We start from the raw sequence: 57,671 nt of genomic DNA on the forward strand, positions 1-57,671 counted from the left end.
CCACGCTCAGCCCTCGACTTTCCCAGTAGTGTCTGTACGGCTGGGGGCTTCTGTCTGTCCGCGGGCTACCCCTGCTGGATCTCTCACACTCGTCTCACAGACCCCACGGAAGAGCGCAGATCGGAGTGCATTCGACCTGCGCTCTACAGACTCCATAGACGGGGCAGACCCCTTCTGGACGCCGGGTAAACTCCGTACACGTGACCGCCGCACCCGCAAAGCCCCGCATCCCGAACGTCCTCGCCGGACGTTACGCCTCCGCCGAGCTCGCCACGCTCTGGTCGCCCGAGCAGAAGGTGAGGCTGGAGCGCCAGCTCTGGCTCGCCGTGCTGCGGGCCCAGAAGGACCTCGGCATCGAGGTGCCCGACGCCGCCCTCGCCGACTACGAGCGGGTCCTCGACACCGTCGACCTGGCGTCCATCGCCGAGCGCGAGAAGGTCACCCGGCACGATGTGAAGGCGCGGATCGAGGAGTTCAACGACCTCGCCGGGCACGAGCACGTCCACAAGGGCATGACGTCCCGCGACCTCACCGAGAACGTGGAGCAGCTGCAGATCCGGCTCTCGCTGGAGCTGGTGCGCGACCGTACGGTGGCCGTGCTGGCGCGGCTCGGGAAGCTCGCGGGTGAGTACGGCGAGCTGGTCATGGCCGGCCGCTCGCACAACGTGGCCGCGCAGGCCACCACCCTCGGCAAGCGGTTCGCCACGGCCGCCGACGAGCTGCTGGTCGCGTACGCCCGGGTCGAGGAGCTGCTGGGCCGCTACCCGCTGCGCGGTATCAAGGGTCCCGTGGGCACCGCCCAGGACATGCTGGACCTGCTCGGCGGTGACGCGGCCAAGCTCGCCGAGCTGGAGCAGCGGATCGCCGGGCACCTGGGCTTCTCCAGCGCCTTCACCTCCGTCGGTCAGGTCTATCCGCGCTCGCTCGACTACGAGGTCGTCACCGCGCTGGTGCAGGTGGCCGCCGCGCCCTCCTCGATCGCCAAGACGATCCGGCTGATGGCCGGACACGAGCTGGTGACCGAGGGCTTCAAGCCCGGCCAGGTCGGCTCGTCCGCGATGCCGCACAAGATGAACACCCGTTCCTGCGAGCGCGTCAACGGGCTCATGGTGATCCTGCGCGGCTACGCCTCGATGACGGGCGAGCTGGCGGGCGACCAGTGGAACGAGGGCGACGTGTCCTGCTCGGTGGTGCGCCGGGTGGCCCTCCCCGACGCGTTCTTCGCCCTGGACGGGCTGCTGGAGACCTTCCTGACGGTCCTCGACGAGTTCGGCGCCTTCCCGGCCGTCGTGGCCCGCGAGCTGGACCGCTACCTCCCCTTCCTCGCCACCACGAAGGTACTGATGGGCGCGGTGCGCGCGGGTGTCGGCCGTGAGGTCGCGCACGAGGCCATCAAGGAGAACGCCGTCGCCTCCGCGCTCGCCATGCGCGAGCAGGGCGCCGAGCGCAACGAGCTCCTCGACAAGCTCGCCGCCGACGAGCGCATCCCCCTGGACCGCGCGCAGCTCGACGCGCTGATGGCCGACAAGCTGTCGTTCACGGGCGCCGCCGCCGACCAGGTCGCCGTCGTCGTCGGCCGGATCGAGGAGATCGCCAAACAGCACCCCGAGGCCGCGGCCTACACCCCCGGAGCGATCCTCTGACCCGCTTCACCCAGGCCGAACTGGAGGCCGCCCGCGACCGTCTCGTACCGGACGTCGTCGCGGACGGCCTCCACGTCCTGTTCTGCGGCATCAATCCCGGCCTGATGACAGCCGCGACAGGCCATCACTTCGCCCGCCCCGGCAACCGTTTCTGGCCCGTCCTCCACCTCTCCGGGTTCACCCCGAGGCTGCTGAAACCCACCGAACAGGGCGAGTTGCTCGCGTTCGGGCTCGGCATCACGAACGTCGTCGCACGGGCGACCGCACGGGCCGACGAGCTGTCCCCGGAGGAGTACCGCGAGGGCGGCCGGCTGCTGGCCGCGAAGGTGACACGGCTGCGGCCCCGCTGGCTGGCCGTGGTGGGCGTGACGGCGTACCGGGCCGCGTTCGACGACCGAAAGGCCCAGGTGGGCCCGCAGGAGCGGCGGTTCGGGGACACGCGCGTGTGGGTTCTTCCCAACCCGAGCGGCTTGAACGCTCATTGGACTGCGGCGACCATGGCCGAGGAGTTCGGGCGGCTGCGGGAAGCGGCTTCCTAGCCTGCGTGCGTACGGGGCCGTGTACGTCCGTCACGCGTCCCGGTGTCGTACGCTCCACGCTCCCGCCAGCAGCGCGCCGGCCGCCCACAGCGCGGTCACCGCGAGGCCGGTCCAGGGGCCCAGTGAGCCGTTCCAGGTCTGGTGGAACACCACCTGGCCCGCCTTGTCCGGCAGGAAGTCGGCGACGGTGCCCGAGACCCCGCCGACCACGAACGAGACGATGAGCAGGAACGGGATCAGGATGCTCAGCGTGGCGACGCCGCTGCGCAGTAGCGCGGTCAGGCCGGCCGCGAGCAGTGCCATCAGCGTGAGGTAGAGGGCGCAGCCGATCACGCCGCGCAGGCTCTTCGCCCAGGTCAGGCCGTTCGCGTCGGCGCCGAGGACCGCCTTGCCGACGGCCAGGCTCACTCCCCCGGCGATCAGACCGACGGCCAGGACGGGTACGGCGACTGCCACCGCCTTGGCCGCGAACCAGTGTCCCCGGCGGGGCACCGCGGCCAGCGTGGCGCGCAGGCCACCGCCGTGGAACTCGGACGACACCGCCGTGGCGCCGAAGGCGACCGCCGCGATCTGCCCGAAGCTGACGCCGAAGAACGCCGAGAACAGCGGGTCGAAGTCCTCCTCGCCGGCGCCGGAGTCGAGCCCCGCGAGCGCCGAGAACAGCCCCGTGACGAGGACGACCGCGCCCAGCGCCCCGAGCAGCGACCGCAGGGTACGGATCTTGATCAACTCGGCGTGGAGTACGGGTACGAAGGGCATGCTCAGGCCTCCTGAGTGAGAGTTCGGGCCGGGGTCGTGGTGAACTCCGTCGCCGAGGCCGTCAGGTCCAGGTATGCCTGCTCCAACGTGCCCTCGTCTGCGGTCAGTTCGAGGACGATCAGGCCTGCGGCCGAGGCGAGCCTGCCGATGTCGTCCACGCGCGCGTGCTCCACGGTCCAGAGGCCGTCGTCGTGCGCGGCGGCCTCGTACCCGTGCTCCGCGAGCAGTTGACTGAGGACGCTGCCGTCCGTGGTGCGCACCCGCACACGCGGGCGTACGCGCGCGTCGATGAACTCGCGCATCGGGGTGTCGGCCAGCAGACGTCCCCTGCCGAGGACGACGAGGTGGTCGGCGAAGGACGCGGTCTCGTTCATGAGGTGGGACGAGACCAGGACCGTACGGCCCTCCTTGGCCAGCCTGCGCAGCAACTCGCGGATCCAGACGATGCCTTCGGGGTCGAGGCCGTTGGACGGCTCGTCGAGCATCACCACTTCCGGGTCGCCGAGCAGCGCCGCCGCGATGCCCAGTCGCTGGCGCATGCCCAGGGAGTACGTCTTCACGCGGCGGCGCGCCACGGAGGCGAGCCCTGTCTCGGCCAGCACCTCGTCCACCCGGCGGTCGGGGATGCGGTTGCCCACCGCGAGGGCCCGGAGGTGGTCGCGGGCGGTACGGGAGCCGTGGGCGGCCTGGGCGTCGAGCAGGGTACCGACCTTGCGGAGGGGATCGCACAGGGTGGCGTAGGCCCGGCCGCCGATGGTGGCGGTGCCGCGTGTCGGCCGGTCCAGGCCGAGCACCAGCCGCATGGTGGTGGACTTGCCGGCGCCGTTGGGGCCGAGGAAGCCGGTGACGCGGCCGGGCAGGACACGGAAGGTGAGGTGGTCGACGGCTCGCGTCGTGCCGTACTCCTTGGTGAGGTTCTGGACGTCGATGCTGGTCATGGCAGCAGCCTGGCCGCCGGCCCGGGGTGGGCGCCTCCCCCGCCGGGGGGCTCCGTCTCCCCCGCCCGGGGGAGGCCCGTTGTCAGTGGTGCCTGTCACGATGTCGGGATGATCCACCTCCTGCGCCCGTTCACCCGGGCGGTGACGTACACACGATGGCTGCATCTGTTTGTCGCCGTCGTGTGGCCGGCCATGTGGCTGTTCATCGAGGACGAGTGGTGGATCTGGCTCCTGTCGGCCGCGCTGCTCGGACTCGCCGGGCTCGTGCCCGCGATGCGGACCGTGGAGGGGCTGCAGGCCAGACTGCTGCTGATCGACCACCGCCACCCCGGCGAGAGCAGGAGCGACAACGCCTGGGGCGATTCGGAGTTCGTCGCCGCCCCGTCCGCCACGTGGAGCGACCGGCGCCGTACGGTGCTCTGGCTGGAGACCCGGCTGGCGCTCGGGATTCTCGTCTCGATGCTGACCGTCCAACTGCCCATCACCACCCAGAACCTGGTGACGACCGCGCTGGGCGACACCCCGGGCGACGGTGCCCTGTTGCGCCTGGAGAGCCACCACTGGTGGCATGCGCTGCTCGCACCGCTGCCCCTGATCCTGCTGGCCGCGGTCGTGGTCGGCTCGGGCGAACTGATCACCCGGCTGGCCGGGCGCCTGCTCGGCCCCTCCCCCACGGAGCGGCTCGCCGCCCTGGAAGAACGCACCGAACAGCTCCTGGAGCGCAATCGCATCGCCCGTGAGCTGCACGACTCCATCGGGCACGCGCTCACGGTGGCGGTGGTGCAGGCGGGCGCGGCCCGTGCGGCGGGCGATCCCGCGTTCACCGACCGGGCGCTGGACGCCATCGAGGAGACCGGCCGGGCCGCGCTGGAGGACCTGGACCGCGTACTCGGCGTACTGCGGGAGTCGGGCAGGCCCGCGAGCAGCCGCCCGGCCCTCACCGAGGCCGAACGCCTCCTTGAGTCCGCGCGATTCTCCGGGGCGAAGGTCGACCTGACGGTGACCGGCCCCCTCGACGGTGTGCCGGGCCCGGTATCCCGCGAGGGCTACCGCATCCTCCAGGAGTCGCTCACCAATGTGCTGCGGCACGCGGGGGCCGTTCCCGTCCGGGTCCGTATCGGGGTCGCGGACGGGACCCTCGCCCTGGAGATCCGCAACCCCCTCACCGCCGGGGTACCCGGCCCCGGCCGGGGCAGCGGCCTGCGCGGCATACGGGAGCGCGCGGCGCTGCTGGGCGGCCGTGCGCGTACGGGACCCGACGAGGGCGACTGGCAGGTGCACGTCGAGCTGCCGCTGCGCTGATCTACGCTGGCCGGATGCCCATCACCGTCCTCCTGGTCGACGACGAGCCCCTCGTACGGGCCGGTCTGCGGGCCGTGTTGGAGGCTCAGGCCGATATCGAGGTGGTCGGGGAGGCGGCGGACGGGGCCGCTGTCATTCCGTTGGTCCGGCGACTGCGGCCCGATGTCGTCGCCATGGATGTGCGGATGCCCTTGATGGACGGCATCGAGGCCACGCGCGCGCTGCTGCGGACCGTGCCAGATCCGCCGAAGATCCTGGTGATCACGACGTTCGAGAACGACGAGTACGTGTACGAGGCGCTGCGAGCCGGTGCCGACGGGTTTCTGCTCAAGCGGGCCCGGCCTGCCGAGATCGTGCACGCGGTGCGGCTGGTCGCCGAGGGCGAGTCGTTGCTGTTCCCGGCCTCCGTACGACAGTTGGCGGCCCAGTACGGCGACGGGGACGGCGGGAACCGGGCGGCCAGGGCGGTGCTGGAGCGGGCGCGGCTGACCGAGCGCGAGGCGGAGGTGCTGCGGCTGATGGCCCGGGGGCTGTCCAACGCGGAGATCGCCGCCAGGCTGGTCGTCGGGACCGAGACCGTGAAGTCGCACGTCAGCGCGGTGCTGGCGAAACTGGGAGCCCGGGATCGTACGCAGGCGGTCATCGTGGCGTACGAGTCCGGGTTCGTGGCGCCCGGATGATCCCGGCCCGTCGGACAGGTCGAGGGCGTCCGGCTCTCGCTCGGGTGCTCCGCGCCGAGTACGATCCGCCCCACACGCGCACTGAGCGCTCCGCTGGAAGCGCGGTGATGAACCTGCGGGCCGGTGGTGGCTGGTCACGCAGTTCCCCGCGCCCCTGTCGGGGCGCGGTTGCGCACCCGCCTTCACCAGGGCCGCTCAGTTGGAAGGACGTACGTTGGGGCAGCTGACCGGTGGGGATCCCTCGCTGCTACGAAGGATCAACTCCGCGGTGGTGCTGCACGCGCTGCGTGCCACGGACTGCGCGACACTGACCGAGATCACCCGGGTGACAGGCCTGTCCCGGCCGACCGTCGAGGGCGTCGTCGAGGGGCTCATCGAGGCCGGGCTCGTTGTCGAGAAGGCCGCCGACGAGAGCGTCGCGCGGCGGCAGGGGCGGCCCGCGCGGCGGTTTCGGTTCCGGGCGGAGGCCGGGCATCTGCTGGGGCTGGAGATCGGCTCCCATCGCGTTGCCGCGCTGCTGTCCGACCTCGACGGGCGTCTTCTCGGGTCGATCTCGAAGGAGGTCGACGAGGCGGCACCCGCGGACGAGCGGCTGGAGCGGCTACGGTCGGCGGTCGCCGAGTTGCTGCGCCGGGCCGGGGTGGCCCGTGACTCGCTGCGGGCCGTGGGCGTGGCCACGCCCGGGATCGTGGAGGCCGACGGGGTCGTACGGCTGTGCACCGCGCTGCCCGAGTGGACCGGGCTACGGCTCGGTGAACGGCTCGGCCGGTCCTTCAAGTGCCCTGTGCTCGTCGAGAACGACGCCAACGCGGCTGCCGTCGCCGAGCACTGGAAGGGCGCGGCGATCGACTCCGACGACGTGGTGTTCGTGCTGGCCGGGCTGAGTCCTGGCGCCGGTTCGCTGATCGGCGGGCGGCTGCACCGGGGGTTCGGCGGGGCGGCCGGGGAGATCGGCGCGCTGCATCTGCTGGGCCGGGGGGCGACCCCGGAGGCGCTGCTGTCGACGACGGGCGAGCCGCTGCACCCGCTCGACGAGGTGGCGGTCGCCAAGGTGTTCGGTCGGGCTCGCGAGGGTGACGCGCAGGCCCGCGCGGCCGTCGACCGCTTCATCCAGCGGCTGGTCCACGACGTGGCCGCGCTCGTCCTGGCCCTCGACCCCGAGCTGGTCGTCGTCGGCGGCTGGGCGGCGGGGCTGGACGGCGTGCTGGAGCCGTTGCGCGACGAGCTGGCGCGCTACTGTCTGCGCCCGCCCGGTGTGGCGCTGTCGCTGCTCGGCGAGGCGGCCGTGGCGACGGGCGCGCTGCGGCTTGCTCTCGACCATGTCGAGGAGCAGTTGTTCGCGGTGGAGGGGACTGTGACGGCCCGACGCTGAGCGCTCCACGGAACGTGCGGTTCGGGAACTGCGGTTGGGGAGACCCGCGGGCCCGTCGTGGCTGGTCGCGCAGTTCCCCGCGCCCCTTTAGGGCGCGGGGCTGTACGTCGGTCAGGAAGCCTGGCGTTCCGAGCCGTGGTGGATCTCCACTCCCCCGGTGTCGCCGAAGGTCAACCGGCACGTGTCAGCGCGATAGGTCGCCACGGAGAGTGCGGCCGTGCGGCCCTGGGCGAAGAAGCGGGTCGTGACGACGAGGACGGGGGCCCCGGGGAGGCGGTCCAGCTCCTTGGCGTCGTCCGCGCGGGCCGAGCCGAGTTCCACGGCGCGGTCCTGGCCCTCCAGCTCCAGTCGCTGGAGTTCGCGCAGCACCGCACGCGCGCGTGCCGCGCCGGACGGGGCGTCTATCGCCGACAGGTCGGGCACTGAGGCGACCGGGACGTAGAGCAGCTCGGCGGCGACGGGCTGGCCGTGCGAGACGCGCGAGCGGCGCACGGTGTGCACGGCCTCGTCCCGGCCGGTCTCCAGGGCGGCGGCCACGGACACGGCCGGTACGGTCAGCGCGCTGTCCACGGGCTGCCAGGTGTCACCCGCCGCGCCCGGCCACACGTGCTGGGCCGTCCCGACGGGGACTCCCATGCGCGGCGGGGCGACGGTCGTACCGACACCGCGGCGCCGTTGGAGGCGGCCTTCGAGTTCGAGCTGTTCCAGCGCCTGACGGAGCGTGGCACGGGCGACGCCGAAGCGGGCCGCCAGGTCGCGCTCGTTGGGCAGGATCTCGCCCACCGTGAACTCGGAGTCCAGTGCCTCACTGAGCACGGTCTTCAGCTGCCAGTACTTCGGCTCCGGCACCGTTTCCAACTGCGTGGTCCCCACCATGTCCTCCGCAATCGCCGTGGTCCCGCGGCGTTTTGGCGCCCTTGTTTATTAAAGGTTGTTGCACTTTCCTGCGACCATAGGGCGGCCCTGAGGCTTGGTCAAGACCAATCAGCCTTCCTGGGGAAGGGCCAGCGAGCGCACCTTGTCCGGGTTACGGATGATGTACACACACTGGATACGGCCGTCCGCCACATCCATCTGGAACACGGCGTCGGGCTTGCCGCCGTCCAGGATCAGCACGGCGAAGCCGCCGTTGACCTCCAGGAAGCGGAAGGACGCGTCGGCGAGGCCCTTGCCGGCGGTGCCGACGACGAAGCGGCCCACACGGTCGGCCGACTCCAGGATCCGGCGCGGGGCCCGCGCCAGGCCGCCGCTGTCGGCGACGAGGCAGACGTCCGGGGCGAGGAGTTCCATGAGGCCCGCGAGGTCGCCCTGCTCCGCGGCGACGAGGAACCGTTCGGTGAGGTCACGGCGCTGGGCCGGGTCGACCTCGTAGCGCGGGCGCCGTTCGTCGACGTGCCGGCGGGCGCGGCCGGCGAGTTGGCGCACCGCGGGTTCGGAGCGGTCGAGCATGGCGGCGATCTCCGCGAACGGGTAGGCGAAGGCCTCCCGGAGGACGAACACCGCGCGTTCCAGCGGCGAGAGGGACTCCATGACGACCATGACCGCGAGGGACACGGTGTCGGCCAGCACGGCCCGCTCGGCCGCGTCCGGAACGGCGCCCGCACCGCCGGTGAGTTCGGTGACGTACGGCTCGGGCAGCCACGGGCCGACATATGTCTCGCCGCGCGCCTTCACCTGGCGCAGCCTGTCGATGGCGAGCCGGGTCGTGACGCGCACGAGGTAGCCGCGCGGTTCGCGTACGTCGGTCCGGTCGGCGCCGGACCAGCGCAGCCACGCGTCCTGGACGACGTCCTCGGCGTCGGCGACCCGGCCGAGCATGCGGTAGGCGACGCCCATCAGGACGGGCCGGTGCTCTTCGAAGACGTCGTTCACGGTGTCGGCGGTCACGGCTCCATCCCAACCCGGCGCCGAGGGTGATGTCCAGCGAGTTGTCGGCCGGTTGCCCACCGAGGGCTACCAGCCAGTAGTAATTGCTGACAAGCTGTCTACGCTGTGCCCGTGGACAGCCACGCAGACGTGTACGAGTAGGAGCAGCCCCATGTCCGCCACCGTCACCTTCGAGGTCCCCTCCCCGTACGATCCGGCGGCCGAGCCCAAGGCCGTGACCCTGTCGTACGCGCGCGTGGGCGCCGGCGAACCCCTTCTGCTGCTGCACGGCATCGGGCACCACCGGCAGGCCTGGGACCCGGTGATCGACATCCTGGCCACCGAGCGCGATGTGATCGCCGTCGACCTTCCCGGATTCGGCGCGTCCCCGGCACTGCCGGACGGTTTCCCCCACGACCTGCCGACCATGACGGCGGTCTTCAGCGCCCTGTGCGAGGCACTGGACCTGGACCGGCCCCATGTGGCGGGCAACTCGCTCGGCGGCCTGCTGGCCCTGGAACTCGGGCGGGAGAAGCGCGTCCGGTCCGTCACCACGCTCTCCCCGGCGGGCTTCTGGTCGCAGCCGGAGCGGCGGTACGCGTTCGGGGTACTGCTCGCGATGCGGCGGGCCGCACGGAGCATGCCGGCGCCACTGGTCGAGCGGCTGTCGCGCTCGGCGGCGGGGCGCAGCGTCCTGACGAGCACCATCTACGCCCGTCCCGGCCGCCGTTCACCCGAGGCCGTCGTCGCCGAGACGCTCGCCCTGGCGAACGCCCAGCGGTTCACCGAAACACTCAAGGCCGGCGTCGACATCCGGTTCACGGACGACGTCCCGGGCATCCCGGTCACCGTGGCCTGGGGCACCCGGGACCTGCTGCTCGTGCGCCGCCAGGGCGTCCGCGCCAAGCGGATCATCCCCAAGGCCCGCCTGATCCGGCTCCCCGGCTGCGGCCACGTCCCGATGAACGACGACCCGGCACTGGTCGCCCGGGTCCTCCTCGACGGCAGCCGCTGACCGGCATACGAGAGTGAACGCGCCCCATCCCAGGGCGACTCCGGCGCCGACGAGGGCGCTTCCGGCGGCTTGTGCGGCGCCGTAGGAGTCTGTGCCGACGGCTCCTGGAGCGGATGGGACGGCCGGCATCGCGGTACGGCCGCTGAGGGACTTCCCGCACGCGCACGCGCCCGTGCGGGACCGGGACAGGGGCGTGCGGCTGGTGGTGGGGTACGCGCAGTTGTCGCCCGCGCGGATCGGGGCGGGGGTGCGGCTGATGGCGGAGGCTCTCGTGGCGTGACGTCGGTTCGCACACCGGTTCCCCCTTGTCCCCGCTGGCAGTTGTTCACATGTGGTTTGCGTGGGCGCTGCGGTGTCCCCGTAGTTGTGGCTGTGCACACTCGCCGGATCCTGTCCCCGGAGGCACGCCCCATGTCAGCTTCTCCCCTGCCCGGTCGTCGCAGCGTGCTGCGCGGTTCGCTCGCCGCTTCGGCGGCCCTGACCCTGCCCGCCGCCGTCGGTGCGGCGGCGCCCGCGTTCGCCCTGTCCGGGCGGCCGAAGGCCGGTTGGGGCGTCCAGACGGGCGATGTGACCACCGACTCGGGGCTGGTGTGGGTGCGGTCCGACCGGCCGGCCCGGATGGTCGTCGAGACGTCCGCCACCGAGTCGTTCCGCAACCCCCGCCGCTGGCACGGTCCGCTGCTCGGTACGGGCACCGACTTCACCGGGACGACGCGGCTGCGCGGACTGCCGCCGGGCGAGCAGATCCACTACCGCGTGCTGCTCGCCGACCCGGACGACCCGCGCCGCACCGGTGAGCCGGTGACCGGCACCTTCCGTACGGCGCCCGTGCGGCGGCGCGACGGGGTGCGGTTCCTGTGGTCCGGGGACCTGGCGGGCCAGGGGTGGGGCATCAACCCAGAGCTCGGCGGCTACCGGATCTACGACGCGATGGGGAAGCTCGACCCCGACTTCTTCCTGTGCAGCGGTGACAACATCTACGCCGACGGTCCGATCGCCGCGACCGCGGCCCTGCCCGACGGCAGCACCTGGCGGAACATCACGACCGAGGAGAAGTCGAAGGTCGCCGAGACGCTCGCCGAGTTCCGCGGCAACTTCCGTTACAACCTGCTCGACGAGAACCTTCGGCGGTTCAACGCCCAGGTCCCGTCCATCATCCAGTGGGACGACCACGAGGTGCGGAACAACTGGTACCCGGGCCAGACGATCCTCGACTCGGACACCCGTTACACCGAGAAGAGCGTCGACACGCTGGTGGGCCGGGCCGAGCGTGCCTTCGGCGAGTACTTCCCGGTCTCCACACTCCGGCCGGGCGCCCGGGACGGCCGCGTGTACCGCGTGCTGCACCAGGGGCCGCTGCTCGACGTGTTCGTCCTCGACATGCGGACGTACCGCAACGCCAACTCCCCCGACGACCAGACCGTCGACCCGCAGGGCATCCTCGGCGCCGAGCAGTTGGAGTGGCTCAAGCGGGAACTGTCCTGCTCGCGTGCCGTGTGGAAGGTGATCGCCGCCGACATGCCGCTGGGCCTGGTCGTGCCGGACGCCACCGAGGGCAGGGCCAACATCGAGGCCGTCGCCCAGGGCGACCCGGGTGCGCCGCTCGGGCGCGAACTGCAGATCGCCGAGCTGCTGCGGTACATCAAGCACCGGCGGATCACCGGCACGGTCTGGCTGACCGCCGACGTCCACCACACCTCGGCCCAGCACTATCAGCCCTCGCGGGCCGCCTTCACCGACTTCGAGCCGTTCTGGGAGTTCGTGTCGGGTCCGCTGAACGCCGGGGCGTTCCCCGCCAGCGCGCTCGACGGCACGTTCGGTCCGGAGCGGGTCTTCGTGAAGGCGCCGACTGCGGCGAACGTCTCGCCCGCTGGCGGCTACCAGTTCTTCGGCGAGGTCGACATCGACGGCGGCAGCGGGGAGCTGACCGTACGGCTGCGCGAGCAGGACGGGACCGTGCTGTACACGAAGGTGCTGCAGCCGGGACGGGTGGGGCAGTAGCGGCCCGCACGCCCGACAGTAATCGTGCAGGAGTAAACAAAAGGGGCGGAATGCAACTTAACCCTTCGGTCACAGTACGTTCGTGATCACGCAACACCGTTGGCGCATGGTGGCTGCATGACTCGAAAAATATCTGAGGAAACCCCCGCGGCGGACGGCCGCCCGGTACGACAGTGGCGGCGGGACGTCGTCGAACTCGCCGCGCTGCTGCGCACATGGTGGGCAAGCCGCCACGGTCACGCACCGCCGGACGACGCCGAGGCCGGCACGGGCATCGGTACGGACACGGGTGCCGGCGCGAGCGTGCTGTGGCGGATGCGGACGACGGTGAAGGACGAACCGGGATCGCTCGCCGCGCTGTGCATCGCCCTCGCCGAGCGGCGTATCGACATCCTCAGCCTCCAGACGCATCCACTGGCCCGGGGCACGGTCGACGAGTTCCTGCTGCGCGCGCCCGGTGACCTCGCCGCCGCCGAGATCTCCGGGTCGGTGTCCCGGGCCGGCGGTGCCGGGACGTGGATCGAGCGGGCCGACGCCCACGATCTCGTCGACGCGCCGACCCGGGTGCTGGGCCTGGCCACCCGTACGGCCCTGGACGCGGCCGAACTGCCGCTCGCGCTGCGCCAGTTGCTCGGGCGGTGCACCATCCGTTCGCTGCCCGGCGGTGCCTCGGCGGCGCGGGAGGGCGTACCGGTCGAGGGCGCCCTGGAGCAGACGGACACGGTGATGCGGCTGCGTGCGCCGGAAGGCGGAGTGATCACCGTGGAGCGGCCGTATCTGCCGTTCACCCCGACCGAGTTCGCCCGGGCGCGGGCCCTGGTGGAGCTGGACGCGCGGCTCGGCCCCCGCATCCCGCACGGTCAGGACGTACTGACGCTGCCCCGGGGCAACGCCATCACCGTACGGCGGGCCGACGCGAGCGACCTGGACGCGGCGAAGGCGATGCACGAGCGCTGCTCACCGCGCACCCTCTCGCTCCGCTACCACGGTCCGATGGGCGACGCCGACCGCTACCTGGGCCACCTCCTCAGCCCGCGCTACGGCCGCACGCTGGCCGTCCAGACGGCGTCGGGACGGGTGGTCGGCCTCGGTCATCTCCTCTGGGACGGCGACGAGACCGAGATCGCGCTGCTCGTCGAGGACGAGTGGCAGCGGCGCGGTATCGGCGGCGAACTCCTGCGCCGGCTGGTGTCGATGGCGCGCGAGGCGAACTGCGAGCACGTGTACGCCGTCACGCAGTCCTCCAACACCGGCATGGTCGCCGCGATGCGCGCCCTCGGTCTGCCCCTCGACTACCAGATCGAGGAGGGCACCCTCGTCATCACGGCCCGCCTGGACGCGACCCCGGTCGCCATCCCGAGGTCGTACGACCACAGCGCGCGAGACTGATCGGGAACCGGCTGCGCCCACGACCGGCCCGGTGGCCTCCACCGGGCCGGTCGCGCGTTCCGACCCGAATCGACGTGACGCCGGCCGCCGTCGCATACGAGGATGAGCGCATGTCAGACATCAAGAACCCGCTGCCCCGTGAGGTCGCCGACACCTACGTCGACGAACTCATCGCCCTCGACCCGGTCACCGGTACGTATCTCGGCGTGAAGGAGAGTTCGAGCCGGCTCCCGGACACCTCGCCCGCCGGCCAGGAGGCACTGGCGGAGCTGGCGCGGACGACGCTGGCACGGCTGGACGAGGCCGAGCGCCGGCCCGGCGCGGACAGTGACATCGAGCGGCGCTGCGGGCGCCTGCTGCGCGAGCGGCTCACCGCCGAACTGGCCGTGCACGAGGCCGGCGAGGGCCTGTGCGCGGTCGGCAACATGCACACGGCCGCACACTCGGTGCGCGAGGTGTTCACCGTGACGCCGACGGAAACGGACGAGGACTGGGCGGCGGTCGCGGAGCGTCTGCGCGCGGTTCCGGCCGCGCTGCGGGGCTACCGGGAGAGCCTGGCCCTGGGCCTGGAACGCGAGCTGTACGCGGGTCCGCGTCCCACCGCCACGTTCGTCGAGCAGCTCGGCGAGTGGTCCGACCTGGAGGGCAAGGGCCTCGGCTGGTTCGAGGACTTCGCGTCGGCCGGCCCCGAGGCGATGCGCACCGAGCTGGAAGAGGCTGCCCGGGGCGCGGACGCGGCCGTCGTCGAACTGCGGGACTGGATGCGGGACGTGTACGCCCCAGCCGTCGAGAGCGCGCCGAACACGGTGGGCCGTGAGCGGTACGCGCGCTGGTCGCGCTACTGGAACGGCACGGATCTGGACCTGGACGAGGCGTACGCGTACGGCTGGGCGGAGTACCACCGTCTCCTCGGCGAGATGAAGCTGGAGGCCGAGAACATCCTGCCCGGCGCCGCGACGCCGTGGGTGGCGCTGGCCCATCTCGACGAGCACGGCAAGCACATCGAGGGCGTCGACGAGGTCCGCGACTGGCTCCAGGGTCTGATGGACCAGGCGATCGAGGCGCTGGACGGCACGCACTTCGAACTCGCCGAGCGAGTGAAGAAGGTGGAGTCCCGCATCGCGCCCCCCGGCAGCGCGGCGGCGCCGTACTACATGGCCCCGTCGGAGGACTTCTCCCGCCCCGGCACCACCTGGCTGCCGACGATGGGCCAGACCCGCTTCCCCGTGTACGACCTGGTCTCGACCTGGTACCACGAGGGTGTCCCCGGCCACCACCTGCAGCTCGCGCAGTGGGCGCACGTCGCCGAGAACCTCTCCCGCTACCAGGCCACCGTCGGCGGTGTCAGCGCCAACTGCGAGGGCTGGGCGCTGTACGCCGAGCGCCTCATGGACGAGCTGGGCTATCTCACGGACGCGGAGCAGCGCCTCGGCTACCTCGACGCCCAGATGATGCGGGCGGCCCGCGTCATCGTCGACATCGGCATGCACGTGGAGCTGGAGATCCCGGCGGACTCGCCGTTCCACCCCGGCGAGCGCTGGACCCCGGAACTGGCGCAGGAGTTCTTCGGCGCCCACAGCAGCCGCCCCGCGGACTTCGTGGAGAGCGAACTGACGCGCTATCTGACCATTCCCGGCCAGGCCATCGGCTACAAGCTGGGCGAGCGGGCGTGGCTGCTGGGCCGGGAGAACGCCCAGCGCCGCCACGGCGACGCCTTCGACGCGAAGGCCTGGCACATGGCCGCGCTGTCGCAGGGCTCACTGGGGCTGGACGACCTGGTGGACGAGCTGTCCCGGTTGTGAGGTAGCCCGCCGAGAGCAACTCGGCGGCCGGGTAGGGAGGTTGCGGGGCCCGTGGGGCTCGGGGGTACACCCCGAGCCCCCGGGCCGCTGTACTCACGTCAGCCCGACAGCCCGTCAGTCGGTCAGTCGGTCAGTCGGTCAGTCGGTCAGCCTCCGCAGCAGTACGAGGCCCATCCACGTCTCCGGCCCCGGCTCCACGTACGCCGCCCGCACCGCGTACCGCCCCGGCGCCAGTTCGACCCGCAGATGGCCGGTCCGGTCCGTCTCCCTGCCCGGCCAGGCCGGGTCGAAGAGGAGCACGTCCCCCGGTGTCTCCCACGCCCTGTCCGGCTCCCACTCCGCCGCGGCGAGCGCCGCCGGGACACAGGCCAGCAGTTCGTCCTCGGAGTCGGCGGCGGACCACCGTACGAAGGTGTCGTGCTCCGGCAGGAACGCGGTCGAGGCGGGTTCGTCACCGAGGACGAGAGCGGTGGTGTCGCCGACGGGCACGAAGCCGATGAGGCCGTCCACCTCACAGGCCCGGTCGTAGTCCGTCGACAACTCGTCGCCGTCCGCCCCCGACCAGAACGGCAGCACCGCTTCCGGTACCGCGATGAGCGGTCCACCACCCGACTCCACCCACTCAACTGCCATACGCAGCAACCTACACGCAGTGCGCGTCCGTGAATTCGCTGTCCCCCGCCCCTCCCCATGGGCCACCCTCGACTTCCATGAACGCCCGAACTCTCTTTCTCTCCCCACGTGTTACCGCGACCGGACACGCCCTGGCCGACGCGGCGCGCGGACGTGCCATGCACGTCGAGGTTCTGCGCGAGTGGCGGGTGCCCGAGGAGTGGCGAGCTGCCGAGGGCGCGACGCTGTACGCCGGGCCACTGTTCGCGGACGCGGTGGCCGCCGAGCTGGGGCTCGGGCTGCTGGAGGCGGCGCCCGACTGGCTGGCCCGGCTGCCGTGCGAACTCACCCACAGGGAGATCGAGTTCAGCACCGTCGCCGAGGCCCGGCAGCTGCGGCGGCCCGCCTTCGTGAAGCCGCCCAACGACAAGAGCTTTCCCGCCAGCGTCTATCCGGACGGCAGCCGGCTGCCAGGTCCCGACGCGGTCGACGACGGCACGCCGGTGCTGGTGAGCGACATCGTGACGTTTGCCGTGGAGTACCGGCTGTTCCTGCTCGACGGTGAAGTCCGCACCGGTAGCCGGTACTTGACACGCGGTGAGCTGGATGTCGGCCCGCTCGACGAGGATCCCCGAGAGGCGGAGGTACTGGACTTCGCGGGGCGTCTGGCGTCCCAGCACCTGCCGAGTGCCGTCGTCGTGGACGTCGGTCTGCTGTCGGAGGGCTCGGAGGGCTCGGAGTGGGCGGTCGTCGAGGCCAACGCAGCCTGGGCCAGCGGGCATTACGCCTGCGATCCGGTCGCCGCCCTCGATGTCGTCCTGCGTGCGGCCCGCCCGGAAGGGGAGTTCGGCTCGGCGGACCGCGTCTTCCTGCGCCCGCTGCCCGAGGTCGTGCGGGACTGAGGGGCACCGCGGAGATGAGTCCGGGACTGCGGCTCGCGTCTGCTTCAGCAGCCGCAGTCCGTCGCGTCCACCGGGGCCGTCAGTGCGTCGGGGGCGCGTCGTTCCTGGCCCTCCCACGTCTCGAACGCGAAGCCCTCCCGCACCCAGTACTCGAAGCCGCCGAGCATCTCCTTGACCTGGTAGCCGAGTTGGGCGAGCGCGAGGGCGGAGCGAGTCGCACCGTTGCAGCCGGGTCCCCAGCAGTACGTCACCACCGGTACGGACCTGTCGAGCAGCTCGGCGGCCTGCTCGGGGATCAGGGCCGTGGGCAGGTGGAGGGCGCCCGGGATGCGGCCCTGATCCCAGGACTCGGTGGAACGCGAGTCGACTGCCACGAACCCGGGGTCGCCGCCCGCCGCAAGGGCGGCGGCCACGTCGGACACGTCGGCGTGGAAGGCGAGACTCGCGGCGAAGTGGGCGGCGGCCTCGGCCGGGGAGGCCGGAGCGACGCGCAGGACGGGGTTGACGACGGTCGCACTGACACTCATGAGCTGCTGCCCTTTCCCTGGTGGGAGCCCGGCCCTGGACTCCATGTCCAGAAATCTACGGCCGACGATCACCTCACCTGAAGGTGTAATCCACGCCCTTTCCCTTGATCGGCCGGGGATTCCCCTGCTATTCCTCGGGCATGAGCACGTTTTCCCCGGACGCCACGGACTGGCGCATCCTCGATGTCCTCCAGCGCGACGGCCGTGCCACCTTCGCCGAACTGGCGCGCGCCGTCGCGATGTCCCCGAGCGCGGTCACCGAGCGGGTGCGGCGGCTGGAGGAGGCCGGTGTCATCCAGGGGTACGCGGCGGTCGTGGACCCGGAGCGGCTCGGCCTGCCGATCCTCGCGTTCGTCCGGCTCAGATACCCGAACGGCAACTACAAGCCGTTCCACGACCTGGTCGGCGTGACACCGGAGATCCTGGAGACGCATCACGTGACGGGTGACGACTGCTTCGTGATCAAGGTCGTCGCGCGGTCGATGCGGCATCTGGAGGAGGTGTCGGGGAAGATCGGCGCGCTGGGCTCGGTGACCACGAGCGTCGTCTACTCCTCGCCGCTCCCCCGCCGCGCCGTCGGCCAGTGAGCGCCCGAGCGCCACCGGCCCGCCCGGTCGACGGCCTCACTCGCCGCCCCGCTGCCGCACCACCGACCCCGATCTCCCCTTCACCACCTCAAGCTGGGCATGGATCCGCCGCCGCAGGTCCGGCACATGGCTGACGATGCCGACGCTGCGGTCGCGCTCTCGCAGCGAGTCGAGGACGTCGAGGACCTCGTCCAGCGTCTGGTCGTCGAGGCTGCCGAAGCCCTCGTCGATGAAGAGGGTGTCGAGGCGGACCCCGCCGGCCTCGTCCGTGACGACGTCCGCGAGACCGAGGGCGAGGGCGAGCGAGGCGAAGAACGTCTCGCCGCCGGACAGCGTCGCCGTGTCCCGTTCACGGCCGGTCCAGGCGTCGACGACGTGCAGCCCGAGGCCGCTGCGGCCCCGCCCGGCCCGGTCGTCGGAGTGGACCAGGGTGTAGCGCCCGGACGACATGCGCCGCAGCCGTGCCGTCGCGGCGGCGGCCACCTGTTCCAGACGGGCCGCGAGGACGTACGACTCCAGCCGCATCCTGCGTTCGTTGTCGGCCGAGGTGCCCGCGGTGAGGGTGGCGAGGCGGGCCACCCGGTCGTGGGCGGCCCGCAGCGGCGCGAGTCGTCGTACCGCCGTGGCCGAGCGGGCGGACAGCCGGTCCAGTTCGGTGCAGCGACTCGCGGCGGCGTCGCGCGCGGAGGCGGCCTCCCGCAGCCGACGGGCCGCGGCCGAGGCCGCCTGTTCCGCGCCCGTGAGGTCGGCGGGCGGCTGCTGCGCTGCGGCCACGGTGTCGGTCTCGGCGAGGGCGGCCCGCACGGCGGCCTCCTCGGACTGCCAGGCGTCCAGCCGCTGTTGGAGTTCACGGTGGGCCACGTCGTCCAGGAGGGCGTCCGTCGCCGCGCGTGGTGTCTCGAACCCGGCACGGTAGGCGGCGTCGGCGAGGCGGGCGTCGGCGTCCTTGAGACGCTGGGCGGCGTCCTCGGCGCCGCGCGCCGCCTCGGCCGTCTCGGTGAGCAGCGCGACCTGCCGTTCCAGCTGCGCGGCCCGCACGGCGACGCTCTCGGCGCCGCCCCGGGCCTGCGTCAACTCCTCCTCCAGCATGGCCCGTTCACGGTCGAGCGTGTCCCTTCGGGCGACCCGGGACGCGGTCCTGACCGCCGCCTCCTGCTGGGCGGTGCTGCGGCGCTCACGCTCCTGCTCGGCCCGGCGCAGCTCCTCGTGCGCGGAGTGCAGCCCGGAGGCGTCGCGCCGCGCCTCCTCGTACCGCCGCTCCAACTCCTCTGCGTGCCCGGCGAGTTGACCGGTCGGCGCGTCCCCGGCCTCGGCGGTGGCAGCCGCCAGCGCCTCCCGTACGAGGCCCAGTCGGCGTTCGTCCTCGGTGCGCCGCTCGTCGGCCCGCTGGTGGGCGGCCAGCGCGCGTTCCTCCGCCTCGCGGTCGATGTGTCCGGCGATCTTCCGTGCGGGTGCCGGGTGTTCGGTGGCCCCGCAGACCGCGCAGGGTGCGCCGTCGCTGAGGTTGGCGGCCAGTTCGGCGGCGATGCCGTTCAGCCGCTGTTCCTTGAGGTCGAGCCAGTGGGCCTTCGCCGCCGTGGCACGCTCCCGCGCCGCCAGTACGTGGGTCTGCGCCTCGTCCGTGTCCCGGGCGAACGTGTCGCGCTGGCGGGCTGCCCTGAGCCGGTTCCGCGCGGGTTCCCGCTGGACGGCGAGCTGTTCGGCCCTGGCGGCGGCCTCCTGGGCCGACTCGATACGGGTCTGGAGGCCCGCTCTCGTCGTCCCCCAGTCGGCCAGCCAGCTCTCGGCGTCGTGCAGGACATCCTCGTCGGCGCGCTCCTGACGGTCCAGGTCGGCGCGCTCGGCGACGAGTCGACCCAGCCGCTGTTCGGCGCGGCGGGCGGATTCGAGGCCGCCCAGTTCCTCGGCGGCCCGGCGCGCGGCGGCTGCCAGTCCACCGGCGCCGGCGTCCATGAAGGTGTCCGGCAGCAGGCCACGCGCGTGTCTCTCGGCGTCGGCCGCGCGCCGGTGCTCGGTCTCGGCCGCCTCCCGGAGCTCCAGTGCGGGCGCGACAGCCTCGGCCTTGCGGGCCCGCTCCATCCGCGCCCGGTCCTCCCGGTGGGCGTCCGCCCGCTCCTCCAGCCGCCCGGCCCGCTCCCGCGCCTCGTCGAACCGGCACTGCAACCGCGCCGTTTCCCGTACGTCGGCCAGCGCGCCGTCGGCCGCGATCTGCGCGGATTCGGCGGCGGCGCGGGCGCAGTGGGCGATGGTGAGCAGCTCACGCGCGGTGCAGCGAGCCACGGCGGCGGCGCCCATGATGGCCTCGGCCAGCCCCGGTTCACCCGGCGCGAGGCCGGGCAGCTCCATGGCGTCACCGGCTGCCTGGTGCATACGGTGGGCGTCGGCCAGCAACTCCGCGTCCCCTTCGCGCACTTCGGCTTCGGCGGCGCGCCGGCGATCCGCGAGGCGCTTCTCGACCTCGGCGAAGCGATGGGTGTCGAAGAGGCGGCCGAGCAGCTTGCCGCGGGCCTCGGCGTCGGCGCGCAGGAAGCGGGCGAAGTCGCCCTGGGGCAACAGCACGACCTGGCAGAACTGTTCGCGGCTCATGCCGAGCAGCTGGGTGATCTCCTCGCCGATCTCCTGGTGGGAGCGGCTGAGATCCTTCCAGGACCCGGCCGAGGCGTCGTACTCACGCAGCCGGCTCTGGGCCTTGTCCAGCGTCGTGCCCGCGCCGCGCTTCTTGGGGCGCTCCCAGGGCGGCTGCCGGGTGAGCTCCAACCGGCGTCCGGCGACGGTGAGTTCGAGGGTGACCTCGGTGCGGGTGCCGGGCGCCGCATGGTCGCTGCGCAGGGAGCCGCCCTGGCGGGCGCCGGGCACCGAGCCGTACAGGGCGTAGCAGACGGCGTCCAGGACGGAGGTCTTGCCCGCGCCCGTCGGACCGTGCAGGAGGAAGAGCCCGGCGGCCGACAGCTCGCCGAAGTCGACCTGCTGGGCGCCGCCGAAGGGCCCGAAGGCCGTGATGTCCAGCCGGTGCAGCCTCACCGGGCACCCTCCGGGTTCGGGTCGACGTGGCGGCGGTGCGCCGGGCAGCCGCAGGCCGGGGCGGCTGCTGTTCCCGCGTCGATGCCGGTCTTCCCGGAAACAACTCCCCCGCGGGCCCTGGCTCTCCCGGTCCAGCCGCTCCGCCCGCTCCCCGGAGTCCGCGCAGTCCGCGCCGCCGTCATCGCGCCACCTCCCGTACCGTCTCGTCCGCCCGCACCGCGTCGAACGCGTCCCGCAGGACGCCCCGTTCGTGCTCGTCGGCTCCCGCACCCCGCACATGCAGGACGAAGTCCTCGGCGATCTCCTGGTCGCCGCGCCCCGCCAGGCGCCGCGCGTACGTCACGTCCGGGTCCCCGGGTGGCCGCTCCGGATCGAAGGCGAGGCTGAGGGTGTGCGGGAACCGTTCCGTGAGCCGGGCCATGGGGTCGGCCGGGCGCACCGCGTCGGTGAGCGTGGCCTCGACCCACGCGTCCTCGTGACGGGCGAGGTCCGGATCGGCGAGCAGCTCTTCGAGTGCCCCCCGGATACGGGCGAGCGGGCGCGGCACCGGGCAGTCGACGCGCTCCGCGGTGACCGAGCCGTCGCCCGCCAGGTCGATCAGCCACATGCTCTTGCGGTGGTCGGCCTCCGAGAAGGAGTACGGCAGCGGGGAGCCCGAGTAGCGCACGCGCCCGGTGATGGTCTGGCAGCCGTGCAGATGGCCCAGCGCCACGTAGTCGACGCCGTCGAACACCCCTGAGGGCACGGCGGCGACCCCTCCGACGGTGATGTCCCGCTCGCTGTCGCTGGCCTCGCCACCGGTGACGAAGGCGTGGGCGAGGACGACGGAACGGGTGCCCTCCGCGCGCGTGGCGAGATCGGCGCGGACCCGGTCCATGGCGGCGGCGAGGACGCTCTCGTGGCCGGCCTTCTCCACCCCGAACTCGTCCTTCACCAGAGCCGGTTCGAGATAGGGCAGGCCGTAGAAGGCGACCTCGCCGAAAGCGTCGCGGAGGACCACCGGTGTCCCGGCGGCCGTCGGGTCGGTGCGCAGATGGATGCCGGCGCGGTCGATGAGCCCGGCGCCGACGCCGAGGCGGCGGGCCGAGTCGTGGTTCCCGGAGATCATCACCGTGGGCACGCCGAGGCCGGCGAGCCGGTGCAGCGCGTCGTCGAAGAGCTCGACCGCGGCCAGCGGGGGCACCGCCCGGTCGTACACATCACCCGACACGACCACCGCGTCGACCTCGCGCTCGCGCGCGACGGAAACGAGATGGCCGATGAACTCGGCCTGCGCCCCGAGCATGTTCACCCGGTGAAAGGCGCGGCCGAGATGCCAGTCGGACGTGTGCAGAAATCTCAAGACACTGCTCCGACCCGCATGTTTCCCCCCTACTTCGCCCCTGGACTCAGCACCGAACCAGCACGGTTCCCGCTCTCAGCACCGACCACGCTAGCGCCTGTCAGTACCTGGTCCATCACGGACCTCAGTCTGCCACCGGCATCTGGCGTCAGGTGGCCGTAGATGTCTGCCGTGATCTGAACGGTCGCGGGGCCAAGCCGCCAGTCGTCCGCGTAGTCCCGCACAAGAATCCTGCAGATGGTGTAGCAGTTCCTTCGGGGCCCTGGTGCCAATGGCACCAGGGCCCCTCCCCGTATTCCACGGAGAGGTGCGATGACAGCGGACGACTCCTACAACCGTCTTGGTGACGACTACCCCGGCTACACCATGGCCCGGGCCGCCGAACTGCTCGGCACCACCGAAGCTTCCTCCGCGCCATCGGCGAAGCCCGCCTCATCACCCCGCTGCGCTCCGCCGGCGGACACAGGCGCTGCTCCCGCTACCAGCTGCACATCACAGCCCGAGCCCGCGAACTCGTCGACCACGGGACCCCCATCGACGCCGCCTGCCGCATCGTCATTCTCGAAGGAGAGCCGTGCCGCGGCCGAGTGGACCGCGCGCGAGGCGCAGTTCCTCGGCCTGCCACTGAAGCTGGTCCAGGTCTGGGAGCCGGTACCGGACCGTATCAGCGAAAGCATCCCAGCCATCGCCACTGAGGGGAACGCACAGCTGCGGGCGACGAGCCGGCGCATGACGTGCATGGGGACTCTCGACAGCGGATGAACTGCGGGGCGTGCTGTGCTGTGGGACAGCTGACGTTTCGGATTCAACGACAATGAATCTAGCCGTACGGGGTGAGCACGCTGGGGATTGATGGGGCGGCTGCCCCTGAGCTTTACCCGCCCGGCGCTGCACGGTCACAGGACGACTAGAGTCAGCATGCCTGTCCCCTTACCCAGCGGTGTGCCGGGGTTCGGCTGGGGCTGGTGGGTGGGAGAAGCTCCTGTGAATGATCAGGACCGGGGGAGCTGGAAGATGCTGGCCGGTCTGCTGGCCTCGAGCCAGCTGATACCCCTTGAGTGGTTGCCGGCCAGGACGGCCGAGCACGCGGCGTCCGCGGGGTTCACCCAGGCGCTGATCTATCTGGCGGACCTGCAGCGCGAGGTGCTGCAACTGCTGACCGGCCACGGACTGGACGCCGCGGGTGAACCCGGCGGCGAGGAGACCGGGATCAGGATCGAGGGCACGCTGCCGGGCCGGGCGTACCAGTACGGGCAGATACTGCGCGGTGTCCGCTCGGATCCCGAGGAACAGCAGTGGTGGGTGCCGTTGCTCAACGGCACCGAGCGCCTGGGCGTACTGCGCCTGACCACGCGGGCCGATGACGCGCGCACGCGCGAGGACATGGAACTGCTCGCCTCCCTGATCGCGCTGATCATCGTCAGCAAACGGCAGAGCAGTGACTCCTATGCCCGGCTGATGCGCACCGGACCGCTGAACATCGCGGCCGAGATGCAGTGGCATCTGATGCCGCCTCCCACCTACTCCGACAGCCGCGTGGCGATCTCCGCCGCGATGGAGCCGGCGCACCACGTCAGTGGCGACGCCTATGACTACGCCACCGCCGGCTCGGTGGTGCACGTATCGATCTTCGACGCGATGGGCCACGACACCGCCGCCGGTCTGACCGCGGCCCTGGCCATGGGCACCTGCCGCAACACACGCCGCCAGGGCGGGAGTCTGCTGGACATCGGCGAAGCGGTCGAGGACGCGCTGATCAAGCAGTACCACCAGACGCGATACGTCACCGGCATCCTGGCCGATCTCGACACGGACACCGGAGTCCTGACCTGGGTCAACCGGGGCCACATGCCACCGGTGCTCATTCGCGCGGGCCGTTCGAGCAGTCAGTTGAGCTGCAAACCCGCACACCCGATGGGCACCGACCTGGGGCTGGAAGCCACGATGTGCCGTGAACAGCTGGAACCCGGCGACCGCATCGTGTTCTACACCGACGGCATCACCGAAGCCCGCGGCAGCGGCGACACCGAACTCGGCGTGGACCGCTTCATCGACTTCCTGATCCGCCACCATGCCGACGGACTGCCCGTCCCCGAAACGCTGCGCCGTCTCATCCACGCCCTCCGCGACTACCACGACGGCCAACTCCAGGACGATGCCACCATCCTGATCTGCCAATGGCTCGGCCCCGCCGATGCCCCCACGGCCCCAGGGACGGGCAGCACCTGAACGGCCCTGTCACACCGCCGGGGCGCCGGACCATCACACCCAACCGGTGGCGCCAACTTCGTCCGCAGGCCGACGCTCCTTGACCGGTCGACAGAGGACGACCGGCGAATCGTCGAAGTGATCGACACCGAGCGCCTCGGGCCTGCGAGTCGGCCTTCGAGGCCGTATGGGCGCGGGCGACACCCCACTCAGCTTTCCAGCGGGCCTGACAAGCTCGAAGAACACTTGCGCAGCGACATGGCATCGCCCTCTTCGAGCGTTCAGGAAACCCGCAGGGCTGTCGGTAGACGCCTGAGCGAAATCCGGCCCGCAGCCGGGCGCACGCCCTGTCGCCCGACCACCTCGCCCGGCACTCCGGTCAGGTCTTCCACGGCGCTCCACGCCCTGCCACGCCGACCTGACAGGTCTACCGCCGAACCTGGCGATGGGCGCAAAGTCCACCAGGAGCCGTCCATGGGGCCACGGTGTCATCCCCGGTCCGTGCGGTCCCGCGAAGGCGCCTGGTGATGCCGCAGACGGTCGGTCCCCGTGGCTCACGTGGCCGCGCGGCCCAGCCGTGCGCGCCCGGCGCGCCAGGCGTGCTCGGTCAGGAGCACGGTGGAGGCGGTGGCGAGACAGATCGCCCACTGGGCGGGACTCAGGGAAACGGTGTCGAAGACTCCCTGGGCTACGGGCACCTGTACGGCGATGACCTGGAGGACGAGGACGGCGGCCAGGCAGATCCACAGGGTGCGGTTGTGCAGCTGGTGGCGGCCGAGGACGGGGCCGTCCTCGCTGCGCGCGGCCAGGGCGTTGAACAACTGGAAGAGGACGAAGGTGGTGAAGGCCATAGTGGCCGCGGTCTCGGTGTCGGTGAGGTTGCGGGCGGTGGCGAAGACGGCCAGGGTGCCGGCGGCCATGACGAGGCCGGAGCGGGTGATGGCGGCCAGGCGGTGGACGTTCAGGATGCGCTCACTGGGAGAGCGTGGCGGGCGGTGCATCACGTTGTCCTGCGGAGGGTCGACGCCCAGGGCCATGGCGGGCGGTCCGTCCATGATGATGTTGACCCACAGCAGCTGGACCGCGGACATGGGCGCCGGCAGTCCGGCCAGCACGGTGGCGAGCAGGGTGAGGATCGCGCCGATGTTGGTCGACAGCTGGAAGCGGACGAAGGTGACGATGTTGTCGTAGATGGAGCGGCCTTCGCGCACCGCGCGGACGATGGTGGAGAAGTCGTCGTCGGTGAGGACCATGTCGGCGGCTTCTTTGGCCACGTCGGTGCCGGTGATGCCCATGGCGACGCCGATGTGGGCGGCGCGCAGGGCTGCGGCGTCGTTGACGCCGTCGCCGGTCATGGCCACGATGTGGCCCTTCCGGGAGAGCGCGCGGACGATGGTCACCTTGTGTTCGGGGGCGACCCGGGCGAAGACGCCGACGTTCTCGATGCGGTCCGCGAGGTCCTGTTCGCTCATCCGGGCCAGTTCGATGCCGGTGACGACCTCGCCGGTGATGCCGAGTTCGCGGGCGATGGCGGCGGCGGTGTCGGCATGGTCCCCGGTGACCATTTTGACGGTGACACCGGCGGCCTGGGCGAGGGCGACAGCATCACGGGCCTGGGGGCGGGGCGGATCGGCGATCCCGGCGATCGCGGTCAGCGTCAGCCCTGTCACCTCTCGCGGGTTCGGCTCGTCGGTGGTGGCGGTCGCCGCCCCCAGGACACGCAGGCCCTGGCCGGCCATCCGCCGGGCGGCGTCGGCGACCTCCCGGCGGCGCTCCGCGTCGAGGAGTACGGGTCCGTGTTCGGTCAGGACGTGGGTGCAGCGGTCCAGGAGGACGTCGACGCCTCCTTTGACGTGGGTGCGGGCGCGGCCGTCGGCGTCGGTGTGGAAGGTGGCCATGTACTTGTCGGCCGGATCGAAGGGGATCTCACCGGTACGCGGCGTGTGGGTGCGCAGTTCGGCGTCGAGACCCGCTTTGGCGGTGAGCACGATCAGGGCGGCCTCGGTGGGGTCTCCGATGATGCCGTCCGGGGTGAGGCGCGCGTCGTTGCACAGTGCGAACGGCAATACCGCTTCGTGAAGGTCCGCGTCGGGACGGTCCGCGGTGTGCTGCCCGTCGGTGAGGCGCACGGTGCCGGTGGTGTCGTAGCCTTCGCCGGTCACGTCGTAGCTGCGGCCGGCGGCCCACAGGGCGCGGGTGGTCATCTCGTTCAGGGTCAGGGTGCCGGTCTTGTCGCTGCACACCACGGTCGCGGAGCCGAGTGCCTCGACGGAGGCCAGGCGTTTGACGATGGCGCCGCGCTGGGCCATGCGGTAGACGCCCAGGGCCAGGGTGAGCGCGAGAACGGCGGGGAGGCCCTCGGGGATCGCGGCGACCGCCAGGGCCACCGCGCGCAGCGTGAGATCGGCCAGTTCCTCGCCGCGGACGAGGCCGACGAGCGCGTAGGCGGCCACGGCGATGCCGCTGATCAGGGCCAGGCGCCGGCCCAGACTGTCCATCTGGACCTGGAGCGGGCTGGGCGGGTCCGTACCGGTGCGCAGCGCCTCGGCGATCGCGCCGACCTCGGTGCCCATGCCGGTGGCCGTGACGATCATCTCGGCGCGGCCACGGGTGAGCGCGGTGTTCATGAAGAGCATGCCGGTGCGCTCGGCGACGGGCACGGGTTCGTCGCCGTCGGCCGCTGTGAGCGCGGTCGTCTTGGCGACGGGCTGGGACTCGCCGGTCAGCGCGGCCTCGGCGGCCTCGACCGACTCGGCGACCACCAGGCGCCCGTCGGCCGGAACGCGGTCACCGGCTTCCAGAAGGACGACGTCGCCGGGCACCAGGATGCCGGCCGGGATCTCGCTCACCCGGCCGTCCCGGCGGACGCGCGCGGTGGGGACCAGCATCTGGCGCAGTGCTTCCAGGCTGTGCTCGGCGCGGCGTTCCTGCAGGTAACCGATGGTGGCGTTGATGACGAGGACGGCGGCGATGACGACGGCGTCCTTGATCTCGCCGATGATTCCGGCGACGACGGCGGCGGCGAGCAGGATGCCGATCAGCCAGCTGCGGAACTGGTCCAGCAGGCGTAACCACTGCGGTCGGCGGGCCGGTTCGGCCAGTTCGTTGGCGCCCCAGGCGTCGGCCCGCTGCTCGGCGTCGGCCGTGCTCAGGCCCGTGGCCGGGACCACGCCGAGCAGGTCCGCCACCTCGGCGGCCTCGCGTTGACAGGCGTCCACCACCAATCGCGGGGGCGTCTTCGCGGGCGGGGCGTGGGGCCCGGCCGCGACGGGGGTCTGCTGAGGCACGGTCACTCCTTGCCGCGGACGACGGCGACGGGGCAGTGCGCGTGGTGCAGCAGGGCCTGGCTGACCGAGCCGAGCAGCAGTCCGGTGAAACCGCCCCGGCCCCGGGCACCGACCACCATCAGCTGGGCGGACCGGCTCGCCTCGATCAACGCCTCCCGCGTCCTGCCGTGCACCGCCTGGTGCTCCACCACCACATCCGGGTACTTCTCCCGCTGGCCGGCGAGTGCCTCGTGCAGCAGTCGCTCCTCCTCGTCGGCGAGCGCGCCGGGAGGGTTCGCGTACGGGGCGGACGCGTCCTGCGGTGCGGGCATCGGCGCGTTCCACGTGGTCCAGGCGTGCAACGCCAGCAAGGGGGCCTTGCGCAGCTCGGCCTCGGCGAAGGCGAAGGCCACCGCCCGTTCGCCCGCGGCCGAACCGTCGGCGCCCAGCACGATCGGGCCGTCGGCGGCGGGCTGTTCGCGCACCACCAGCACCGGACACCTCCCGTGCGCCGCGAGATGCGCCGCCGTAGACCCCACCAACAGCCCGACGAACCCACCCATGCCACGGGACCCGATCACCACCAGTTCGGCCGAACGCGACTGCGCCTCCAGGACCGTCAGAGGCTCACCGGTCACCACGGCATGACTGACATCGACCTCCGGTGCCACAGCGCGCGCCCGCTCCACCGCCTCGGCCAGCACACGTTCCACCATGTTCCGGATCCCGCCCTCGGGCGGGCCGAGCGGCGACGGGCCCAAGGGCACATGCGTCGCGGGCCAGATGAACGCATGGACCACCCGCAGGCCCGCCCCGCGCAACCTCGCCTCCCGGGCCGCCGCCTCGACCGCGGCGAGACCCGAAGCCGACCCGTCCACACCTACGACCACCAGACCACTCATCGTGTCTCCCATGTTGTGGATGCCATTGCCTTCCGCCTCCAGGCTCGCCCCCCTCACACCCCGCTGCCATGGGGCTTGACGGCCACTATCAGGGCCGACCGGCCCTTTCTCACGACGACGAGTGACCGAAACATGCGCTGTTGCCCTGCTGTAGGCGTCTCCCGGGGTGAGCCCAGCTGCCCGATGATCGCCCCGGCCCCAGCCTCCGCGCCGACAGCCACCTGAGGCGTCGGCAACTCTGAGCCAAGTCGTCGTTCGTCCGCGCAGACGACTGGCTGCGCCGGCCACAGGTCCCCGGCAGGGGCCGGTCGGCCCCTGCCGGGGACCTGTGGCCCCTCCCCCACGAGCCCGATCGGCACGAGGCTGGAACCGGGTCGTGCGATCCCGGTTCAGGAGGTCGAGACCATGTCCCGCAACGTGACCGCGGGCCTCGACGGCCGGCCGAAGACCGCGCCGCCACCGAACAGGCGGTCAGGGAGGCCGAATCGTGCGGCCTGCGGCTGAAGCGCCACAGGCGGGTACACGTGCTCCGAGACGCGTTCGAACGCGGGGACCTTCGAATACCACGACAAGCGAGCGCCCTCGGTTGACGCGTCCCACCGAAGCCCGACTCGTCTCGACGACTTACGGAGTCACCGTGTCCAAGGTCGAACACCAGAACAGCACCGTACTGACCGACGAGGAACTGCGCACCCTGGACGCCCACTGGCGGGCCGCCAACTACCTGGCCGTGGGCCAGATCTACCTGCTGGCCAACCCACTGCTCACCGAGCCCCTGAAGCCCGCGCACATCAAGCCGCGGCTGCTCGGCCACTGGGGCACCTCGCCCGGCCTGAACCTCGTGTACACGCACCTCAACCGCGTGATCAAGGCTCGCGGTCTCGACGCGCTGTGCGTATGGGGGCCGGGTCACGGCGGGCCGGCCGTGCTCGCGGGCTCCTGGCTGGAGGGCAGCTACAGCGAGACCTACCCGGACGTCTCACGGGACGCGGAGGGCATGGACCGGCTGTTCCGTCAGTTCTCCTTCCCCGGCGGTGTGCCCAGCCATGTCGCGCCGGAGACACCCGGCTCGATCCACGAGGGCGGAGAGCTCGGCTACTCACTCGCACACGCCTACGGCGCCGCCTTCGACAACCCGGACCTGCTGGTCGCCTGCGTGATCGGTGACGGCGAGGCGGAGACCGGGCCGCTGGCCGCGTCCTGGCACTCCAACAAGTTCCTCGACCCGGTGCACGACGGCGCGGTCCTGCCGATCCTGCACCTCAACGGCTACAAGATCGCCAACCCGACCGTGCTCTCCCGCCTCCCGGAGTCCGAACTCGACGAACTGCTGCGCGGCTACGGCCACGAACCGATCCACGTCACCAGCGACGACCCCCATGAGATCCACCGCGCCATGGCCGACGCCTTCGACCAGGCCCTGGACCGCATCGCCCGGACGCAGCGCACAGCCCGCGAGGACGGCACGACCGAGCGCACGCACTGGCCCATGATCGTGCTGCGTACGCCGAAGGGCTGGACGGGCCCCGCCGAGGTCGACGGAGTTCCGGTCGAGGGCACCTGGCGCGCGCACCAGGTCCCGCTGTCCGGCGTACGCGAGAACCCGGAGCACCTGCGGCAGTTGGAGACCTGGCTGCGCTCGTACCGTCCCGAGGAGCTGTTCGGCGCCGACGGTCGGCCCAGCGCCGACGTCCTCGCCTGTGTCCCCGAGGGGACCCGCCGACTGGGTGCCACCCCGCACGCCAACGGCGGCCTGCTCGTACGTGACCTGCCGATGCCGTCCCTCGACCGCTTCGCCGTCCCCGTCGACAAGCCGGGCGTCACCCTGCACGAGCCGACCCGGGTCCTCGGCGACCTCCTCGAACAGGTCATGCGGGACACATCGCAGCGGCGTGACTTCCGTCTGGTGGGCCCGGACGAGACGGAGTCCAACCGGCTCGGCGCCGTCCTCAACGCCAGCGCAAAGGCCTGGCAGGCCCAGACCCTCCAGGTGGACGAGCACCTGGACCGGCACGGCCGGGTCATGGAGATCCTCTCCGAACACCTCTGCCAGGGCTGGCTGGAGGGCTATCTGCTCACCGGACGGCACGGCCTGTTCTCCTGCTACGAAGCGTTCGTCCACATCGTCGACTCGATGGTCAACCAGCACATCAAGTGGCTGAAGACATCGAGGGAGTTGGCATGGCGGGCCCCGATCGCCTCCCTCAACTACCTTCTGACGTCGCATGTCTGGCGTCAGGACCACAACGGCTTCTCGCACCAGGACCCCGGGTTCATCGACCACGTCCTCACCAAGAGCCCCGAGGTCGTACGGGTCTATCTGCCGCCGGACGCCAACACCCTGCTGTCCGTGGCGGACCACGTCCTGCGCAGCCGCGACTACGTCAACGTGATCGTCGCGGGCAAGCAGCCCTGCTTCGACTGGCTGTCCATGGACGAGGCCCGCGCCCACTGCGCCCGCGGTGCCGGTATCTGGGACTGGGCGGGCACATCGAACAGCGAGCGGGAACCGGACGTCGTGCTGGGCTGCGCCGGCGACGTGCCCACCCTGGAGATCCTGGCCGCCGCGCAGTTGCTCAGGAACCACCTGCCGGAACTGGCCGTCCGGGTCGTCAACGTCGTCGACCTGGCCCGGCTGCTGCCGCGCGAGGAACACCCGCACGGAATGGGCGAGTTCGAATACGACGGCCTGTTCACCACCGACAAGCCGGTGATCTTCGCCTACCACGGCTACCCCTGGCTGATCCACCGCCTCTCCTACCGCCGCGCGGGCCACGCCAACCTGCACGTCCGCGGCTACAAGGAGATGGGCACCACGACCACCCCGTTCGACATGGTCGTCCGCAACGACATGGACCGCTACCGGCTGGTCATGGACGTCATCGACCGCGTCCCCGGCCTCGGCGTCCGCGCAGCCGCCGTACGCCAGCAGATGGCCGACGCACGCACCCGCCACCACGCCTGGATCCGCGAACACGGCACCGACCTGCCCGAGGTCACCGACTGGACCTGGACCTGACCCAGGTGAACGGAACCCTGGTCAGGGTCTTCGGCCGGTACGACAACGAGTGGGGCTGCGCCAACCGGCTCCTCGGCCCCACAGCACTGGTGGCCGACGACTGAGGCCGCCGAAGCACAGGCCGGCGTCACCCCCGCAACGGGCCCATGCCCGCACCCCCGATGTCAGCCGGGTGCCGGCCTGGGCCCGTTGCGCGTGTGGGACCAGGCATTGGGGCCGACCGGCCCCCCACACACCCGGACAGCCCATGGGATCTCCGCTCGATCCACTGGATGCTCGAAGTGGCGAAAAGCCTGGAGGAGAGACCCACGATGACGGATGACACACTCAGCCGACCCACGGTCCATGCCCTGCTCTCGGACGGCACCACGGTGTGCATACGTCCTGTGCGGCCAAGCGATCACGAGCAACTGCAGAGGCTCTACGAGGACATGTCCGCGGAGAATCTGCGGCTGCGGTTCTTCGCGGCGAGCCGACGTTCCGCCGCGCTGGCCGCCGACCCGGGCCTGTGCGCCGCCGCGCCCCGGACACCGGGCGCTGATGGCCGAGTCGCGGGGGCAGGTGATCGGCCTGGCCGAGTACGAGGCCGGCGACGACGCGGCCTCGGCCGAGATGTCCATCGCCGTGGCCGACACCCTGCACCACCACGGCGTCGGCACGCTCCTCGTCGAGCACCTGGTCTCCGCCGCCCGCGCTGACGGCATCACCACCTTCACGGCGGACGCGCTCTCCGGAAAGGGCGGAGACTTCCGCGACTTCGAGCAGGTCGAGGCGTGGGCCGCACGGATCGGCACCGGGTTCACGGCCGAGTCGCAAAGGATCCGAAGCTCGCCGAGACTGCGTCAACCGCCGTGACGGCAGGAGGGACGGCAGCCACGGCGGTCGCGGTCCGCGCGGTAGGCGCATGGAACGGGGCCGCGGTGGAACCGGCGCCGTGCTTGAGGGAACGGTCCCCGGCGCCGAGATGCCGACCTGGCCCCGGCCCGTCCGACAGCCGTGTCGAGGCCTCCGGACAGTACGGTGAAGACAGGGGAACCGGTTCGAGCCGCCCTGTCTGGTGTGTCGGTCGGAGGAGGTCATGGGCGAGGATCGACGCGGCGGTTTTGAGGAGCATGTGCCCAAGCTGCGGCTCGACGAGCTGCTGGGCGAGCTGCAGGTGCCCATCGACGCGGTGCGCGGGACCCGGGACCGCCTGCACAGCCTGCTGGAACGCGGCCCGGCACTCGGGAGCACAGGCGGTGGACGTCCGGCTCCAGTGCGCCGGGGGCGAGTTGACGCTCACGGTGACGGACGACGGTTGCGGGGTGCCGGATGGCGTCGGACGCAGCGGGCTGAAGACCATCGGGGAGCGGGCCGTCGCCCTCGGCGGAACCCTGGCACTAGGCGAACGGCCGGAGGGCGGCGGCACCCGGCTGGTGTGGCAGGTTCCCGTGAGTGCGGACGATGCCCGGACGGGGGCTGACCGCAGAGGGCCCGGCCCCGTCGGCCCGGACGACGAGTCGGGGCGAGGCAGGGCAGCGCGGACTCATCGCGCCGGACGGTCGGGGGAGGCGGGCTGTTCGAGATGGCTGGCCAGGACCGCCGCCTGGACGCGGCGCTGGACGCCGAGCTTGGCCAGCAGCCGGGAGATGTGGTTCTTCACCGTCTTCTCGGACAGGTAGAGCCTCTTGCCGATCTCACGGTTGGTGAGCCCGTCCCCGATCAGCGCGAGGATGTCCCGCTCGCGGGGTGACAGGCCGGCGAGCTCGGGTGCGGGTGCCAGCTGCTCGGTGGGGTCCGCCCGCAGGGAGCGCATCAGGCGGGCGGTCGTCGCCGGATCCAGCATCGACTGGCCGGAAGCGACCATGCGGACCGCCGCGACCAGGTCGGACCCCCTGATCTGTTTGAGCACATAGCCCGCAGCCCCGGCCATGATCGCGTCGAGCAGCGCTTCCTCCTCGTCGAAGGACGTCAGCATCAGACAGGCCAGCTCCGGCATCCGGCTGCGCAGCTCACGGCAGACACTGATCCCGTCACCGTCCGGCAGGCGTACGTCGAGGACGGCCACGTCCGGGCGCAGCGCCGGCCCGCGCACCAGCGCGTGCTCGACGCTGTCCGCGTCGCCGACCACCGAGATGTCCGGCTCGGAGTCCAGCAGGTCGGTGAGACCGCGTCGTACGACCTCGTGGTCGTCCAGCAGGAAGACCCGGATCGGGTTCTGCTCCGTGAAGCTACGTGCCTCGGCCATGACGACCCCTCGTTCGCTGGTGGACCACGGGCCACGGTCCGTGGTCCCACGGACCACATGCCGACTGTGATGACGATCGTCACCCGTCCGAACCGCACGCACCAGGGCCGACCGGGCCAACCCGAGCCCGCCGCGCCGTGCACGGGCGCGGCAGCATCAGGGCCGAAGGGCTCATCGGAAGGGCCTGCCCGGCCTCTGTCCCGGTACCAGGCTCGGTGGAAGAGGGACCCATGGGCAGCAACGCTGGAGGTACGGATCATGCTTCGACATGTCACCGCGGGGATCGACGGTTCTCCCGAAAGCCTGGCAGCCGCGCACTGGGCGGCCCGGGAAGCCACCCGCCGGGGCGTCGCGCTGTGCCTGGTGCATGCCTGGGAGTGGCATCCGCGTCCGGCCCCGACCGTGCCCGCGGACATGTCCGAACGGGCCGTGGCCGAGGACCTGCCGGAACGGGTGGCGGACAGCGTGCGCGCCGCGCACCCAGGTCTGCGGGTCATCGGCCAGGCACTGGCGGACTCGCGCGTACCGGCCGGTGAGGCTGCCGTCGTCGAGGACGCCCTGGCCGGTGTCGAGGCCGGCCGGTGCGGCGGCATCGGTCTGGTGGTCGGGGTGGACCGGACCGCCGGGCCGACCAGTGCCGACGACCTGAGCGAGCACGGGGACGAGCTGGTGGTCGCGGACCTCGCCGAGTTGCACCTGCACGTCGCCGTCGAACGCATGCAGGCCCCCGCCGTCCCACGGCGCCAAAGCCGGCAGGAAGCACTGGCGGGCCACCATGCCACCGCCCACCGCACGCCCGGCCGTCCGACGCAGGCGCCCCTGTCCGCCGGACCGTCCCCTGGCCGCACCCGCTGACAGCACATCAGGAGAAAACGCCCCAGCACGCCACCGACCTGTCCGCCTTCGCCGCCGCTATCGCCCAGCACCTGCCCGGCACATAGACAGGCGAAGGCCAGACCTATCCCGCCTTCGAGGACCGGTCCCCGGCCGCCGACCGCCTCTGGGCCCGCGGTCCCGCCCACTCGGCGCTGCTGGATTTCGACCTCGAACACGGTGCGGTGCTGAACGGCCCCGACGACGCGCAGCTCTCCGTCACCGCCCGGCCGCGCCACCCGCACCAGTTCCTGGTGGCAGCGCTTAAGCCCCAGGGCGTCAAGCGGCACAACGTCAGCGTGGTGGCCGACCCGATGGGCATCAGCGTCACCGACGATCCGGTCCGCGCCTGCGCTGGACCGGCGCCGACGCCCGCTGTCTGCCGCTGTGGAATCCGCTGGCGGGGTGAAGGGCAACCGTTGCGGACCCGATGACGTCATGAGCGGAACATCTAGACTGATGGCCGGTAATGGGGATCCTCGCGGCTGATTACGGCCGCTCGACGGGGACGCGGGTCGGGGCGATGAGTTCCCACGGCCGGGCCGGAGAAGTGAGATGGGGGAGTCATGAAACCGCTCGGAGCAGGTGATCCCGCCTCTGTCGGGGAGGGCAGGTACCGGCTGGTCGGACGGCTCGGCCAGGGCGGAATGGGCGTCGTCTACTTCGGCCGGTCGCGGTCGGGCCGGGCGGTGGCCGTCAAGGTCGTACGGCCCGAACTGAGCACGGAACCGGGCTTCCGGCGCAGATTCGCCGACGAGGTGGCCGCGGCCCGCCGCGTCGGCGGCTTCCACACCGCGCCGGTCGTGGACGCCGACCCGGAGGGCGAGCCGGCCTGGCTGGTGACGGCCTACGTACCCGGCCCCACGTTGCGGGACCTGCTCGATCAGGTGGGCCCCCTGCCCGCGGACACGCTCACCGTGCTGGCCGCCGGCCTCGCCGAGGCGCTGGCCGCCATTCATCAGGCCGGGGTCATCCACCGCGACCTGAAACCCGCCAACATCATCGTCGCGGAGGACGGCCCCCGGGTCATCGACTTCGGCATCGCGCGGGCCCTCGACGGTACGGCCCTCACCCAGACCGGGTTCCAGATCGGCACGCTCGGCTTCCTCGCGCCGGAGCAGCTCACCGGCGGCACGCTCACTCCCGCGGTGGACATGTTCGCCCTGGGCGTGGTGCTCAGCCAGGCGGCGGGCAGCGCCCCCTTCGGCGACGGGGGGTCGGCCGCCTGGCCCTACCGCGTCGTCCACGAACAGCCGGATCTCACGGACGTGCCCGACCTGCTGCGCGGACTGATCGCGGCCTGTCTGGCCAAGGACCCGCTCGACCGCCCCGGCCCGTCGGAGTTCCTCGACCAGCTCACGGTCCGGCATCCGTCGGACGCCTGGCTGCCCGCCGAGGCGACCGCGCTCATACGGAGGCAGGCCCCCGCGGCGTACCTCGCGGCAGCGGACCGCCCGTCGGCCGTGCCCACCGATCCGCGCACGACCGTGTCCGCGCCTCCGGTCGGCGATGGACAGGCCATGGCCATCGATCCGCGTACGACGGTGTCCGGGCCGCCGCCGGTTGCTGATGGGCAGTCACTGGCCAGTGACCAGCGTGCGACGGTGTCCGCGCTGCCGCCGGTCGCCGAAGGGCACGCACCGGCCACTGACCCGCGCCCCGCCACGCCCACCCGGCCGGCGCCTGCCGAGGACCAGGTCGTGGCCTCCCACCCCCTGACCGTCCAGTCGCCGCCCGGCCCCGGCTTCGGGCCCCCGCCGGACTTCACGCCCGTACAGCCGCCCAGAGGGCTCGTCCCGTCCGGCGACGCCGGGGTACGGAGGGGTCGCCGAGGGACGGTCGCCGTAGCGGCGCTGCTGGTCGCGGCGGCCATCGCGGGGCTGCTCGTGTGGCAGTCCTGGACCGGTTCCGGCGAGCCCGGAGCCGACGACGCCGGCGGAACCTCGCCGTCGCCCCGGCGATCGACCCCCGCCGCTTTCCCCGACGCCCCGCTGCTGGTCCGGCTGGACACGGACCCCGGATCGTCGGAATGCCACAGCGTGATCGGCCGCCGTGACTCCACCACGGACAACCCTGAAAAGCTGATCGACGGGACCTGCGACGCCCTCCCGCAGTGGTCCCCCGACCGCAAGTCGTTCGCGTTCACCCGTAAGGCGGCGGAAGGGCCGGCCGTGTGGACGGCGAACGCGGACGGTACCGGTGTCCGCCGGATCGCCGCCATCTCGGGCGGCCGGGTCTCCTGGTCCCCGGACGGCAAGCGACTGGCCGTCCTGCGCCGAGCGGACGGTGCGCAGCAGCTGTTCACCGTGAACGTCTCGGACGGCTCAGCGCAGCAACTGACCACCGGCTCCGGGAAGGTGGAGGACCCGGCCTGGTCCCCCGACGGCAAGCTCATCGCCGTCTGCCTGCAGAAGGCGTCGGGCTGGCAGGTCCACGTCGTCGATCCGGCACAGCCGGGCGCCGAACCCCGGCAGGTGACCCACCAGCCCCGGCGGGCACTGGACCCCGTCTGGTCCCCGGACGGCCGCTACTTCGCGTACACCGCCGGAGCACCCGGCGAGGGGACGGGGGGAGACATCCGCATCGCCAGGACCGACGGCAGCGACGACGGGACACTGGTGCAGACGGCCGCCCAGGAGATGGACCCGGTCTGGTCACCGGACGGCAAGTGGGTGGCCTTCGTCCGGGGGCCCTTCGACCGGCCGGTGATCTGGGCGGTCCGCGCGGACGGCACGGGTGCCCGCAAGCTCACCACCGGCAGCACACCGGAGGGGCATCCTTCCTGGCGCTGAGGTCGGCGCTGAGGTCGGTGCTGACTGGTCCTCGTCCACTTCGACCCGGCCACCGGCGCCGACGAGCCCCACCAGGAGGTCCAGGACCTGCTGCACGCCAGTGCCGGCCTCAACCTGGGCATGGACTACCTGCCGGGCGCGAAGGACCTCACCCCTCAGGCGGCGGCCTCGTTCGACGTCGATCCCCTGGAGGCGGGCCGGATCGTCTGGCTGGACGCCCTCACCGTCAACGTGGACCGTACGACGCACAGCTCCAACCTGATGGTCTGGCCACGTTGTGCGCCACCAGGTCGAGGCGGACCTACGCGGAGCCACGCTGGTCATGATCCGCCCCGTACCAGTGGCCACAGCCCGGCTTGAGGAAGGGGCACGGGAGCGGCTCGGGACCGGCCATGGCGGCCGATGAGCGCGGAGCCAGGGGGAGATACCAGATCGGGCGTGGGCGGGCGGACGCCCCACGAGCTGCTGCGGCGCCGGATGGCGTGAGCGACGCCCCGTGGGGCCCGAAGTCCCGGCATCCGGCTGCGCGGCGAGGGCCACGAGGCAATTGCACGAGGTAATTGGGGGACTTTCCCCCATGCGCCCGGTGTACGCGGCGGGCACATTGGTGGCCATGTCTCAGCACGACGTCACCACGCGTGCGCAACCGAGGGGAAGTCGATGGGCAGAAAAGCGTTACTCCGGGTCCTGATGGTCGCCGTGATGGCGGGTTCCGCGGTGACCTTGACCGCGGGGCCCGCGAGCGCGGCCACAGGGGTGTCCGTGAGCGGGGGTGATGTGATCGTCAACGCGGGGTCGGGCGTCGCGAACAACATCACGGTCTCCGTGTCGGGAAGTTTCGTCGTCATTCAGGACACGGCCGCCACCCTGACGGCCGGCATCGGCTGCTCGGCTCAGATCAACGGATCAGTGGCCTGCCAGGTTGGCAGCTTCGCCACAGTGGTGGTGAACGCAGGGGACCTGAACGACCGGATCACCAAGACCGGCAATGTCCGGGGCAACCTGAAGGGCGAGTCGGGCAACGACGTCATCGGCGGCGGCCCCAGCCCGGGCAGCAACATCCTCAACGGCGGGGCGGGCAACGACACCCTCAACGGCGGCCCCACCTTCGACCTCCTCATCGGCGGCCCCGGCGCCGACACGCTCAGCGGCGGGGGCGGCACCAGCGACATCGCCAGCTACTTCGAGAGCGGCTCGGGGGTGGTCGTCGACATCGACAACGCCGCCGACGACGGCGTCGGCGGTGAGGGCGACAACGTCCGTACCGACGTGGAGGTCGTCTACGGCAGCGAGTTCAACGACACGATCACCGGGAGCGCGTCGAACGACATCATGCTCGGGTACGGGGGCAACGACCGGCTGGTCGGCGGGGCGGGCAACGACAGCCTGGCCGGGGACCTCGTCCCGTCGAGCAGCGGCCGCACCGGCGCCGACACCCTGCTCGGCGGTCCCGGCAACGACAACCTGAACGGCGTGGACAACATCCTGGGCAACGACAGCGTCGACGGGGGCGCCAACACCGACACCTGCACCGCCGACACCAGGGACACCAGGACTCTCTGCGAGGCGTGAGGAAACGCCGCACGGGACCCATCCAGGGGTATGTGCGGGACCAGTTCAGGCATATACCGGAATGATCCCGTGCGGTCAGCCCACGTCAGGTGCCGGCGTCGCCCGCAACCGTAGGGGGAACTGCCCTCGCTGACGCGCTGCCGAGCGCGCCGGAGTCACTGCCCGTCCGCGTACCGGCGAGCCAGGCCGCGCAGGGCGGTCCGGCTGCTCTGGCCGGTGCGGTTGCGGAGACTCGCCAGGTGCTTTTCGACGGTGCGGGGTGAGAGGAACAGCTGCTGGGCGATCTCCTGGTTGCCGAGCCCCCGGCCGAGCAGACGCAGCACCTCGTACTCCCGGGCGGTCACCCCCGTCCGCCGCAGCTCCGGCGGAATCGTGTCATGGCCCTGGCGCCGCCGGGGCACGGGAGAGCCCGCTTCCCGCAACAGGGCGCGGCAGGCCGCCGACATCCGTGTCGTGCCCCGGTCGTGGAAGAACTGCTCGGCGGTGCGCAGCCACTCGACAGGCTGCCCCCAGTCGTCGGTGAGCGCCGCCTGGGCACCCAGGCGCAGACACAGGTGACGGGCCATGGGAATGGTGTCGGTACCGGCCAGGGCTTCCTCGGCCGCCTTGGCGGCCTCGGCGGCCCGGCCTTCGCGGCCCAGCAGCACGGCCCGGGACCATCCCACGAAGGGCCGGTCCCAGTGGACCTGGGTGAGCCGGTCGGCGGCCTCTCCGTCCAACTCCGCCCAGCCGGCCGCGCCCCGTACGGTGCGCAGGAGCAGGTACGGGCCGAGGAAACCGATGACCCCGCGGGTGCTGGGCAGTGCCCGCATGGTCCGGTCCGCCTCGGTGAACTCGGCCATGGCACGGTCGGGTTCCTCCAGCAGCAGGGAACACACACCCCGGGCCCAGCCCCACACCGAGGTGTCGGCGTAGCCCCAGACCGCTCCGGCGCTCCCCCCGGCCATCGCGGTCTCCAGAACGTGCAGCGCGGCCTGGAGTTTCTCCCTTTCGCCCCGGGAGGCGGCGATGACGGCGTCCATCGCGACACCGATCAGCTGCACCTCGCGCAGCCGCAGCCTGCCTGCCGTCGCGTGGAGCCGCCCGGCGTACTCCAGGGCCCCGTCCAGGTCGTCGCGCAGCATATGAGCCTGTGCCAGATTCGTGTCGGCCACGGCCGTCAGGAGCACGGCACCGGTCTCCTCGGCCGCCTTCCGTGCTGCCAGCAGCCGATCGGTACCGGTGAACCGGATCCGGTCAAGCGCACCGAGCTCCAGCAGGCCGCGTATCCGCCAGACCGGCAGGGCATGGGTCTCGGCCGTGGACACCAGACGTTCGAACACCTTCTCCGCCTCGGCCAGGTCGTGGGTCCGCAGGCAGTACCCGAGGATGTTCAGTGCCTTGCAGCTCACCTCCGGCAGCCCGCCCGCCTCGGCAGCGGCCAGTGCCCCTTCGGCCAGGACCCGGGCGCTCTCCAGCCGGTCCGGGCGCTGTGAGCCGAGCACCAGGTGCGCGGCCACGGCGTCCAGGGCGGCTCGGGACGCCGCGTCGGGCTCGGCGCCGAGCAGTTCCCGTGCCCGGCGCACGGCGGTCAGGCCTTCCTCCCACTGCTGTGCGGTGGCCGCGGCCCGGGCCCGGGTCAGGAAGCCCGTGGCGCGCCGGGCGGCGGGCGCGCCCCACGCGATCAGGACATGGTCCAGCCGATCACCGAGCTCCGGGACACGCTGGACGTCGCCCGTCAGGACGAGTGTCCCCAGCAGTTCCTCCAGCAGCCGGGCCACTGTCTCGGGCGGTGTGTCCGTGGCATCGGCGGTCAGTTCCAGGCCCCGGTCGAGGAGTTCCACCGCGGTCAACAGCGCGCCCCGTAAGACCGCCTGCCGGCTGGCCCGGGTGAGCAGCGCAGCCGCCCGGGCCGGCTGCCCGCCGGCGACGCACAGTTCCGCGGCCAGGCGGTACAGGTCGTCGCCCGAGCCGCCGCCGAGCAGACCCCGGGGCTCCCCGCCCCGGTCGGGGCGGGCGGCCCGCGGCTCCGGCACCGCCGCTTCGGCGGCCTCGATGGCGTCGGCGGCGGCGAGACAGAGCGCCGCCCGCTCAGCGGGCAGCAGCCGGTGGGCGATGGCGTCGGCGGTCAGGGCGTGGCGGAAGGAGTGCCAGCCTGGCTGCTCCGCGGTGGCGCCGTCGGTGACCAGGTGGGCCCGTGCCGCATGTCTCAGCTGGCGGAGCGCCGTCATCCGGTCGAGCTCGGCGACACGGGCGGCCACGTCCACGGGGAACCGCCTGCCCAGGACCGCCGCCGCCTCCAGGAGCGCGATCCCGGGCGGTTCCAGGTGGTCGACGCGCTGGAGGACGGCGGCGGCGACCGTCGTGGGTACGCCGGCGTTCAGCGCGCCGGTCACCGTCCAGCCGTCGTTCCGCGTCCGGACGAGGTTGCCGCTGTCGACCATGGCTCGCAGCAGTTCCTCAACGACGAAGGGGACGCCCTCGGAGACGGCGTGCAGGCGGTCCAGTACGGCCGCCGGTACCTTGCCGGCGTCGTCGTGGCCCAGACAGCGGGCGGCCAGTTCCGCCGTGTGGGCGGGCCCGAGGCGCGTCAGTCGCAGTGTGCTGGCCGCACGGCGGGATACCGCGGCCTCGGCGAGGTCGAGGGCCGGTCCGGGCCCACCGCGCAGGGTGGCCAGCAAGGCGGCCCGCTGGCCGGGGAGGTTGTCCGTGAGGTAGTCGACGATGGTGAGCGTGTCGGCGTCCGCGTCGTGCAGGTCCTCCAGCACCAGTACGCAGCCATGGGTACGTCCGAGGACGCCCAGGAGCCGCAGCACCGCCTCGGCGTAACCCACCAGCGGCGCGCCGTCCTGCGGCGCCAGCCCGCACAGCCGTGACAGCAGCGGCTCGTAGGGGCCCAAGTCCCCGTCCGCCGGCGCCCCTTCACCGCGCAGTCCGGAGAACACGGCCTCCGCCAGCGGGCGCAGCGGCACCGCGCGCCCGGCCGACGCGGCCCGCCCGCGCAGCACCCGTGCCCCGGTGCGCGCGGCGGCGGCCACGGCCTCCTCCACGAGGCGCGACTTGCCGATACCCGGCTCGCCCAGCACGAACACCGACGAGCCCCGCCCTTCGCCGGCCGACCGTCCCACCTCGGTCAGAAGGTCCAGCTCCGGTCCTCTGCCGACCAGTGCCGGTGACGACAACGACACTCGGGCCCCCTGCGCCTTCTTCCGGGATGTCCCGGCCGCCCCCTCGAATGCTCCTTCGAGTCCGTACAGCGTAGTACCCACGAGTCACAGGGGACGCACAACTAGATGGGGGCTCTTCCCCCATGCCCCCGGCAGCAGGCGCACGGCATCCTCTTCTCAGCAGGTTGGGGGGACAGGGCATGTCCGGGGGAGGGGGGACATGCCCTGTCTGCTGTTCTTTCTTCGATGGGTGGATCCAAATGCGTTCAAGGTCTTCGATTCTGGTCACCGCCGGGCTTCTGGGTGTGGTCCTGTCCGGATGCTCGTCGCTCACGGGAAGCCCGGGAGGGGGTACCGGCACGTCGCCGTCGACGGGTTCGGCAGCCGAGGGACCGGACGTGCCGACGTCCGCCCTGGACCTGGAGCGCGTGTGCACGGACGGGCTCGGCTACGCGGGGATGCCCGCCTACGACCGTACGAAGAAGACCGTGCATCCGGCGATGCTCATGAACAACCCCGGCGACAGCTGGTCACAGTTCGAGCCGCCCTCCGGCGACTTCCCCAGGGGCTGGATCCTCGGCTACGCGGACAAGCCCGCCGAAGCCGAGCTGGTCGTCTGCGTCGAACGCACCAAGGCGACCCCGACCGGCAGGATGTGCGACATGAAGACCGATGACGGCAAGCCGCTGAAGATACGCACGTACAACACCTCCTACCGGCTGAGCGTGGTCGAGTCGCGGACGGGCGAGGAACTGTATGAGCACACCGGTGAGGCCAAGTCCGACGAGTGCCCGGTGTACATCTTCACCTCGGCGGGCGAGGACAAGGACAAGTACTACAACGAAGTGCGGCCCAAGGACTACCGCAAGCGCGTCCAGCCCTTCATCGCGCCGTAAGTCCTCACTCCGGCCGCCCCCGCCCCCAGACCTCCCCTGGAGGAGAGTTTGTCCGCCACGACCACCACCGCTGTCGATCTGAGCGGGCTCAGCGCCGCCCGCGGCGGCTCCCGTCGGCTCACCGGCCATCTCACCCGGCCCACCGGGCCGGGCCCCTGGCCCGGTGTCGTCGTGATCCATGAGGCGCTGGGCGTCAATGACGTGATGCACCGCCAGACACAGCGGCTGGCGAGAGCCGGGTACCTCGTCGTGATGCCCGACCTGTTCACCGACGGAGGGGCCGTACGCTGCCTGGTGCCGACCTTCCGGGCCGCCCTGTCCGGACGCGGCCGGGCCTTCCATGACATCGAGGCGGCCCGCACCCACCTCGCCCAGGATCCCGACTGCACCGGGCGGATCGGCGTCATCGGCTTCTGCATGGGCGGTTCCTTCGCCCTCCTCGCCGTGGGCGGCGGCGACTACGACGCCGCCGCCGTCAACTACGGCCGCCCGCCCGGGCATCTCGAACGGGCGCTCACCGGTTCCTGTCCCGTCGTCGCGAGTTACGGGGCCCGTGACCGTACGCTGAAGAAGGGCGCGGCCTCCGGTCTGGAGGCGTCGCTCGACCGGCTCGGCGTCGTCCACGACGTCAAGGAGTATCCGGAGGCCGGGCACTCCTTCCTGAACGACGCCGAGGTCGGGCCACGCGCGCTGCGTCCGCTGACGCGTGTCGCCGGAATCAGGCCGCACCCGGAGTCCGCCGTCGACGCGTGGCGACGCATCGACGATTTCTTCGCCACGCACCTCAGAGGGGACGGCATCGACGGGGCGCCGGGAACGTGAAAATCACGGGCCGTGCCCCGTGATCCTTGTCTTCAGGAGCGCGAGGCCGTGACACATCCGGCTCCGCCGCGTGTCCGCGAGCAACCACAACCCGCCCGCCGACAACTCACGCACTCCCGGTGATGGACACGTCCCCCCGCCTGCCGCGGAAGCAGGGCGATCGAAGCGACCGGAATCACGACACGGACCAGCCAAGGCACCGCGATGGGCAGGCCGGCGTCTGTCAGTGACCCGGCGCACCCGCACTGCCGGGCAGCACGATCAGACCGGACACGGGCGGCATCGCCCCGGTGCAGAACCCGAGCCGCCCTCTCCTACGGCCTCCGCTCCCCCGTCGCGTCGTCCTTGGCCCGGAGGTGAGCGTGCCGAAGACCCCGAAGACCGTGGAGGTCGGCTTCGTCACGCCGCGTCACCTGGCCGGCGGCGGTGATCCCGCCTGGATCACCGTCCCCCTTCACCGCGCCTGCGGCTGGAGTTACAGCCACGCCCCCCCTGACGCTCGGGTCATGCTCACCAGCCCCGACACAAGACCCTCATGCGACTGGAGTTGGCCCCGACGCACCGTGGTGGAGCCTGGACCACACCCCCGGACACGGTTGGCCCGCCTGATCCGCGAGCTTCGATGCCCGCACTCCGGCCGAGATCATCGCGGCCCTCGGGCACCTCCTCGGCGGGCATCACCGCCTGCACCACGCCGCCGGGATCCACCAGTTGCACAGGCTCGCGGAACTGCTCTTCGGCCCCGGGGCCGCCGAGCCCGCACTGCGTGAAGTCGAACAGACGCTGAGTTCCTGGCAACGCGGTCCTCGATGCCCTCCTCAGTGCCGGAAGCCCAAGTCTGGACGACCTCACCGACACCCTGGTACGCGCAACTGGTGGCTGAGGACGACAAGGTGGCCGGCCTGCACAGCCGACGCCGCGGCCTGACCCGCGCCTTTGCCCTGTCAACACGGGTGGTTGCTCCCGTATCGGCCCGATGTGCGGCCCCCGAGGGGCAGCGCGGCGCTCATGCGTCCCCGTACGCCTCTCCCCCGAGTGCGAACCCCGCGGTCCCCGCCGTCGCGTCCGCCAGCCATGCCCGGAAGGCGTCCACATCGGTGTCGGGCAGCCCGATCTCGATCGTGACGGCCTCGCCGTAACGCACGTCACGCACCTCGCGTCCGGTGGACCGCAGATCGTTCTGGACCTTGCCGGCCCGCTGGTGGTCGACGGTCACGGTGGCCAGCCGGAAGCGGCGGCGGGTGCGGGTGCCGAGCACGTCGAGGGCTTCGCCGACCGCTCCTCCGTACGCCCTGATCAGGCCGCCCGCGCCCAGTTTGACGCCGCCGTAGTAGCGCGTGACGACGGCGACGACGTAGCGCATGTCGCGGCGCAGCAGCATCTGGAGCATGGGGACCCCGGCGGTGCCGCCCGGTTCACCGTCGTCACTCGCCCTCTGTACGGAGGCGTCGGCGCCGATGACGTACGCGAAGCAGTTGTGGGTGGCGTCGGCGTGCTCCTTGCGCACGGCGGCGACGAACTCCTGGGCCTCCTGCTCGGTGGCCGCGGGGGCGAGGGCGCACAGGAAGCGGGAGCGGTTGACCTCGGTCTCGTGCACGCCCGCCTGGGCCACTGTGCGGTACTCGTCCGGCATCCGGCCACCCTACGGGCGCCGACGTGGTGGATACTCGCTCCGCGTTGCCAAAGGGCCGCAGGCCAGGCGAATGCATAGAGACATAAACAAAGAAGTAAACAACACACAAAGAAGACCCAAGGAGATCCCCGCATGACCGGCGTCGAGGTGGATGGCAAGGACAGCGCCGGGCCCGTGGAGCCGAGACTCTCCGCGACGGTGTCCGTGCGGCCCGCGCCGCGCTGGCGGGCCTGGCTCCTGGAAGGACTCAGCGAGCAGTCGGCCCGGCATCCGGGGCCGCACGCCACTCCGGCCGAGGACCACCAGGGCCGCCGGTGGTGGCGGGTCATGTGCCTGACCGGCGTCGACTACTTCTCGACGCTCGGCTACCAGCCGGGCATCGCCGCCCTCGCGGCCGGCCTTCTCTCACCGCTCGCCACGCTCGTACTGATCGCGCTGACGCTGCTGGGCGCGCTGCCGGTCTACCGCCGGGTCGCGCGGGAGAGTCCGCACGGCGAGGGGTCGATCGCCATGCTGGAGCGGCTGCTGCCCTGGTGGTCGGGGAAGATCTTCGTCCTGGTGCTGCTCGGTTTCGCGGCCACGGACTTCATGATCACGATCACCCTGTCGGCTGCGGACGCCTCCGCGCATGTCGTGGAGAATCCTTTCGCTCCGCACTGGATGCACGGCGGGAACGTCTGGATCACGCTCGTCCTGGTCCTCGGCCTTGGCGCGGTGTTCCTCAAGGGCTTCAAGGAGGCCATCGGCATCGCCGTGGTGCTCGTGGGTGCCTATCTCACCCTCAACGTCGTCGTCCTCGCCGTCTCCGCCTGGGAGGTGCTCAGCCACCCCGTCAGGATCGGCGACTGGACGGACGCGATGACCGCGGAGCACTCCTCGCCGCTCGCGATGATCGGCGTGGCACTGCTCGTCTTCCCGAAGCTCGCGCTCGGCATGTCCGGCTTCGAGACGGGCGTCGCGGTGATGCCACAGGTCAAGGGTGATGCGACGGACACGCCCGAGCGGCCCGAAGGCCGGATCCGGGAGACCCGCAAGCTGCTCACCACGGCCGCCGTGATCATGAGCGGCTTCCTGCTGCTGTCCAGCCTGGCGACGACGATCCTGATCCCGCAGTCCGCCTTCGAGAGCGGCGGCCCGGCGAACGGGCGCGCCCTCGCCTATCTCGCGCACCAGCACCTCGGCGAGGCCTTCGGCACGGTCTACGACATCTCGACGATCGCCATCCTCTGGTTCGCCGGCGCCTCCGCGCTCGCCGGCCTGCTGAACCTCGTACCGCGCTATCTGCCGCGCTACGGCATGGCGCCCGAATGGACGCGTGCCGTCCGGCCACTGGTGCTGGTGTTCATGGCGGCGGCCGTGTTCATCACGCTCTGGTTCAACGCGAACGTCGACGACCAGAGCGGCGCGTACGCGACCGGTGTGCTGGTGCTGATGCTGTCCGCGTCGTTCGCGTCGGCGGTCGCGGTGCACAAGCGTGGGCATCGGGCGGCCACGATCGGCTTCGGCACGATCACCGCGGTGTTCGCGTACACCCTGGTCACGAACGTGATCGAGCGGCCCGACGGCATCAAGATCGCGATGATCTTCATCCTGGCGATCCTCGTGACGTCGTTCGCGTCCCGCGTGCGCCGCGCCTTCGAACTGCGGGCCGCGGAAGTGTCGTTCGACGAGACTGCGGCCCGCATCATCGACGAGGCGGCGGCCGACGGCCCGCTTCTCGTGGTCGCCAACGAGCCCCAGGAGCACAGCACTCGGGAGTACCGCGCCAAGGAGTACAGCCAGCGCGAGCAGACCCACATCCCGGACGGCCGTCCCGTGCTGTTCCTTGAGGTGTTCGTGCGGGACTCCTCCGACTTCACGGCAGACCTCGCCGTGCGCGGCGACGAGAAGCACGGCGCGCGCCGGCTGCGCGTGGAGGGCGCGACCGTGCCGAACACCATCGCGGCGGTGCTGATGCAACTGCGTGACCGCACCGGCCAGGTCCCGCACGCCTACTTCAACTGGACCGAGGGCAACCCCTTCAGCCACCTGATCCGCTTCCTGGTCTTCGGCCACGGAGAGGTCGCCCCGGTCACCCGCGAGGTGCTCCGCCGCGCCGAACCCGACCTGGACCGCCGCCCACGCGTGCACGTGGGCTGACCGGATCGGATCGGCATCGGATCAGAGGGCCTTCGTCCCGCGCGGCACCATCACGTCCGTGAGCAGGGCCGTGCCGGGCGCGAGGTCGCGCCAGTCGTCGCCGTGCCAGGCCAGGACGGCGATCGCGGAGGTGGGGAACTTCGTCCGTACGGTGTCCAGCGCGTCGTCGAGCGCGTCCCCGGCCAGCTCCAGCACCAGTTCCTCCAGGCCGGGGTTGTGCCCGACCAGCAGCAACGTCCCGACAGCGGCCGGCACTTCGCGTACGACGGCCAGCAACTCCGGTACGTCTGCCCCGTACAGCCTCGGATCGTGCCGGACCGGCGTCGGGGTGCTCCATTCGGCCGCCGTCAACTCCCAGGTACGGCGGGCGCGTTCGGCGGTGGAGCACAGGGTGAGGTCGGGCATGCAGTCGGCGCCGGCGAGTGCGCGTCCGGCGGCGGGGGCGTCCCGCAGACCCCGCGGCCCGAGAGGACGGTCGTGGTCGTCGACGCCCATCGGCCAGGCCGACTTGGCATGCCGCAGGACGACCAGGCGGCGCAGCGGGCCCGCGCTGCGGTGGTCGGTCATGTCGACGACCCGATCTCGCGGGTGAGCTCGAGGCCGAGGATCCGGTCGGCGTAGGCGTACGTCTCGAAGCGGGCCCCGTCCGGCATCCCGTCGAGGGTCTCGACGCGGCGCAGGACGTCCAGTACGGCGGGCAGGTCCAGGTCGTCCTCCCAGGCGGCGCGCAGCTCCTGGCGTACCTCCTCGGGCACGGGACGGGACGGCTGCCCCGCCCAGACGGCGACCGACCGGCGCCAGTGCGCGAGCGTGCTCCCCGCATCGGCCAGGGCGGCCGGGGTCAGGTGGACGGGCTCGGAGCGGGGGTGGGTGAGGAGGGCCAGGCGGAGGGTGGCGGGGTCGACGTCCCCGTGGGCGCCTGCGGAGTCGGTGGAGTCGACCGGGGCGACATCGAGCCGGATGCCGTCCGTCGCCCCGTCACCCCGGCTGACCACATGGATCAGCTGGGCCTCCGCGAACTCCGGTCCGACATCGCGCCGGTCCTCGAAGGGCCGGATCCCGAGAGCCGCGGCGCCCGCGCGGAGTTCGGGCACCTGTTCCTCACCGGCCAGCACGGCCCACACGGGGGTGCCGCCGATCTCCAGGGCACGGGCGAGGACATCGGCGACCAGGAGCACACGCAGAGCGGTGGTGCCGAAGACCGGCGCATGCGCCTCGACACGGGTCAGGGCCCGACGGGCCGGGGCGGCGACTACGGACTCGGCGGTTCGGGCGTCGTAGATGCGGAGCACGGTGCCGAGCGTAACGCTCCGCTGGATCGGCGGTTCGTTCTGGCTCGGGTTGGTGGCGTTCGTCTGCCGTTCCTCGTGGGTCCCTCGCAGGCGGTCCATTCGACGCTCGGCCGGTGGGGCTGGTCGCACAGTTCCCCGCGCCCCAGGCGGGGCGCGTTTCTCAGCCGCGTTCGCCAGGTGCCGGTGTCCCGATGAGCGGGAGGTCCACGGCGTCGCCCTGCCGGACGTGGAGGAGGCGGCCGCGGCCTTCAAGCGCGACCGGCCGGACCTGCCGCTCGACCCCGAGGCCGGGTGGCGGCCCGCCACCCTGGCGAGCTGATCCGGCCGGTACCGGGGCCCGCGGCTCCCACCGCGGGCCTCTTCCCGTCCCACGCCCGCTTGCCAGGGCCGACAGGTGTTCGAACCGCAGCAGCCGCCCCTCGAAATCGCCCGGGGCCGGGGCCTGTGCCGGTCGCCCCTGCCAGCGCGTCACCGCCCGACCGGTACCCCACCGGCCGTACCACCGCCGCTCCGCCCGCCCCGGCGACAACGCGGGGAATCATCGCAGGCGGGCCGCTGTTGTCGCGCACAACAGCGGCTGTACGAATCCCAAGGAGGCCGGGCGTGTACGGCGACCCAGCGACGATCCGCAAGATCCTGACCGAGCTCGGCGACACCTGGGCGATCGTGGGCCTCTCGTCGAACCAGCAGCGGGCCGCGTTCCGCGTGGCCGAGGTGCTCCAGCGCCACGGCAAACGGATCGTCCCCGTCCACCCGAAGGCCGAGACGGTCCACGGCGAGCGGGGCTACGCCTCGCTGGCCGACATCCCCTTCGCTGTCGACGTCGTCGACGTGTTCGTCAACAGCGACCTCGCCGGCCAGGTCGCCGACGAGGCCACCGCCCTCGGCGCCAAGGCCGTCTGGTACCAGCTCGGCGTCATCGACGAGGCCGCCTACGACCGCACCCGCGCCGCCGGCCTCGACATGGTCATGGACCGCTGCCCCGCCATCGAGCTGCCTCGCCTCGGCTGACCCTCGAACGTCCCGTGCCGGCGGCCTCACTGTGCCGGCCCACCGGACCGCCCCCGCCGACGCAACAGCAGAATGCCGCCCGCCAGAGCGGTGATCCCGGTCGCGGCCGTCCAGGCGACGACGTCTGTCGTACCGGTCGCGGCAAGGTCCTCGCCCTTGCCGCCCTGGGCAGTCGCACCGGCCGACGGCGCGTCATCCGCCCCACTGGCCTTCGTACTCCCGCTTCCGGCATGCGGGCCGGGGCTCGGACTGGCGCTCTCGATCGTCCTGTCCCGGGTGAACGCCAGTGTCCCGAAGCCCAGTTGGTCGAATCCCCCACTGTTGGGTCCATAGTCACCGCCGCCGCCCTCGGGGGACGCCTGGGCGGCGATGCGGGTCAGATAGGTCGCGGACAGGCCCCGGCGCTTGGTGTAGTGGTTGGCGATCATGGCCCAGATCGGGCGGGTCATCGCCGGATCCACACCGGCGGCAGCGGTCGCCGACTCGCTGCCCGACCAGCCGTTGACCGCACCCTTCTTCCGGGTGTTCGCCGTGTACGGCACCTCGCCGCCCATGCTCCACTTGGCCACGTACTGGGCACCCTTGAGGAAGCGGCTGTCGTCGTAGCCGTACAGGTCGATGCCCTGGTTCCAGGCCATCTCGCAGACCGTGCCCATCAGGCCGACGCCGAGCAGCGCGTGCCCCTGGTCGCGGCCCGCCTCGACCCATTCGCCGAGCCCCTGGTCGTCGTACACGACCGGGATGGCGTTCTTGACCGAGCCCATACCGGCCCCGTGCTTGAAGTAGTCGACGGCCCGGTCGATCCTGGCACGGTCGTCGCACAGAATGCCGATCGCCAGGACACAGGCGACGGCCGTGAGGTCCCAGTTGGCCCAGTAGTTGGTGATGACGGCGCCGTTGTGGTTGGCCAGGAAGTCCTCGCTGAGCGGACAGAAGACGTCCAGCATCATCCTCTGGAAGCGCGCGAGGTCGAAGTCGGCGTGGTCGCGCACGAGTTCGGCCGCGTTGGCGAACTGGTAGCCGTACAGGCCCGCCGCGAGGAACCGGTCGGCGGAGCCCGCCAGCACGGTCAGCTTCGCCGACCAGGCGTTGAGAATCGCGACAGCGGTGTCCGCGTACACGCTCTCACCGGTCACATGCCACCGCAGGGCGTTCTGGTAGGCCGCGTGGATGTCGTTGTAGAGGATCGCGTAGTTCTGCGGCGAGCCCGAGCCCCGGTAGACCGTGGCCTGCGGGTTGGCCGTCCAGCCGCTCTGCGCGTGGCGGTTGGCGGTCAGCCGCGCGAATCCCGCCGTGTACGGCGCCGCCCCGGCCTTCACCTTCGTCGCCATCCGGTCCAGATCCGTCCGGGTGTGCAGCATGCCCGGGTGGACGAGACCCTCGCCGGCCGCCGTGGCCCGCGGGGCGGCGAGGGTCGTACCGACGGTGACGGCGCCCGCCGTCGCGCCGGTGAGCTTCAGCATGCCGCGACGGCTGATCCGTGTGTTCAAGGCTGCGGTCCTTGGCTATGGGGGGTGAGGTGCTCTCGGAGTTACGGAGAGGAGACGCGCTCCGGGGCCACCGATAACGAAAAGTGCGGGTTGCCCGACCACGGCGGGCGGTCGACATAATGTTCGGGTGACTTTTGCCTCACCTCCCCCCGGCCCCACGCCCAACTCCCTGTCCACGCAACGGTTTCCGGTGGTGATCGTGGGCGCCGGACCCGCCGGTCTCACCGTCGGGAACATCCTGCGGGCGGCCGGCATCGACTGTGTGGTGCTGGAGACGGAGAGCCGGGAGTTCATCGAGCAGCACCCGCGGGCCGGGTTCATCGAGGAATGGGCGGTGCGCGCGCTCCAACGGCGGGGCCTGGCGGACACGTTGCTGGAGCGGGCCGGTACGCACACGAAGTGCGAGTTCCGGTTCGGCGGTCGACGTCATCGCTTCGAGTACGCCGAGCTGTCGGGCGACCGCCATTTCGCCTATCCTCAGCCGCTGTTGGTGACGGACCTGGTGCGCGAGTACGCGGACGTGCGCGGCGGCGACATCCGCTTCAGCGTGCGGGACGTGCTCGTCCACGACCTCGACACCGACCGGCCCTCGGTGTCCTACGTCTCCGCGGAGACAGGCCAACGGGAGTACGTGCAGGGCGAGTTCATCGCCGGATGCGACGGGGCGCGCGGGGTGACCCGTACGGCGATTCCGGCGACGCACGCCCGCGTCGCTCGGCACGACTACGGCGTCGGCTGGCTGGCCCTCCTCGCCGAGGCGCCGCCGTCCAACGACTGCGTGATGTTCGGCATCCACCCGCACGGCTTCGCCGGGCACATGGCCCGGGGCCCCGAGGTCACCCGCTACTACCTGGAATGCCCGCCCGGCGACGACCCGGAGAACTGGCCGGACAATCGCGTCTGGGCCGAACTCCACGAGCGGCTCGGCGCGTTGGGAGCATCCCCGCTCAACGAGGGCCGTCTGATCGAGAAGCGCGTGCTCGACATGCACAACTACGTGGTGGAGCCCATGCAGTTCGGGCGGCTGTTCCTGGCCGGCGACGCGGCCCATCTCACCGCCCCCATCGCCGCCAAGGGAATGAACCTCGCCCTGCACGACGCCTTCCTGCTCGGCGACGGACTCGTCAACTACCTCGCGACGGGTGACCCCGACACCCTCAACGACTACTCGGAGGCGTGTCTGCGGCGCGTCTGGCAGTACCAGGAGTTCTCTTTGTGGCTGTCCGACATCTATCACGGGGCGTCGTCGGGCGACCCGTTCCGCGCCGGTACGACACTGGCCCGCCTCCGCCGCATCCTCGACTCCCCCGCAGCCGCGGCGGCGTTCGCCGACGTGTACATCGGCAAGGAGGCCGACCACTGACACCGGGAAACGCGGCGATCCGCACCTGACATCCGCTCACCGGTCAGCCGGCCGACGTCAGTTGACGCCCAGCCCGTCCACCACCACGGCACCCGGCAGCTCGGCGAACGCCTTCCCCGGCACCAACAGCTTGCCGCGTCGCCGTCCGCTGCCGATCAGCACCCAGGGGAGGTCGACGACTGCCGAGTCGACCAACAGCGGCCAGGAGCCGGGAAGTCCGATGGGCGTGATGCCTCCGTACTCCATGCCGCTCTCCCCGACGGCCGTGTCCATCGGTGCGAACGACGCCTTGCGGGCGCCGAGTCGGCGGCGCACCACCCCGTTCACATCGACCCGGGTGGTGGACAGGACGAGACATGCGGCGAGAGTGGTCTCGCCGCCGCGCTTGGCGGCCACGACCACGCAGTTCGCCGACCGTTCGAGCAGGTCCCGCCCGTAGTGCTCCACGAAGACGGCGGTGTCGGCCCATTCCGGGTCGGTGTCGACGTAGAGGATCTGATCGGCGGGAACTCCCCCCGAGGGGCCACTCCCAGCCGTCCACCGACGTACGGCGTCGGCGACCGGACCGACGAGTTCGTCGAGGCAGTCCGGGGCTGGGGTGGCGGTGTCGAAGTCTCCGATGGGGGCGCGCATGACGGCACGCTAACAGCCCGTGGGCGGACGTCCTGCCGGGCGTCTCAGCTCACCGGCGGGACCGACACCGACATCAGCATCTCCAGTGGTTCGGCGCCGTCATTGCCGTACGTGTGGGGGACGTTGGCCTCGAAGGTGGCGCTCGCGCCTGTCGGGACACGGTGTTCGACTCCGTCGACCGTCAGCGTCAGTTCGCCCGCCGTGACGTGGAGGATCTCGAACGTACCCCCGGGGTGCGGGTCGGACGGGCTGCTGTCGCCGGGCATGAGGTGCCAGTCCCACAGTTCCAGCGGGCCCGGCGCCTCGGTGCCCGCGAGGAGCCGGTTGTAGCTGCCGGCGTCGGTGTGCCACAGCCGTACGGCCTGGTCGGCGGCGACGATCCGGACCTTCGGGCCCTGCTCCTGATCGAGCAGCGTGGTGATGCTGACGCCGAGGGCGTCACCGATCTTCACGACCGTACCGAGGCTGGGGTTGGTGCGGGCCTGCTCGATCTGGATGAGCATCCCGCGACTGACCCCGGCACGGGCGGCGAGCGCCTCCAGGGTGAAGCCACGTTCGGCGCGCCAGCGCTTCACGCTGCGCGCCAGCGACTGGGTCAGCAGGTCGAGGTCCGACAACGTTCCGTCCAAGTTCTCGTCCGACACTCTCGTCTTCAGTCTTGCCTTCGGCCTTGTCTGGGCCTTGTCTTCGGCACCTCATCCTGCCGCACCGCCCAGAGTGCAAGATTGTGGATGACAGAGTTCACTTCATTGAACTACTGTGTGCTGAACCGAACTGTTCACTCCACTGTACTGCGAGGCGTCCTCATGACCGCGTTCTTCGCCCTGGTCACCAGCCTGCTCTGGGGGCTGGCCGACTTCGGCGGCGGCCTGCTGACCCGCCGTATGTCCGCGTTGACGGTGGTCGTGGTCTCGCAGTCGATCGCGGCGGTCGTGCTCGGCACGATCGTGGTCCTGACGGGCGGCTGGAGCGAGGCAGGCCCGAGACTCTGGTTCGCCGTCGCCGCGGGCGTCGCCGGACCGGTGGCCCTGCTCTCCTTCTACAAGGCGCTCGCCCTGGGCCCGATGGGGGTCGTCTCCCCGCTCGGCTCCCTGGGCGTCGCCATTCCCATCAGCGTCGGGCTCTTTCTCGGCGAACGTCCCGGGCTGCTCCAGTTCGCGGGGATCGCGGTCGCCGTCGTCGGGGTCGTGCTCGCGGGCGGACCGCGGCTCGGGGGCGCACCCGTGCAACGGCAGGCGATCCTGCTCAGCCTGCTCGCGGCGTTCGGCTTCGGCACGGTGTTCGCGCTGATCGCGGAGGCGTCGACCACGCTCACGGGGCTGTTCCTCGCGCTCTTCGTGCAGCGTGTGACGAACGTGGCCGTCGGCGGCGCCGCGCTGTACGTCTCGGTCCGGCGTGGTGGCGCCGCCCTTCCGGCCGGCGGCTTCCCCTGGCGCTCGCTCACCGCGCTCGGCTTCGTCGGCCTCGCCGATGTCGCCGCCAACGGCACCTATTCGGTCGCCGCCCAGCACGGTCCGGTCACCATGGCCGCCGTACTCGCCTCGCTCTATCCGGTGGTCACCGCCCTGGCGGCCCGCGGTTTCCTCAGCGAACGCCTGCGCGCGGTCCAGGCGGCGGGCGCGGGCCTGGCCCTGGTGGGCACGCTCCTGCTGGCGACAGGCTGAGCACCGGCCCGTGACCGCCGGATCAGGACTCGGCGCGTACGTCCCCGGCGTGCTCCTCCGCGTCCAGCTCCGCCAGCCGCGCCACAGCCCCCTCGTCCAGCTCCGCCAAGGCCCGCAGCTGCTCCGGAGTGGTCCCCTCCGGTATCGGGGTCGGGGCCGGTGTCCGCAGCGGTGGCCGCCAGCCCCCGGCCGGTGTCCAGCGGCGTACGACCCTGGCCGGAGCCCCCGCCACCACCGCGTGGTCGGGCACCGTCCCGCGTACCACCGCACCGGCAGCCACCACCACGTTCCGCCCGATCCGCGCCCCCGGCAGGATCACCGCACCGGTGCCGATCCAGCAGCCCGGGCCGATCTCGACCGGCTCCATGCGCGGCCACTGCTTGCCGATGGGCTCGTGCGGATCGTCGTACGAATGGTTGGTGGACGTCACGTACACGTACGGCCCGAAGTAGCAGTCGCTGCCGATGGTGACCGTCGTGTCGGCGATGACATGGCTGCCCCGGCCGAGGACGACACCGTCGCCGATGCGCAGGATGGGGTCCGGGCCGAGGTCGAGGTCGGGCATCAGGCCCGCCGTCAGGGTCACCTGCTCGCCGATGATGCAGTGGGAGCCCAGCTCGATCCAGGGCTCCCCGAAGACGGTGCCCAGCGGGAAGGCGAGCCTGGTACCTGTTCCCATCGCCCGGAAGCTCAGCCGCCCGGGGTTCTCGGCGGTCACGGAGCCCGTGCGCTGCACCCAGGCCCAGCCCGCGTGCACCGCGCGCTGCGCCAGCCGACGCCGCCATGACGAGAACGTGTTCTTGGGCTTGGGCACCCGCACACCGTACTCACGGCCGGGCGGGCCCAGCATGCCGCACACCTGTGATCTTCGCCCCACGGAGGTGGCGTACGGTCTGACGTATTCGAGGACCAGGAGGCGAGATGACGCACAAGGCGTTGATCACCGGCATCGGCGGCAGGGAACCGAAGGTGGACCAGGAGGCGTTCGTGGCGCCCACGTCCTCGGTGATCGGGGACGTGACCCTTCAGGCGGGTGCGAGCGTCTGGTACGGGGCGGTGCTGCGCGGCGACGTCGAGCGGATCTCCGTCGGCGCCCGGAGCAACATCCAGGACAACTGCACGCTGCACGCAGACCCGGGCTTCCCCGTGACCATCGGCGAGCGCGTCTCCGTCGGCCACAACGCGGTGGTGCACGGTGCGACGGTCGAGGACGACTGCCTGATCGGCATGGGCGCGACGGTCCTGAACGGCGCGGTGATCGGCGCGGGCTCACTGGTGGCGGCCCAGGCACTGGTACCGCAGGGCATGCGGGTCCCGCCGGGTTCACTGGTCGCGGGGGTACCGGCAAAGGTGCGCAGGGAGCTGACAGAGGAGGAACGCCAGGGAACCACCCTGAACGGCACGCACTACGCGGACCTGGCCAAGGCCCACAAGGAAATCCACGAGTAGAGAAGCCGACCCAGGGGCGCGGGGAACTGCGCGACAAGCCGCTGACGGCCCGCGCCCGGCATCACTCAGAAGCCCCTACGGTCTCAACTTCACGCACAGCACCCTGCATCTTCTTCGCCTTGCGCTTCAGCACCAACATCGACGTCAAGCCGACGAGCACCGCGAGCACCAGCCCCACCCACGAGAACCGCTTCAGCCACGACTCCGCGACCACACCCACGTAGTAGATGACCGCGGTCGTCCCGCCCGCCCAGACGATCCCACCGAGCACGTTGGCGATCAGGAACTTCCAGTAGGGCATGTGCAGCACACCCGCCAACGGCCCGGCGAAGATCCGCAGCAGTGCGACGAAGCGGCCGAAGAAGACCGCCCACACGCCCCACTTCTCGAAGGACCGCTCGGCGGTGGCGATGTGTCCCTCCCCGAAGTGCCTGGGGAACTTCGCCCCGAGCCAGGCCAGCAGCGGCCGACCGCCCTTGCGGCCGATGGCATAGCCGATCGAGTCACCGATGATCGCGCCGGCGCTCGCGCACGCGCCGAGGACGAACGGGTCGATCTCGCCGTGCTGGGAGGCGAGCAGCGCGGCGGAGACCAGAATGATCTCGCCCGGCAGCGGAATGCCCAGACTCTCCAGCCCGATGACCAGTCCCACCAGCGCGTAGATACTGACCGCGGGGATCGTCTCCAGCCATTCCTGCACGTGCAACGCCGGTTTCCTTCCGATCTCGCCGTACGCCCGGTACGTCTGCGTTCCCGGCGCGCGCCCGGCCCCGGGCACGCGCCGGGAAGCCTACCGGCTCACGGTGACACCGAGGACGCCTCCCCGTCCCAGAGGTCGCACTGGTGTTCCTCTCCGGTGGTCGTGCTCAGGACGTTCCCGCCCGCCGACCCGGTACGCAGCGAGAGGACCAGACCGGGACGGTCGGGCATCGCCGGCTGCCCGTCCGCGCGCGGGACACCCCCGTGCAGGAAGGTGC

47 protein-coding genes and 6 pseudogenes (1 of these 53 running past the window's edge) are annotated in these 57,671 nt (G+C 71.6%); 31 read left to right on the forward strand and 22 right to left on the reverse strand.

Annotated features, from left to right (window positions below):
• The first annotated feature begins 200 nt into the window (after window positions 1-200).
• Together purB and mug are read left to right on the forward strand one after the other, a co-directional pair.
• A complete protein-coding gene (gene purB, locus IEY89_RS29710; protein ID WP_189150611.1) occupies window positions 201-1,643 on the forward strand; it encodes an adenylosuccinate lyase in 1,443 nt (480 codons plus the stop codon).
• Entirely contained in the window at window positions 1,640-2,182 is a 543-nt protein-coding gene (gene mug / locus IEY89_RS29715; protein ID WP_189150703.1) for a G/U mismatch-specific DNA glycosylase, read from the forward strand. The genes purB and mug overlap by 4 nt, the downstream gene beginning before the upstream one ends.
• Before the next feature lie 30 nt (window positions 2,183-2,212).
• Here the strand turns inward: mug and IEY89_RS29720 are convergent, their stop codons facing one another.
• Window positions 2,213-2,941 (reverse strand): ABC transporter permease subunit, encoded by a 729-nt coding sequence (locus IEY89_RS29720; RefSeq protein WP_189150612.1) that lies wholly within the window; start codon window positions 2,939-2,941, stop codon window positions 2,213-2,215.
• A gap of 2 nt (window positions 2,942-2,943) precedes the next feature.
• A complete protein-coding gene (locus IEY89_RS29725) occupies window positions 2,944-3,879 on the reverse strand; it encodes an ATP-binding cassette domain-containing protein (RefSeq protein WP_189150613.1) in 936 nt (311 codons plus the stop codon).
• 108 nt (window positions 3,880-3,987) lie between these two features.
• On the opposite strand from IEY89_RS29725, the gene IEY89_RS29730 reads away from it, so the two are divergent.
• From IEY89_RS29730 to IEY89_RS29740, 3 genes are all read left to right on the forward strand, one after another.
• The gene (locus tag IEY89_RS29730; protein WP_189150614.1) at window positions 3,988-5,181 is read left to right on the forward strand and encodes a sensor histidine kinase; all 1,194 of its coding nucleotides are present in this window, start codon (window positions 3,988-3,990) and stop codon (window positions 5,179-5,181) included.
• A gap of 14 nt (window positions 5,182-5,195) precedes the next feature.
• Window positions 5,196-5,861, forward strand: a complete 666-nt coding sequence (locus tag IEY89_RS29735; protein WP_189150615.1) for a response regulator transcription factor — start codon at window positions 5,196-5,198, stop codon at window positions 5,859-5,861.
• 214 nt (window positions 5,862-6,075) lie between these two features.
• The gene (locus tag IEY89_RS29740; protein WP_189150616.1) at window positions 6,076-7,233 is read left to right on the forward strand and encodes an ROK family transcriptional regulator; all 1,158 of its coding nucleotides are present in this window, start codon (window positions 6,076-6,078) and stop codon (window positions 7,231-7,233) included.
• Between the two features lie 111 nt (window positions 7,234-7,344).
• On the opposite strand, the gene IEY89_RS29745 is transcribed toward IEY89_RS29740, so the two are convergent.
• Entirely contained in the window at window positions 7,345-8,106 is a 762-nt protein-coding gene (locus tag IEY89_RS29745) for a GntR family transcriptional regulator (protein WP_189150704.1), read from the reverse strand.
• 111 nt (window positions 8,107-8,217) lie between these two features.
• Window positions 8,218-9,120 carry an RNA polymerase sigma-70 factor gene (locus IEY89_RS29750; RefSeq protein ID WP_189150617.1) on the reverse strand — a complete coding sequence of 301 codons (903 nt, stop codon included), beginning with the start codon at window positions 9,118-9,120 and terminating at the stop codon, window positions 8,218-8,220.
• Between the two features lie 151 nt (window positions 9,121-9,271).
• Between IEY89_RS29750 and IEY89_RS29755 the strand changes: the two genes are divergently transcribed.
• The 5 genes from IEY89_RS29755 (at window position 9,272) to IEY89_RS29775 (ending at window position 15,306) form a co-directional block, all read left to right on the forward strand.
• Window positions 9,272-10,114 carry an alpha/beta fold hydrolase gene (locus tag IEY89_RS29755; protein WP_189150618.1) on the forward strand — a complete coding sequence of 281 codons (843 nt, stop codon included), beginning with the start codon at window positions 9,272-9,274 and terminating at the stop codon, window positions 10,112-10,114.
• A 91-nt stretch (window positions 10,115-10,205) separates the two neighbouring features.
• A complete protein-coding gene (locus IEY89_RS29760; protein ID WP_373287309.1) occupies window positions 10,206-10,394 on the forward strand; it encodes a hypothetical protein in 189 nt (62 codons plus the stop codon).
• A gap of 131 nt (window positions 10,395-10,525) precedes the next feature.
• Complete coding sequence (locus IEY89_RS29765) at window positions 10,526-12,115, forward strand: alkaline phosphatase D family protein (RefSeq protein WP_189150619.1); 1,590 nt, start codon at window positions 10,526-10,528, stop codon at window positions 12,113-12,115.
• A 117-nt stretch (window positions 12,116-12,232) separates the two neighbouring features.
• Window positions 12,233-13,504 carry a GNAT family N-acetyltransferase gene (locus IEY89_RS29770; RefSeq protein WP_189150620.1) on the forward strand — a complete coding sequence of 424 codons (1,272 nt, stop codon included), beginning with the start codon at window positions 12,233-12,235 and terminating at the stop codon, window positions 13,502-13,504.
• Window positions 13,505-13,614: 110 nt separating this feature from the next.
• A complete protein-coding gene (locus IEY89_RS29775; RefSeq protein ID WP_189150621.1) occupies window positions 13,615-15,306 on the forward strand; it encodes a DUF885 domain-containing protein in 1,692 nt (563 codons plus the stop codon).
• A 138-nt stretch (window positions 15,307-15,444) separates the two neighbouring features.
• Here IEY89_RS29775 and IEY89_RS29780 read toward each other — a convergent pair whose 3' ends face one another.
• A complete protein-coding gene (locus IEY89_RS29780) occupies window positions 15,445-15,939 on the reverse strand; it encodes an immunity 21 family protein (RefSeq protein ID WP_189150622.1) in 495 nt (164 codons plus the stop codon).
• Between the two features lie 77 nt (window positions 15,940-16,016).
• Here IEY89_RS29780 and IEY89_RS29785 point away from each other — a divergent pair, with 77 nt between their 5' ends.
• On the forward strand, window positions 16,017-16,820 hold the full coding sequence (locus tag IEY89_RS29785; RefSeq protein WP_189150623.1) for an ATP-grasp domain-containing protein: 804 nt from the start codon (window positions 16,017-16,019) through the stop codon (window positions 16,818-16,820).
• A 44-nt stretch (window positions 16,821-16,864) separates the two neighbouring features.
• Here the strand turns inward: IEY89_RS29785 and IEY89_RS29790 are convergent, their stop codons facing one another.
• Window positions 16,865-17,347: a rhodanese-like domain-containing protein gene (locus IEY89_RS29790; RefSeq protein ID WP_189150624.1), complete on the reverse strand. Its 483-nt coding sequence runs from the start codon at window positions 17,345-17,347 to the stop codon at window positions 16,865-16,867.
• A gap of 140 nt (window positions 17,348-17,487) precedes the next feature.
• Here IEY89_RS29790 and IEY89_RS29795 point away from each other — a divergent pair, with 140 nt between their 5' ends.
• Window positions 17,488-17,934, forward strand: coding sequence for an Lrp/AsnC family transcriptional regulator (locus IEY89_RS29795; protein WP_189150625.1), 447 nt, complete (start codon window positions 17,488-17,490; stop codon window positions 17,932-17,934).
• Window positions 17,935-17,970: 36 nt separating this feature from the next.
• On the opposite strand, the gene IEY89_RS29800 is transcribed toward IEY89_RS29795, so the two are convergent.
• Both IEY89_RS29800 and IEY89_RS29805 read right to left on the reverse strand, forming a co-directional pair.
• A complete protein-coding gene (locus IEY89_RS29800; RefSeq protein ID WP_189150626.1) occupies window positions 17,971-20,955 on the reverse strand; it encodes an AAA family ATPase in 2,985 nt (994 codons plus the stop codon).
• Window positions 20,956-21,133: 178 nt separating this feature from the next.
• On the reverse strand, window positions 21,134-22,297 hold the full coding sequence (locus IEY89_RS29805; RefSeq protein WP_189150627.1) for an exonuclease SbcCD subunit D: 1,164 nt from the start codon (window positions 22,295-22,297) through the stop codon (window positions 21,134-21,136).
• A gap of 312 nt (window positions 22,298-22,609) precedes the next feature.
• On the opposite strand from IEY89_RS29805, the pseudogene IEY89_RS41005 reads away from it, so the two are divergent.
• The 4 genes and pseudogenes from IEY89_RS41005 to IEY89_RS42010 form a co-directional block, all read left to right on the forward strand.
• Window positions 22,610-22,869 (forward strand): annotated as a pseudogene (locus IEY89_RS41005) (MerR family transcriptional regulator); the annotation flags it as partial.
• Window positions 22,859-22,993 (forward strand): annotated as a pseudogene (locus IEY89_RS41010) (universal stress protein); the annotation flags it as partial. The pseudogenes IEY89_RS41005 and IEY89_RS41010, both read left to right, overlap by 11 nt.
• Window positions 22,994-23,311: 318 nt before the next feature.
• Window positions 23,312-24,526 carry a PP2C family protein-serine/threonine phosphatase gene (locus tag IEY89_RS29815; RefSeq protein WP_189150705.1) on the forward strand — a complete coding sequence of 405 codons (1,215 nt, stop codon included), beginning with the start codon at window positions 23,312-23,314 and terminating at the stop codon, window positions 24,524-24,526.
• Window positions 24,527-24,830: 304 nt separating this feature from the next.
• A pseudogene (locus IEY89_RS42010) lies at window positions 24,831-24,927 on the forward strand (phosphorothioated DNA-binding restriction endonuclease); the annotation flags it as partial.
• A 132-nt stretch (window positions 24,928-25,059) separates the two neighbouring features.
• Here IEY89_RS42010 and IEY89_RS29820 read toward each other — a convergent pair.
• Both IEY89_RS29820 and IEY89_RS29825 read right to left on the reverse strand, forming a co-directional pair.
• Complete coding sequence (locus IEY89_RS29820) at window positions 25,060-27,792, reverse strand: cation-translocating P-type ATPase (protein ID WP_229695474.1); 2,733 nt, start codon at window positions 27,790-27,792, stop codon at window positions 25,060-25,062.
• A gap of 2 nt (window positions 27,793-27,794) precedes the next feature.
• A complete protein-coding gene (locus tag IEY89_RS29825) occupies window positions 27,795-28,673 on the reverse strand; it encodes a universal stress protein (protein WP_189150707.1) in 879 nt (292 codons plus the stop codon).
• A gap of 637 nt (window positions 28,674-29,310) precedes the next feature.
• On the opposite strand from IEY89_RS29825, the gene IEY89_RS29830 reads away from it, so the two are divergent.
• The 3 genes and pseudogenes from IEY89_RS29830 to IEY89_RS42015 all read left to right on the forward strand — a co-directional run.
• Window positions 29,311-31,692 (forward strand): phosphoketolase family protein, encoded by a 2,382-nt coding sequence (locus tag IEY89_RS29830; RefSeq protein ID WP_189150628.1) that lies wholly within the window; start codon window positions 29,311-29,313, stop codon window positions 31,690-31,692.
• 311 nt (window positions 31,693-32,003) lie between these two features.
• Window positions 32,004-32,424: pseudogene (locus tag IEY89_RS29840) on the forward strand (GNAT family N-acetyltransferase); the annotation flags it as partial.
• 380 nt (window positions 32,425-32,804) lie between these two features.
• Window positions 32,805-33,065 (forward strand): annotated as a pseudogene (locus IEY89_RS42015) (sensor histidine kinase); the annotation flags it as partial.
• A gap of 152 nt (window positions 33,066-33,217) precedes the next feature.
• On the opposite strand, the gene IEY89_RS29845 reads toward IEY89_RS42015, so the two are convergent.
• The gene (locus IEY89_RS29845; RefSeq protein ID WP_189150629.1) at window positions 33,218-33,919 is read right to left on the reverse strand and encodes a response regulator; all 702 of its coding nucleotides are present in this window, start codon (window positions 33,917-33,919) and stop codon (window positions 33,218-33,220) included.
• A 258-nt stretch (window positions 33,920-34,177) separates the two neighbouring features.
• Between IEY89_RS29845 and IEY89_RS29850 the strand changes: the two genes are divergently transcribed.
• The 5 genes and pseudogenes from IEY89_RS29850 (at window position 34,178) to IEY89_RS41555 (ending at window position 39,156) form a co-directional block, all read left to right on the forward strand.
• Window positions 34,178-34,774: a universal stress protein gene (locus tag IEY89_RS29850; protein ID WP_189150630.1), complete on the forward strand. Its 597-nt coding sequence runs from the start codon at window positions 34,178-34,180 to the stop codon at window positions 34,772-34,774.
• A gap of 203 nt (window positions 34,775-34,977) precedes the next feature.
• Entirely contained in the window at window positions 34,978-35,226 is a 249-nt protein-coding gene (locus IEY89_RS29855; protein ID WP_189150631.1) for a hypothetical protein, read from the forward strand.
• A gap of 132 nt (window positions 35,227-35,358) precedes the next feature.
• The gene (locus tag IEY89_RS29860) at window positions 35,359-37,584 is read left to right on the forward strand and encodes a protein kinase domain-containing protein (protein WP_189150632.1); all 2,226 of its coding nucleotides are present in this window, start codon (window positions 35,359-35,361) and stop codon (window positions 37,582-37,584) included.
• Window positions 37,585-37,608: 24 nt separating this feature from the next.
• Window positions 37,609-37,872, forward strand: a pseudogene (locus tag IEY89_RS29865) (HipA family kinase); the annotation flags it as partial.
• 474 nt (window positions 37,873-38,346) lie between these two features.
• A complete protein-coding gene (locus IEY89_RS41555; protein ID WP_268240769.1) occupies window positions 38,347-39,156 on the forward strand; it encodes a calcium-binding protein in 810 nt (269 codons plus the stop codon).
• A 155-nt stretch (window positions 39,157-39,311) separates the two neighbouring features.
• On the opposite strand, the gene IEY89_RS29875 is transcribed toward IEY89_RS41555, so the two are convergent.
• Window positions 39,312-42,404, reverse strand: coding sequence for a helix-turn-helix transcriptional regulator (locus IEY89_RS29875; RefSeq protein WP_189150634.1), 3,093 nt, complete (start codon window positions 42,402-42,404; stop codon window positions 39,312-39,314).
• Between the two features lie 296 nt (window positions 42,405-42,700).
• On the opposite strand from IEY89_RS29875, the gene IEY89_RS29880 reads away from it, so the two are divergent.
• Both IEY89_RS29880 and IEY89_RS29885 read left to right on the forward strand, forming a co-directional pair.
• Window positions 42,701-43,198, forward strand: a complete 498-nt coding sequence (locus IEY89_RS29880) for a hypothetical protein (RefSeq protein WP_229695475.1) — start codon at window positions 42,701-42,703, stop codon at window positions 43,196-43,198.
• A gap of 48 nt (window positions 43,199-43,246) precedes the next feature.
• Window positions 43,247-44,020, forward strand: coding sequence for a dienelactone hydrolase family protein (locus IEY89_RS29885; RefSeq protein WP_189150635.1), 774 nt, complete (start codon window positions 43,247-43,249; stop codon window positions 44,018-44,020).
• A 223-nt stretch (window positions 44,021-44,243) separates the two neighbouring features.
• Here IEY89_RS29885 and IEY89_RS41560 read toward each other — a convergent pair whose 3' ends face one another.
• Both IEY89_RS41560 and IEY89_RS29895 read right to left on the reverse strand, forming a co-directional pair.
• A complete protein-coding gene (locus IEY89_RS41560) occupies window positions 44,244-44,423 on the reverse strand; it encodes a hypothetical protein (protein WP_189150636.1) in 180 nt (59 codons plus the stop codon).
• 603 nt (window positions 44,424-45,026) lie between these two features.
• Complete coding sequence (locus IEY89_RS29895) at window positions 45,027-45,653, reverse strand: YigZ family protein (protein WP_189150637.1); 627 nt, start codon at window positions 45,651-45,653, stop codon at window positions 45,027-45,029.
• 132 nt (window positions 45,654-45,785) lie between these two features.
• Between IEY89_RS29895 and IEY89_RS29900 the strand changes: the two genes are divergently transcribed.
• The gene (locus IEY89_RS29900) at window positions 45,786-47,792 is read left to right on the forward strand and encodes an APC family permease (RefSeq protein WP_189150638.1); all 2,007 of its coding nucleotides are present in this window, start codon (window positions 45,786-45,788) and stop codon (window positions 47,790-47,792) included.
• 21 nt (window positions 47,793-47,813) lie between these two features.
• On the opposite strand, the gene IEY89_RS29905 is transcribed toward IEY89_RS29900, so the two are convergent.
• Together IEY89_RS29905 and IEY89_RS29910 are read right to left on the reverse strand one after the other, a co-directional pair.
• Window positions 47,814-48,359, reverse strand: coding sequence for a SixA phosphatase family protein (locus tag IEY89_RS29905; protein ID WP_189150639.1), 546 nt, complete (start codon window positions 48,357-48,359; stop codon window positions 47,814-47,816).
• Entirely contained in the window at window positions 48,356-49,084 is a 729-nt protein-coding gene (locus IEY89_RS29910) for a hypothetical protein (protein ID WP_189150640.1), read from the reverse strand. The genes IEY89_RS29905 and IEY89_RS29910 overlap by 4 nt, the downstream gene beginning before the upstream one ends.
• A 603-nt stretch (window positions 49,085-49,687) precedes the next feature.
• Here IEY89_RS29910 and IEY89_RS29920 point away from each other — a divergent pair.
• Complete coding sequence (locus IEY89_RS29920; protein ID WP_189150641.1) at window positions 49,688-50,095, forward strand: CoA-binding protein; 408 nt, start codon at window positions 49,688-49,690, stop codon at window positions 50,093-50,095.
• Window positions 50,096-50,121: 26 nt separating this feature from the next.
• Here IEY89_RS29920 and IEY89_RS29925 read toward each other — a convergent pair whose 3' ends face one another.
• The gene (locus tag IEY89_RS29925) at window positions 50,122-51,558 is read right to left on the reverse strand and encodes an alginate lyase family protein (RefSeq protein WP_189150709.1); all 1,437 of its coding nucleotides are present in this window, start codon (window positions 51,556-51,558) and stop codon (window positions 50,122-50,124) included.
• A gap of 217 nt (window positions 51,559-51,775) precedes the next feature.
• Here IEY89_RS29925 and IEY89_RS29930 point away from each other — a divergent pair, with 217 nt between their 5' ends.
• A complete protein-coding gene (locus tag IEY89_RS29930) occupies window positions 51,776-52,948 on the forward strand; it encodes a 4-hydroxybenzoate 3-monooxygenase (protein WP_189150710.1) in 1,173 nt (390 codons plus the stop codon).
• A gap of 57 nt (window positions 52,949-53,005) precedes the next feature.
• On the opposite strand, the gene IEY89_RS29935 is transcribed toward IEY89_RS29930, so the two are convergent.
• Window positions 53,006-53,581: a YbaK/EbsC family protein gene (locus IEY89_RS29935; protein ID WP_189150642.1), complete on the reverse strand. Its 576-nt coding sequence runs from the start codon at window positions 53,579-53,581 to the stop codon at window positions 53,006-53,008.
• Between the two features lie 44 nt (window positions 53,582-53,625).
• Complete coding sequence (locus IEY89_RS29940; RefSeq protein WP_189150711.1) at window positions 53,626-54,198, reverse strand: XRE family transcriptional regulator; 573 nt, start codon at window positions 54,196-54,198, stop codon at window positions 53,626-53,628.
• A gap of 189 nt (window positions 54,199-54,387) precedes the next feature.
• Between IEY89_RS29940 and IEY89_RS29945 the strand changes: the two genes are divergently transcribed.
• Window positions 54,388-55,245, forward strand: coding sequence for an EamA family transporter (locus IEY89_RS29945; RefSeq protein ID WP_189150643.1), 858 nt, complete (start codon window positions 54,388-54,390; stop codon window positions 55,243-55,245).
• Window positions 55,246-55,267: 22 nt separating this feature from the next.
• Here IEY89_RS29945 and IEY89_RS29950 read toward each other — a convergent pair whose 3' ends face one another.
• Window positions 55,268-56,059: an acyltransferase gene (locus tag IEY89_RS29950; RefSeq protein ID WP_189150644.1), complete on the reverse strand. Its 792-nt coding sequence runs from the start codon at window positions 56,057-56,059 to the stop codon at window positions 55,268-55,270.
• 107 nt (window positions 56,060-56,166) lie between these two features.
• On the opposite strand from IEY89_RS29950, the gene IEY89_RS29955 reads away from it, so the two are divergent.
• Entirely contained in the window at window positions 56,167-56,694 is a 528-nt protein-coding gene (locus IEY89_RS29955) for a gamma carbonic anhydrase family protein (protein WP_189150645.1), read from the forward strand.
• A gap of 61 nt (window positions 56,695-56,755) precedes the next feature.
• On the opposite strand, the gene IEY89_RS29960 is transcribed toward IEY89_RS29955, so the two are convergent.
• Both IEY89_RS29960 and IEY89_RS29965 read right to left on the reverse strand, forming a co-directional pair.
• Entirely contained in the window at window positions 56,756-57,400 is a 645-nt protein-coding gene (locus tag IEY89_RS29960) for a DedA family protein (protein ID WP_189150646.1), read from the reverse strand.
• A 92-nt stretch (window positions 57,401-57,492) separates the two neighbouring features.
• Window positions 57,493-57,671: the 3' end of a carboxylesterase/lipase family protein gene (locus tag IEY89_RS29965; RefSeq protein WP_189150647.1), read on the reverse strand. Its footprint extends 1,438 nt past the window's final position; the window shows 179 of its 1,617 coding nt (coding positions 1,439-1,617); its start codon lies beyond the right edge, outside the window — the gene reads right to left on this strand; the stop codon is at window positions 57,493-57,495.

Origin of the sequence: Streptomyces lacrimifluminis (assembly GCF_014646095.1) — a bacterium.
Classification (GTDB): Bacteria; Actinomycetota; Actinomycetes; order Streptomycetales; family Streptomycetaceae; genus Streptomyces; species Streptomyces lacrimifluminis.

Coding starts and splice junctions, on each gene's coding strand:
- IEY89_RS29900 (WP_189150638.1), top strand. CDS start 45,786: ATGACCGGCGTCGAGGTGGATGGCAAGGACAGCGCCGGGCCCGTGGAG.
- IEY89_RS29935 (WP_189150642.1), bottom strand. CDS start 53,581: ATGCGCGCCCCCATCGGAGACTTCGACACCGCCACCCCAGCCCCGGAC.
- IEY89_RS29955 (WP_189150645.1), top strand. CDS start 56,167: ATGACGCACAAGGCGTTGATCACCGGCATCGGCGGCAGGGAACCGAAG.
- IEY89_RS29765 (WP_189150619.1), top strand. CDS start 10,526: ATGTCAGCTTCTCCCCTGCCCGGTCGTCGCAGCGTGCTGCGCGGTTCG.
- IEY89_RS29825 (WP_189150707.1), bottom strand. CDS start 28,673: ATGAGTGGTCTGGTGGTCGTAGGTGTGGACGGGTCGGCTTCGGGTCTC.
- IEY89_RS29945 (WP_189150643.1), top strand. CDS start 54,388: ATGACCGCGTTCTTCGCCCTGGTCACCAGCCTGCTCTGGGGGCTGGCC.
- IEY89_RS29845 (WP_189150629.1), bottom strand. CDS start 33,919: ATGGCCGAGGCACGTAGCTTCACGGAGCAGAACCCGATCCGGGTCTTC.
- IEY89_RS29720 (WP_189150612.1), bottom strand. CDS start 2,941: ATGCCCTTCGTACCCGTACTCCACGCCGAGTTGATCAAGATCCGTACC.
- IEY89_RS29730 (WP_189150614.1), top strand. CDS start 3,988: ATGATCCACCTCCTGCGCCCGTTCACCCGGGCGGTGACGTACACACGA.
- IEY89_RS29785 (WP_189150623.1), top strand. CDS start 16,017: ATGAACGCCCGAACTCTCTTTCTCTCCCCACGTGTTACCGCGACCGGA.
- IEY89_RS29775 (WP_189150621.1), top strand. CDS start 13,615: ATGTCAGACATCAAGAACCCGCTGCCCCGTGAGGTCGCCGACACCTAC.
- IEY89_RS29780 (WP_189150622.1), bottom strand. CDS start 15,939: ATGGCAGTTGAGTGGGTGGAGTCGGGTGGTGGACCGCTCATCGCGGTA.
- IEY89_RS29860 (WP_189150632.1), top strand. CDS start 35,359: ATGAAACCGCTCGGAGCAGGTGATCCCGCCTCTGTCGGGGAGGGCAGG.
- IEY89_RS29725 (WP_189150613.1), bottom strand. CDS start 3,879: ATGACCAGCATCGACGTCCAGAACCTCACCAAGGAGTACGGCACGACG.
- IEY89_RS29735 (WP_189150615.1), top strand. CDS start 5,196: ATGCCCATCACCGTCCTCCTGGTCGACGACGAGCCCCTCGTACGGGCC.
- IEY89_RS29815 (WP_189150705.1), top strand. CDS start 23,312: ATGCTGGCCGGTCTGCTGGCCTCGAGCCAGCTGATACCCCTTGAGTGG.
- IEY89_RS29755 (WP_189150618.1), top strand. CDS start 9,272: ATGTCCGCCACCGTCACCTTCGAGGTCCCCTCCCCGTACGATCCGGCG.
- IEY89_RS29925 (WP_189150709.1), bottom strand. CDS start 51,558: ATGCTGAAGCTCACCGGCGCGACGGCGGGCGCCGTCACCGTCGGTACG.
- IEY89_RS29850 (WP_189150630.1), top strand. CDS start 34,178: ATGCTTCGACATGTCACCGCGGGGATCGACGGTTCTCCCGAAAGCCTG.
- IEY89_RS29895 (WP_189150637.1), bottom strand. CDS start 45,653: ATGCCGGACGAGTACCGCACAGTGGCCCAGGCGGGCGTGCACGAGACC.
- IEY89_RS29905 (WP_189150639.1), bottom strand. CDS start 48,359: ATGACCGACCACCGCAGCGCGGGCCCGCTGCGCCGCCTGGTCGTCCTG.
- IEY89_RS29770 (WP_189150620.1), top strand. CDS start 12,233: ATGACTCGAAAAATATCTGAGGAAACCCCCGCGGCGGACGGCCGCCCG.
- IEY89_RS29795 (WP_189150625.1), top strand. CDS start 17,488: ATGAGCACGTTTTCCCCGGACGCCACGGACTGGCGCATCCTCGATGTC.
- IEY89_RS29790 (WP_189150624.1), bottom strand. CDS start 17,347: ATGAGTGTCAGTGCGACCGTCGTCAACCCCGTCCTGCGCGTCGCTCCG.